Origin of the sequence: Arthrobacter woluwensis (genome assembly GCF_900105345.1) — a bacterium.
Taxonomy (GTDB): Bacteria; Actinomycetota; Actinomycetes; order Actinomycetales; family Micrococcaceae; genus Arthrobacter_E; species Arthrobacter_E woluwensis.
This window is the reverse complement of the sequence record NZ_FNSN01000003.1, coordinates 2,103,646-2,159,883: the sequence shown is the minus strand read 5'-3', so window position 1 is coordinate 2,159,883 and position 56,238 is coordinate 2,103,646. Positions and strand designations below refer to the sequence as shown.

53 protein-coding genes and 2 tRNA genes (2 of these 55 cut by a window edge) are annotated in these 56,238 nt (G+C 68.3%); 21 read left to right on the top strand and 34 right to left on the bottom strand.

Annotation, left to right across the window (positions count from 1 at the left end; genetic code table 11):
* The 12 genes from BLV63_RS10550 to BLV63_RS10495 all read right to left on the bottom strand — a co-directional run.
* On the bottom strand, positions 1–291 hold the start of the coding sequence (locus BLV63_RS10550; protein WP_139244674.1) for a helix-turn-helix transcriptional regulator. Its footprint begins 1,713 nt before the window's first position; only the first 291 of its 2,004 coding nucleotides appear in the window; the start codon lies at positions 289–291; the stop codon falls past the left edge of the window.
* Between the two features lie 91 nt (positions 292–382).
* Positions 383–778 carry an FKBP-type peptidyl-prolyl cis-trans isomerase gene (locus tag BLV63_RS10545; RefSeq protein ID WP_066212464.1) on the bottom strand — a complete coding sequence of 132 codons (396 nt, stop codon included), beginning with the start codon at positions 776–778 and terminating at the stop codon, positions 383–385.
* 54 nt (positions 779–832) lie between these two features.
* Positions 833–1,741: an FKBP-type peptidyl-prolyl cis-trans isomerase gene (locus BLV63_RS18930; protein WP_066212461.1), complete on the bottom strand. Its 909-nt coding sequence runs from the start codon at positions 1,739–1,741 to the stop codon at positions 833–835.
* 99 nt (positions 1,742–1,840) lie between these two features.
* On the bottom strand, positions 1,841–3,205 hold the full coding sequence (pafA, locus tag BLV63_RS10535) for a Pup--protein ligase (protein ID WP_066212458.1): 1,365 nt from the start codon (positions 3,203–3,205) through the stop codon (positions 1,841–1,843).
* A 95-nt stretch (positions 3,206–3,300) separates the two neighbouring features.
* Positions 3,301–4,083: a proteasome subunit alpha gene (prcA, locus tag BLV63_RS10530; RefSeq protein ID WP_066212456.1), complete on the bottom strand. Its 783-nt coding sequence runs from the start codon at positions 4,081–4,083 to the stop codon at positions 3,301–3,303.
* Between the two features lies 1 nt (position 4,084).
* The gene (gene prcB / locus BLV63_RS10525; RefSeq protein ID WP_066212454.1) at positions 4,085–4,894 is read right to left on the bottom strand and encodes a proteasome subunit beta; all 810 of its coding nucleotides are present in this window, start codon (positions 4,892–4,894) and stop codon (positions 4,085–4,087) included.
* 3 nt (positions 4,895–4,897) lie between these two features.
* Positions 4,898–5,101, bottom strand: coding sequence for a ubiquitin-like protein Pup (locus tag BLV63_RS10520; protein ID WP_066212453.1), 204 nt, complete (start codon positions 5,099–5,101; stop codon positions 4,898–4,900).
* A 67-nt stretch (positions 5,102–5,168) separates the two neighbouring features.
* Positions 5,169–6,842, bottom strand: coding sequence for a depupylase/deamidase Dop (gene dop, locus BLV63_RS10515; protein WP_066212452.1), 1,674 nt, complete (start codon positions 6,840–6,842; stop codon positions 5,169–5,171).
* Positions 6,839–8,596 (bottom strand): proteasome ATPase, encoded by a 1,758-nt coding sequence (gene arc, locus BLV63_RS10510; protein WP_066213052.1) that lies wholly within the window; start codon positions 8,594–8,596, stop codon positions 6,839–6,841. Before arc ends, dop begins: the two co-directional genes overlap by 4 nt.
* Before the next feature lie 116 nt (positions 8,597–8,712).
* Positions 8,713–9,756, bottom strand: coding sequence for a tRNA (adenine-N1)-methyltransferase (locus BLV63_RS10505; RefSeq protein ID WP_066212449.1), 1,044 nt, complete (start codon positions 9,754–9,756; stop codon positions 8,713–8,715).
* Positions 9,757–9,833: 77 nt separating this feature from the next.
* Complete coding sequence (locus BLV63_RS10500) at positions 9,834–10,979, bottom strand: site-2 protease family protein (RefSeq protein ID WP_066212448.1); 1,146 nt, start codon at positions 10,977–10,979, stop codon at positions 9,834–9,836.
* Complete coding sequence (locus BLV63_RS10495) at positions 10,976–11,740, bottom strand: HAD family hydrolase (RefSeq protein ID WP_074784239.1); 765 nt, start codon at positions 11,738–11,740, stop codon at positions 10,976–10,978. The genes BLV63_RS10500 and BLV63_RS10495 overlap by 4 nt, the downstream gene beginning before the upstream one ends.
* A 74-nt stretch (positions 11,741–11,814) precedes the next feature.
* Between BLV63_RS10495 and BLV63_RS10490 the strand changes: the two genes are divergently transcribed.
* A complete protein-coding gene (locus BLV63_RS10490; RefSeq protein ID WP_066212446.1) occupies positions 11,815–12,726 on the top strand; it encodes a PAC2 family protein in 912 nt (303 codons plus the stop codon).
* Between the two features lie 124 nt (positions 12,727–12,850).
* Here BLV63_RS10490 and mshC read toward each other — a convergent pair whose 3' ends face one another.
* Positions 12,851–14,128, bottom strand: coding sequence for a cysteine--1-D-myo-inosityl 2-amino-2-deoxy-alpha-D-glucopyranoside ligase (gene mshC, locus BLV63_RS10485; protein ID WP_066212444.1), 1,278 nt, complete (start codon positions 14,126–14,128; stop codon positions 12,851–12,853).
* A gap of 17 nt (positions 14,129–14,145) precedes the next feature.
* A complete protein-coding gene (locus BLV63_RS10480; RefSeq protein WP_066212442.1) occupies positions 14,146–14,979 on the bottom strand; it encodes an undecaprenyl-diphosphate phosphatase in 834 nt (277 codons plus the stop codon).
* A 111-nt stretch (positions 14,980–15,090) separates the two neighbouring features.
* Between BLV63_RS10480 and BLV63_RS10475 the strand changes: the two genes are divergently transcribed.
* The gene (locus BLV63_RS10475; RefSeq protein ID WP_066212440.1) at positions 15,091–15,324 is read left to right on the top strand and encodes a DUF5703 family protein; all 234 of its coding nucleotides are present in this window, start codon (positions 15,091–15,093) and stop codon (positions 15,322–15,324) included.
* A gap of 79 nt (positions 15,325–15,403) precedes the next feature.
* Here the strand turns inward: BLV63_RS10475 and BLV63_RS10470 are convergent, their stop codons facing one another.
* Positions 15,404–16,738, bottom strand: coding sequence for a M20/M25/M40 family metallo-hydrolase (locus BLV63_RS10470; protein WP_066212439.1), 1,335 nt, complete (start codon positions 16,736–16,738; stop codon positions 15,404–15,406).
* 214 nt (positions 16,739–16,952) lie between these two features.
* Between BLV63_RS10470 and BLV63_RS10465 the strand changes: the two genes are divergently transcribed.
* Both BLV63_RS10465 and BLV63_RS10460 read left to right on the top strand, forming a co-directional pair.
* A tRNA-Leu gene (locus tag BLV63_RS10465) sits at positions 16,953–17,036 on the top strand.
* 72 nt (positions 17,037–17,108) lie between these two features.
* Positions 17,109–17,609, top strand: a complete 501-nt coding sequence (locus tag BLV63_RS10460; protein ID WP_066212438.1) for an SRPBCC family protein — start codon at positions 17,109–17,111, stop codon at positions 17,607–17,609.
* A 13-nt stretch (positions 17,610–17,622) separates the two neighbouring features.
* Here the strand turns inward: BLV63_RS10460 and BLV63_RS10455 are convergent, their stop codons facing one another.
* Positions 17,623–19,416, bottom strand: coding sequence for a hypothetical protein (locus tag BLV63_RS10455; RefSeq protein WP_066212436.1), 1,794 nt, complete (start codon positions 19,414–19,416; stop codon positions 17,623–17,625).
* 194 nt (positions 19,417–19,610) lie between these two features.
* Between BLV63_RS10455 and helR the strand changes: the two genes are divergently transcribed.
* On the top strand, positions 19,611–21,782 hold the full coding sequence (gene helR / locus BLV63_RS10450; RefSeq protein ID WP_066212433.1) for an RNA polymerase recycling motor ATPase HelR: 2,172 nt from the start codon (positions 19,611–19,613) through the stop codon (positions 21,780–21,782).
* 83 nt (positions 21,783–21,865) lie between these two features.
* On the opposite strand, the gene BLV63_RS10445 is transcribed toward helR, so the two are convergent.
* From BLV63_RS10445 to BLV63_RS10395, 11 genes are all read right to left on the bottom strand, one after another.
* The gene (locus tag BLV63_RS10445) at positions 21,866–23,008 is read right to left on the bottom strand and encodes a PASTA domain-containing protein (RefSeq protein ID WP_066212431.1); all 1,143 of its coding nucleotides are present in this window, start codon (positions 23,006–23,008) and stop codon (positions 21,866–21,868) included.
* Positions 23,001–23,723: a class F sortase gene (locus BLV63_RS10440; protein WP_066212429.1), complete on the bottom strand. Its 723-nt coding sequence runs from the start codon at positions 23,721–23,723 to the stop codon at positions 23,001–23,003. The genes BLV63_RS10445 and BLV63_RS10440 overlap by 8 nt, the downstream gene beginning before the upstream one ends.
* A 32-nt stretch (positions 23,724–23,755) precedes the next feature.
* The gene (locus BLV63_RS10435) at positions 23,756–24,712 is read right to left on the bottom strand and encodes a lytic transglycosylase domain-containing protein (protein ID WP_066212427.1); all 957 of its coding nucleotides are present in this window, start codon (positions 24,710–24,712) and stop codon (positions 23,756–23,758) included.
* Positions 24,713–24,721: 9 nt separating this feature from the next.
* Positions 24,722–25,633, bottom strand: a complete 912-nt coding sequence (locus tag BLV63_RS10430; RefSeq protein ID WP_373277835.1) for a phosphate ABC transporter ATP-binding protein — start codon at positions 25,631–25,633, stop codon at positions 24,722–24,724.
* 19 nt (positions 25,634–25,652) lie between these two features.
* A complete protein-coding gene (locus BLV63_RS10425; RefSeq protein WP_066212425.1) occupies positions 25,653–26,597 on the bottom strand; it encodes a sortase in 945 nt (314 codons plus the stop codon).
* Positions 26,594–28,390 (bottom strand): phosphate ABC transporter substrate-binding protein PstS, encoded by a 1,797-nt coding sequence (pstS, locus tag BLV63_RS10420; protein WP_066212423.1) that lies wholly within the window; start codon positions 28,388–28,390, stop codon positions 26,594–26,596. The genes BLV63_RS10425 and pstS overlap by 4 nt, the downstream gene beginning before the upstream one ends.
* A complete protein-coding gene (locus BLV63_RS10415; RefSeq protein WP_066212422.1) occupies positions 28,387–29,640 on the bottom strand; it encodes a PstA family ABC transporter permease in 1,254 nt (417 codons plus the stop codon). Before BLV63_RS10415 ends, pstS begins: the two co-directional genes overlap by 4 nt.
* Before the next feature lies 1 nt (position 29,641).
* The gene (gene pstC, locus BLV63_RS10410; protein ID WP_066212421.1) at positions 29,642–30,667 is read right to left on the bottom strand and encodes a phosphate ABC transporter permease subunit PstC; all 1,026 of its coding nucleotides are present in this window, start codon (positions 30,665–30,667) and stop codon (positions 29,642–29,644) included.
* Positions 30,664–33,447 carry a hypothetical protein gene (locus BLV63_RS10405; RefSeq protein ID WP_066212419.1) on the bottom strand — a complete coding sequence of 928 codons (2,784 nt, stop codon included), beginning with the start codon at positions 33,445–33,447 and terminating at the stop codon, positions 30,664–30,666. Before BLV63_RS10405 ends, pstC begins: the two co-directional genes overlap by 4 nt.
* A 64-nt stretch (positions 33,448–33,511) precedes the next feature.
* Positions 33,512–34,783 carry an Ig-like domain repeat protein gene (locus BLV63_RS10400; RefSeq protein WP_169795508.1) on the bottom strand — a complete coding sequence of 424 codons (1,272 nt, stop codon included), beginning with the start codon at positions 34,781–34,783 and terminating at the stop codon, positions 33,512–33,514.
* 95 nt (positions 34,784–34,878) lie between these two features.
* Complete coding sequence (locus BLV63_RS10395) at positions 34,879–35,943, bottom strand: substrate-binding domain-containing protein (protein WP_066212416.1); 1,065 nt, start codon at positions 35,941–35,943, stop codon at positions 34,879–34,881.
* A gap of 730 nt (positions 35,944–36,673) precedes the next feature.
* Between BLV63_RS10395 and BLV63_RS10390 the strand changes: the two genes are divergently transcribed.
* From BLV63_RS10390 to BLV63_RS10375, 4 genes are read left to right on the top strand one after another with little or no spacing between them, the layout of a single operon-like run.
* Positions 36,674–37,012, top strand: a complete 339-nt coding sequence (locus tag BLV63_RS10390) for a PadR family transcriptional regulator (RefSeq protein WP_066212415.1) — start codon at positions 36,674–36,676, stop codon at positions 37,010–37,012.
* 2 nt (positions 37,013–37,014) lie between these two features.
* Positions 37,015–37,386 (top strand): DUF1048 domain-containing protein, encoded by a 372-nt coding sequence (locus BLV63_RS10385; RefSeq protein ID WP_066212413.1) that lies wholly within the window; start codon positions 37,015–37,017, stop codon positions 37,384–37,386.
* Entirely contained in the window at positions 37,383–38,159 is a 777-nt protein-coding gene (locus BLV63_RS10380) for an ABC transporter ATP-binding protein (RefSeq protein ID WP_066212412.1), read from the top strand. Before BLV63_RS10385 ends, BLV63_RS10380 begins: the two co-directional genes overlap by 4 nt.
* Positions 38,156–38,923 carry an ABC transporter permease gene (locus tag BLV63_RS10375; RefSeq protein ID WP_066212411.1) on the top strand — a complete coding sequence of 256 codons (768 nt, stop codon included), beginning with the start codon at positions 38,156–38,158 and terminating at the stop codon, positions 38,921–38,923. Before BLV63_RS10380 ends, BLV63_RS10375 begins: the two co-directional genes overlap by 4 nt.
* 82 nt (positions 38,924–39,005) lie before the next feature.
* On the opposite strand, the gene idi is transcribed toward BLV63_RS10375, so the two are convergent.
* Genes idi through BLV63_RS10360 form a run of 3 tightly spaced genes read right to left on the bottom strand, consistent with a single transcriptional unit; the run spans position 39,006 to position 40,733 of the window.
* Positions 39,006–39,563 carry an isopentenyl-diphosphate Delta-isomerase gene (gene idi / locus BLV63_RS10370; RefSeq protein ID WP_066212408.1) on the bottom strand — a complete coding sequence of 186 codons (558 nt, stop codon included), beginning with the start codon at positions 39,561–39,563 and terminating at the stop codon, positions 39,006–39,008.
* Complete coding sequence (locus BLV63_RS18350) at positions 39,560–39,937, bottom strand: hypothetical protein (protein ID WP_139244673.1); 378 nt, start codon at positions 39,935–39,937, stop codon at positions 39,560–39,562. The genes idi and BLV63_RS18350 overlap by 4 nt, the downstream gene beginning before the upstream one ends.
* Before the next feature lie 7 nt (positions 39,938–39,944).
* The gene (locus BLV63_RS10360) at positions 39,945–40,733 is read right to left on the bottom strand and encodes a TspO-related membrane protein (protein WP_066212404.1); all 789 of its coding nucleotides are present in this window, start codon (positions 40,731–40,733) and stop codon (positions 39,945–39,947) included.
* Between the two features lie 121 nt (positions 40,734–40,854).
* On the opposite strand from BLV63_RS10360, the gene BLV63_RS10355 reads away from it, so the two are divergent.
* From BLV63_RS10355 to BLV63_RS10315, 9 genes are all read left to right on the top strand, one after another.
* Positions 40,855–41,982, top strand: coding sequence for a polyprenyl synthetase family protein (locus tag BLV63_RS10355; protein ID WP_066212402.1), 1,128 nt, complete (start codon positions 40,855–40,857; stop codon positions 41,980–41,982).
* Positions 41,982–42,938, top strand: a complete 957-nt coding sequence (locus tag BLV63_RS10350) for a phytoene/squalene synthase family protein (RefSeq protein ID WP_066212400.1) — start codon at positions 41,982–41,984, stop codon at positions 42,936–42,938. The genes BLV63_RS10355 and BLV63_RS10350 overlap by 1 nt, the downstream gene beginning before the upstream one ends.
* Positions 42,935–44,566 (top strand): phytoene desaturase family protein, encoded by a 1,632-nt coding sequence (gene crtI / locus BLV63_RS10345; RefSeq protein WP_066212399.1) that lies wholly within the window; start codon positions 42,935–42,937, stop codon positions 44,564–44,566. The genes BLV63_RS10350 and crtI overlap by 4 nt, the downstream gene beginning before the upstream one ends.
* On the top strand, positions 44,563–44,901 hold the full coding sequence (locus tag BLV63_RS10340) for a lycopene cyclase domain-containing protein (protein WP_255218033.1): 339 nt from the start codon (positions 44,563–44,565) through the stop codon (positions 44,899–44,901). Before crtI ends, BLV63_RS10340 begins: the two co-directional genes overlap by 4 nt.
* Positions 44,898–45,248 (top strand): lycopene cyclase domain-containing protein, encoded by a 351-nt coding sequence (locus BLV63_RS10335; RefSeq protein WP_066212398.1) that lies wholly within the window; start codon positions 44,898–44,900, stop codon positions 45,246–45,248. Before BLV63_RS10340 ends, BLV63_RS10335 begins: the two co-directional genes overlap by 4 nt.
* Positions 45,232–46,137, top strand: a complete 906-nt coding sequence (locus BLV63_RS10330) for a prenyltransferase (protein ID WP_066213042.1) — start codon at positions 45,232–45,234, stop codon at positions 46,135–46,137. Before BLV63_RS10335 ends, BLV63_RS10330 begins: the two co-directional genes overlap by 17 nt.
* A gap of 139 nt (positions 46,138–46,276) precedes the next feature.
* The gene (locus BLV63_RS10325) at positions 46,277–47,704 is read left to right on the top strand and encodes a ferredoxin reductase family protein (protein WP_066212396.1); all 1,428 of its coding nucleotides are present in this window, start codon (positions 46,277–46,279) and stop codon (positions 47,702–47,704) included.
* Entirely contained in the window at positions 47,701–48,222 is a 522-nt protein-coding gene (locus BLV63_RS10320; RefSeq protein WP_066212395.1) for an FMN-binding protein, read from the top strand. The genes BLV63_RS10325 and BLV63_RS10320 overlap by 4 nt, the downstream gene beginning before the upstream one ends.
* 22 nt (positions 48,223–48,244) lie before the next feature.
* On the top strand, positions 48,245–49,033 hold the full coding sequence (locus BLV63_RS10315) for an FAD:protein FMN transferase (protein WP_139244672.1): 789 nt from the start codon (positions 48,245–48,247) through the stop codon (positions 49,031–49,033).
* Positions 49,034–49,057: 24 nt separating this feature from the next.
* On the opposite strand, the gene BLV63_RS10310 is transcribed toward BLV63_RS10315, so the two are convergent.
* A complete protein-coding gene (locus BLV63_RS10310) occupies positions 49,058–50,302 on the bottom strand; it encodes a lipase family protein (protein WP_074784236.1) in 1,245 nt (414 codons plus the stop codon).
* A gap of 454 nt (positions 50,303–50,756) precedes the next feature.
* Here BLV63_RS10310 and BLV63_RS10305 point away from each other — a divergent pair, with 454 nt between their 5' ends.
* A complete protein-coding gene (locus BLV63_RS10305) occupies positions 50,757–51,482 on the top strand; it encodes a hypothetical protein (RefSeq protein ID WP_066212389.1) in 726 nt (241 codons plus the stop codon).
* An 86-nt stretch (positions 51,483–51,568) separates the two neighbouring features.
* Positions 51,569–51,994 (top strand): SH3 domain-containing protein, encoded by a 426-nt coding sequence (locus BLV63_RS10300; RefSeq protein WP_066212388.1) that lies wholly within the window; start codon positions 51,569–51,571, stop codon positions 51,992–51,994.
* A 187-nt stretch (positions 51,995–52,181) separates the two neighbouring features.
* Here BLV63_RS10300 and BLV63_RS10295 read toward each other — a convergent pair.
* A tRNA-Leu gene (locus BLV63_RS10295) sits at positions 52,182–52,263 on the bottom strand.
* Between the two features lie 157 nt (positions 52,264–52,420).
* On the opposite strand from BLV63_RS10295, the gene BLV63_RS10290 reads away from it, so the two are divergent.
* On the top strand, positions 52,421–53,035 hold the full coding sequence (locus BLV63_RS10290) for an ANTAR domain-containing response regulator (protein WP_066212387.1): 615 nt from the start codon (positions 52,421–52,423) through the stop codon (positions 53,033–53,035).
* Between the two features lie 267 nt (positions 53,036–53,302).
* On the opposite strand, the gene pyk is transcribed toward BLV63_RS10290, so the two are convergent.
* Together pyk and BLV63_RS10280 are read right to left on the bottom strand one after the other, a co-directional pair.
* Positions 53,303–54,796, bottom strand: coding sequence for a pyruvate kinase (gene pyk, locus BLV63_RS10285; protein ID WP_066212385.1), 1,494 nt, complete (start codon positions 54,794–54,796; stop codon positions 53,303–53,305).
* A gap of 71 nt (positions 54,797–54,867) precedes the next feature.
* A protein-coding gene (locus BLV63_RS10280) for a glutamate synthase subunit beta (RefSeq protein ID WP_066212382.1) crosses the window boundary here: on the bottom strand, positions 54,868–56,238 show its 3' portion. 87 nt of this gene lie beyond the right edge of the window; 1,371 of the gene's 1,458 nt are visible here — the last part of the coding sequence; its start codon lies off the right edge, out of view; it ends in the stop codon at positions 54,868–54,870.

Sequence of the window (56,238 nt, the reverse complement as noted above, 5' to 3'; positions counted from 1 at the left end):
GGTGAGCTGCAGGACGGGCAGCAGGTAGTCGTCCGGGTTGACGCGGTACCGGGAGCCGGAGGAATCGTCGATGTCGAAGGTCTCGTCATCGAAGACCTCCAGAGGGACGCCCATGTCCCGCAGCTCGGCCTTGTCGCGTTCGAACATGCGTTCGATCGCAGCGTCATTCATGCCCTCCGCGCGGCAATAGGCGTAGACGGTAGATTCCAGGTAGGCCCTGGTGTGGCCGCGGGGGCTGGACAGCAACGCGATCAGCAGGTTGAGGATTCGTTCGGTCTTTCGTGCGGACACCAGCCCAGCGTACTAAAGACCGGCCCTGACATGCGCCAAGGGCCGCCTCCCGGGGGGAAGCGGCCCTTGCGATGCCCTGACGGACGGAGACTCAGCGGACTCCGACGAGGTCCACCACGAAGATGAGGGACTCGTTCGGAGCGATCGCCCCGCCGGCGCCACGGGAGCCGTAGGCCAGCTCGGACGGGATCTCCAGACGACGGCGGCCGCCCACCTTCATGCCCAGGAGGCCCTGGTCCCAGCCCTGGATGACCTGGCCGACGCCGACGCGGAAGTCGAGCGGTGCGCCACGGCCCCAGGAGGAGTCGAACTCTTCACCGGTCGACCAGGCGACGCCGACGTAATGGGTCGACACGGTGGAGCCGGGAGTGGCTTCAGCGCCGTCGCCCTCGATGAGGTCGACGATGCGCAGCTCGGTGGGGACGTCCCCTTCCGGGAACTCGATTTCCGGCTTGGTGCGGTCGTAATCACGCTGACCGAATGACATGGGTGCTCCTCTTCACGTTTCGGTTGGTGCCAGGTTTCAGGCGCTGTGTGGAGTTTACTGGACGCCGAGGATGTCCACGACGAAGACCAGATCACCCGCGGGACGGCCCTGGTCCGGCTTGGCGCCGTAGGCGTCCGCCGCCGGGATGACCAGCAGCACACGGGAGCCGACCGTCTTGCCGGTCAGGCCCTTGGTCCAGCCCGGGATGACGCCGGTCAGAGGGAACGTGGCCGGCTTGCCGGTCTTGAAGCTCGAGTCGAAGACCTTGCCGTCGGCGAGGCGGACTCCGGTGTAGTTGGCCACGATGGTGTCGGTGCTCTTGACCTCGGCGCCCTTGCCCTTGATGAGGTCCTGAGCGATGAGCTGCTTGGGTGCGGCGACGCCCTTGACGTCGATCGTCGCCTCCTGCTTGTCGTTCACCGTGACCTTCGGCAGACCGGCCGGCGGAGTGACGGCGTCGCCTTCCGGCTTGGAGAGGACCGGCGCGATGTCCGTAGCGCTGAACACGTGGAGCACGAGCAGCTGCGTGGGACCGGTCCCGCCCTGGCCGGGCATGGCGATCGCCAGATCGGAGCCCTGCTTCACGCCCAGGATCGCCTTGTAAAGGGGCTCGTTGCCCTTCTTCAGCGCATCGTTGACCGGGAGGGACTCGTGCTTGGAAAGATACGTGTCCGCCAGCTGGGAGCCGTCCTGGCCGTTGTAGGCGAGGTAGCCGACTTCGGCCTTCTGGTTCTCCTTGATCCGCTCACCGTTGCCCTCACGCAGGACCTTGATGGTGGTCTCCGAGACGGACAGGGGCTTGGCGAACTCGACGCGGGGCGCCTTACCCGCTCCCTGGTCGTTGATCTTCACCGTGCTGAGCTTGGAGGTGTCGCCGGCCGGCTGGCTGCTGGGCTCCGAGGGGTTGCCACAGGCCGTCAGCAGGAGAACGGCGGGGACGAATGCCGCGAGAATACGTCGCAATGGTCGTCTTTCCACTAGAAATCAGGGGGTCCGGGCCCATCTGGGGACAGGCACGCCCACCATCGTAACGGAGCAGGCTGTGAAGTCGCCCGACGCCGCTCAGCCCATGCCGGCGATCAGCGCGTCCACCCGCTCGTCGTGCGCGGCGAACGGGTCCTTGCAGATGACGGTCTGGTGCGCCCGGTCGTTGAGCTTGAGATGAACCCAGTCGACCGTGTAGTCGCGGCCGAGCTCCTGGGCCTTCCGGACGAACTCACCGCGGAGCCGTGCGCGGGTGGTCTGGGGCGCCGTCGTGCCCGCCTCCCGGGTCGCCTCCTCCGTGACGACACGACGCGCGAGTCCGCGCTGCTCGGTCAGGTAGAAGAGACCCCGCTTCCGGGAGATGTCGTGGTAGGTGAGGTCGATCTGCGCGAGCCGCGGCGAATCCAGCCCGAGTCCGTGCCGCAGCGCATAGCGGTCCATGAGCTTCTTCTTGATGGCCCAGTCGATCTCGGTGTCGATGCCGCTGTGATCACCGGCACGGATCGCCTGCAGCGTGCGGCCCCACAGATCGAGGATCTGCCCGACGTGCTCGTGGTGCGCCCCTTCGCGTTCCACGAAGTCGGTGACCCACTGCAGGTACTCCTCCTGGATCTGGAGTGCGGTGAGCTGACGGCCCGTGGCGAGCTTGACGAGCACCTGTCCGCTGAGGTCGCGGGAGATCTCCCGGATGCTCCTGATGGGGTTCTCCATCCGCATGTCCCGCATCATCGCGCTGGCTTCGAGCGCACGGAGCACCAGATCCACCGAACCGGTTTTCAGCAGCGCCGTGGTCTCGGACATGGTGGAGTCGCCCACGATCACGTGGAGCCGCCGGAAGTACTCGGCATCGGCGTGCGGTTCGTCGCGGGTGTTGATGATCGGCCGGGAGCGCGTGGTGGCCGAGGAGACACCTTCCCAGATGTGGTCGGCCCGCTGCGAGAACGCGTACAGCGCACCCTGCGGCGTGTTGATGATCTTCCCCGCGCCCACGAGCAGCTGCCGGGTGACCAGGAACGGGATGAGCACGTCCGCCAGGCGGTTGAACTCCCCCTTCCGCGGGATCAGGTAATTCTCGTGGCTCCCGTAGGAGTTTCCCGCGGAGTCGGTGTTGTTCTTGAACAGGAAGATCCTGCCTTCGAAGCCGTCGGCCGACAGACGCTCCTCGGCCTCATGGCAGAGCTCCTCCAGAATCAGCTCGCCGGCCTTGTCATGGGCGATGAGCTGGGGCAGCGAATCGCACTCGGCGGTCGCGTACTCCGGGTGGGAGCCGACGTCGAGATAGAGGCGGGAGCCGTTGGCCAGGAACACGTTCGAGGAGCGCCCCCAGCTCACGACCTTGCGGAACAGGTAACGCGCCGCTTCCTCGGGGGCCAGGCGTCGGGTGTTGCTTCCCACGTAGGAGATGCCGAATTCCGTCTCAATGCCAAAAATCCGCCGGTCCATGCCGCCCTTTCCCTTCAGTGCGCGGCCACTCGTCCGCGCACGCACTCACTCACCTGATCGACCGGGTCCGGGCACTCCGCCGTTCCGGGCCGAGGTCACTCCTCCAGCAGGCGCTGGAGCGCATCCTGCCCGATCCGTCGGAACGCCCTGCGGCGGGACCGCCAGCTGGCCGGTTCGCGGTCCAGGACGGCGACCTCGAGGCCCACCGCGGCGACGGGGGCCGGCGCTTCCGGATGTTCGGGCGCCCGCGCCACCCCGCCGTCGGGCTCCACCGTGCCGCCGCCGCTCGCCACGGCGTCCTGGGCCACCGTGGCGGCGGCCAGCGCCCGCGTGGCCAGCCGCAGCGCCTCGCCCAGCGCCAGATCGGCGCGCCACCCCGACCGGAGCACTTCGGTCACCCGGTCGCTGCGGCCCCCCATGGCCACGAAGCTGCGTTCATCCGTGATGGAGCCGTCGAAGGTCAGCCGGAAGATGTGGTCTCCCGCCTGGGTGGCGCCCACTTCGGCCACGGCCAGCTCCACCTCGAACGGCTTCTGCTCCGCCGTGAACACCGTGCCCAGGCTCTGCGCATACACGCTGGCCAGGCCCCGGGCCGTCACGTCGCTCCGGTCATAGGAGTAGCCGCGGACATCGGCGTACCGCACGCCCGCCTGCCGCAGGCTCTCGAACTCGTTGTACTTGCCCACGGCTGCGAAGGCGATGCGGTCGTAGATCTCCCCGATCTTGTGCAGGGAGTTGGAGGTGTTCTCGGCGACCAGCGCGATGCCCGCCGCACAGGAGACGACCACCACGGACCGGCCGCGGGCGATGCCCTTCCGGGCGAAGTCCGCCCGATCCTTCATGATCTGTTCCGGCGAGACGTAGAACTGCTGTGACATCTCAGGCCTCCCGTCCCTGTGCGGTGCGTCCCGACAGCACCTGAGCGGCGATGCCCTTCACCACGTCGTCCGGCACCCGCCGGCTTCCTTCGGCGTCCGCCACATAGACCACCGGCCAGAGCTGACGCACGAGGTCCGGTCCACCGGTCGCGGAATCATCGTCCGCAGCGTCATACAGGGCCTCGACCGCGACCCGCACGGCCTCGGCCTCCTCGAGCCCGGGCTTCCAGAGCTTCTTGAGAGCGCCCCGGGCGAAGGTGGAGCCGGACCCCACGCTGTGGTGCTCGTGCTCCTCGTAACGGCCGCCCGTCACGTCGTAGGAATAGATCCGCCCGGAGGCCAGGGCGGGTTCGAAGCCGGCATAGAGCGGCACGACGGCCAGACCCTGCTGGGCCATGCCGAGATTGCCCCGGACCATGGCCGCGAGCCGGTTGGCCCGGCCCTCGAGGCTGAGAGGGGTGCCCTCGATCTTCTCGTAGTGCTCCAGCTCCACCTGGAAGAGCTTGACGATGTCCACGGCCAGCCCCGCGGTCCCGGCGATGCCCAGCAGGGAACTCTCGTCCGCGGCGAAGACCTTCTCCATGGTCCGTGAGGCGATCAGATTCCCCATGGTCGCGCGCCGGTCCCCCGCCATGAGGACTCCGCCGGCGGTCTGCAGCGCCACGATCGTGGTGGCGTGGGGCGCCTGAAGGCTCGCGGTGCCCTGCGCCGCCGCCTGACCGAACGGCAGCAGCTCCGGCCTGGTGGCCGTCAGGTGCTCCAGGAAGGAGGCGCTGGCCTCAGCGGGCAGGCGGGCGGCGTCGCTGGACACGGCCTACTGGCCGCCCTTCTGGACGAAGCCGCGGACGAACTCCTCGGCGTTCTGTTCCAGCACGCCGTCGATCTCGTCGAGCAGGTCGTCCACGCCCTGCGTCGCCTCACTGGCCTGAGCCGTGGGAGCGGCGGGCGCCGGGGCGTCCGTCTCCTCGATCTGCTCCTCGCCGCGCGTGCTCGGGTTGATCTGTTCCTGGCCTGCCATGGTTCCTCCTCGGATTGTCCTCTCCTGCCATCCTGCCACTTCAAGGCCCTGTTCGCAGCAGCTCAGCTCACGGTGAGCTCAGGAGCGCGCGCAGGAAATCCCCCGCGTCCTCATGTTCCTCGAAGAGCGCGCCGGTGAGTTCCCGGGTGCCGCGCAGCGGTTCGCGCGTGGGGATCCTCGTGGCCCGGCTCTGCCCGGGCAGGCGGAAGATCACGGAGTCCCAGCTGGCGCCCGTGACGGCACGGGGGAAGCGGCTCAGACACATGCCGCGGAAATAGGCGCGCGTGTCGGCCGGCGGCGTGGTCGCGGCGGCCGCGATCTCGGCGTCGTCCACCAGTTTGGCCATCCGGCCGTGCTGCACGAGCCGGTGGTACAGGCCCTTCTCCGGGCGGATGTCCGACCACTGCAGGTCGATCAGTCCGAGGCGAGCGTCATCCCAGGCCAACCCGCCGCGGTCACGGTAGCCCTCGAGGAGCCGGAGTTTGGCGAGCCATTCGACGCGCTGGGCGGCGCGCTCGTCGCCCTGCTCGAGCCAGCCGAGGGTCTCCTCCCACGCCGTCAGCACGGCGTGGGTCTGGCCGTCACCCTGGGTGGGGTGGCCGGCGCCGCTCTCCTCGGCGAACTCACGGGCCGCCTCGAAGTAGAGCCACTGGAGCTCGACGCCGGTCATCCGCCGGCCATCGATCAGCCGCACCTGATGGGCGAGCGTGGTGTCGTGGCTGACCTCCTGGAGCGCGGCCACCGGTTCGAACACCTGGAGCCGCGGGACGCGACCCGCCTCGATGAGGCCCAGCACGAGCGCCGTGGTGCCGAACTTGAGGTAGTTCGCATACTCCGAGAGGTTGGCGTCCCCGATGATGACGTGCAGCCTGCGGTACTTGTCCGCAGTGGCGTGCGGTTCGTCACGGGTGTTGACGATGGGGCGCCGGATGGTCGTCTCCAGGCCGACCTCGGCTTCGAAGAAGTCGGCCCGCTGACTGATCTGGAACCCGCTGCCGCGCCCGTCCTGGCCCATCCCCAGCCGGCCCGCGCCGCACAGCACCTGACGGCTCAGGAAGAACGGGATCAGGCCTTCCGCGATGGAGGAGAACGGCACGGCCCGTGGCATGAGGTAGTTCTCGTGGCTCCCGTAGGAGACGGTCTTGTTGTCCGTGTTGTTCTTGTAGAGATTGACCGGGCCGGAGCCGTCGTCGGCGTCGAGGGCGCGGATCGCGTCGAGGGCGACCAGGTCGCCGGCGGCGTCCCAGATCACGGCGTCCCGCGGGTTGGTGACCTCGGGGCTCGAATACTCCGGGTGGGCGTGATCCACATAGAAGCGTGCGCCGTTGCCCAGCACCATGTTCATGAGGGGCTGCTCCCCCGATTCGACGTCGGAGTAGTCCAGCTCGGCTCGGCCGTGCGCGAGGGCCACGGCGGTCGCATCCAGCACGGGCGCGACGTCGGTCAGCTGGCTCGGGTGTGCCTGGGTGCGGGGAAGCGACCAGCCGCGCGCGTCGTGCAGCGGCTCCTCATCGCTGTAGTCCCAGCCCGCAGCCGTCCGGCGGCTCCCGGAGCCGGGCCCGGTCTCGCCGGAAGCCTGACGGGCGGAGGTGAGGCGGGCGTACGCGTCGATGACCCGCGCCGAGAGGACGGTCGCATTGGCGGTCGGGGCCTGCGGGGCGTGGATTCCGTACTCGGTCTCCGATCCCATGACACGGATGACCCCGCCGTCGCCGGCTCCGGGCAGTCCGGATGCGCTCACAGATACTGTCCCGTGTTGGTGGCGGTCTCCAGGCTCTTGCCGGGCTCCTGCCCGCCCTTGCCCTGGACGATCGTCCGGATGTAGGTGATCCGCTCACCCTTCTTGCCGGAGATCCGGGCCCAGTCGTCCGGGTTGGTGGTGTTCGGCATGTCCTCGTGCTCCCGGAACTCGTCGGTGACGGCCCGCAGCAGGTGGTCGATGCGCAGGCCCTTCTCGCCGCTCGTGAGGAGGTCCTTGATGGCGTACTTCTTCGCGCGGTCCACCACGTTCTGGATGACGGCGCCGGAGTTGAAGTCCTTGAAGTAGAGGATCTCGCTGTCACCGTTGGCGTAGGTGACCTCGAGGTACTCATTGGACTTGTCCGTCGAGTACATGGACTCCACGGTGCGCTGGATCATGCCGCGGACCGTGGCGGCCTGGTCCCCGCCGTGTTCCGCCACGTCCTGCGGGTGCAGGGGCAGCTCGGTGGTGATGTACTTCGCAAAGATGTCCGCGGCCGCTTCGGCGTCCGGGCGCTGGATCTTGACCTTCACATCGAGGCGTCCGGGGCGGAGGATGGCGGGATCGATCATGTCCTCGCGGTTGGACGCGCCGATCACGATCACATTGTCCAGACGCTCGACGCCGTCGATCTCGCTGAGGAGCTGAGGCACGATCGTCGTCTCGACATCGGAGGAGACACCCGTGCCGCGGGTGCGGAACAGCGAGTCCATCTCGTCGAAGAAGACCACCACGGGGCTGCCGTCGCTGGCCTTCTCCCGGGCGCGGGCGAAGATCAGGCGGATGTGCCGTTCGGTCTCACCCACGTACTTGTCCAGCAGCTCCGGACCCTTGATGTTCAGGAAGTAGCTCTTCAGCTCGGCCGCGCCGGAACGCTCCGCGGCGCGGGCTGCCAGGGAATTGGCGACGGCCTTGGCGATCAAGGTCTTGCCACAGCCCGGAGGGCCGTACAGGAGGATGCCCTTGGGCGCCTTGAGCCCGTGCTCGCGGTAGAGGCCCGGGTGCAGGAACGGGAGCTCCACGGCGTCCCTGATCTGTTCGATCTGAGGGCCCAGGCCGCCGATGTCCTCGTAGCTGATGTCCGGCACGTCTTCCAGGACCAGGGTCTCGACCTCGCTGCGGTCGACCTTCTCCAGAGCGAAACCGGTGCGCCCGTCCACGGACACCGCGTCACCGACCCGCACGCCCCGGTGGCGCAGCGGACCCGAGAGGCGGATGACCCGCTCGTCATCGGTGCGGCCGACGACCAGCACGCGGTCGTGACCGATCAGTTCCTTGACGGTGACCACTTCGCCGGCCTGCTCGAAACCCAGTCCTGCGATCACCACGAGGGCCTCGTTCAGCAGCACTTCCTGGCCGACGGCGAGCTGGTGGATGTTGACCAGGGGGCTGATCCCCACACGCATCTTCCGCCCGCCGTTGAAGACGTCCACGGACTCCTCCACGGCGGCGTTGGCACTGGCGCCCGGGACGGGTTCCTTGCGGTGGTTCAGCTGTGCGATCGTGGCGAAGCTGTAGGGCGGCTGCCCTTCCTGCTCCAGCGCGGCCTTGAGCCGCTGGATCTCGGTCTTGGCGGTCTCGAGCATGCCGACCAGCCGCGAGTTGTTCTGGGTCGCGGAGGAGAGCTGGCGGTCCACATTGCGGAGTTTGTCCCGCAGCACGTTGATCTGCCGTTCGGCAATGCTCTGGTGGGCAGCGTTGTTCCGCGCCTCGTTCGCGGCGTCACCGTTGGTGCCCAGTGTGTCCTCGCTCATGGTGGCCAGCCCTCTCGTGGAAAGTCCGTGTGCCGTCACCTTCGACACTAGCGCGTTCCGACGGGGATCGCGGACCGGTGCCCACGATGTGACTGCCGATGGCCTCCGACCTGGGATTACTCCCCTGCGGTCGGCTCTTCGGGATCCTCCACCTGGGTGCCTGCCATGGCGTCACGGGCGGCACGGCGGAGCTTGCGGTCCGAGTACGGACGCTCCCCCACGCTGGCCGGGGTCCAGGCGTTCATGTCCTCTTCGGTGAATTCCGTCTTGGCGCGCTTCTTCAGCGCCAGGCCGTCGACGCCGTCCGCCAGACGGCGCGTGACCAGCAGGAAGCCGGTGTGCCCCACCATGCGGTGATTCGGGCGGACGGCCAGGCCTTCGAGGTGCCAGCCGCGGACCATGGACTCCCACGCATCGGGCTCCGTGAAGCGGCCGTCGGCGCGGATGGCCTCGGCCGTGCGGGACAGCTGGGTCGCGGTGGCGACGTAGTTGATCCAGACACCGCCAGGAGCCAGCACCGTGGCCACGGCGTCGAGGCACTCCCACGGGGCGAGCATGTCCAGAACCACGCGGTCGACGCTGCCGGGCGCCTCCGCCTTGACGACCTCGTCCTGGAAGTCGCCCAGACTGATCTGCCAGGCCGGGTGTGGGCCGCCGAAGATGGTCTCGACGTTGCCACGGGCGATGTCGGCGAACTCCTCGCGCCGCTCGAACGAGTGGAGGTAGCCCATGTCGCCGACGGCGCGGAGCAGGGAGATGGACAGCGCGCCGGAGCCGACTCCCGCTTCGACGACGCGGGCGCCCGGGAAGATGTCCGCCATGGTCACGATCTGGCCGGCGTCCTTCGGGTAGACCACCGCCGCGCCACGCGGCATCGAGAGGACGAAGTCGCTCAGCAGCGGACGGAGCGCCTGGTACTGCTGGCCGATGTTGTTCACGGCGACACTGCCGTCGGGCTGCCCGATCAGATCGTCGTGGTTGAGGAAGCCGCGGTGGGTGTGGAACGCCCCGCCCCGTTCGAGGGTGATGGTGTTCATCCGCCCCTTCTCATCGGTGAGCTGAACCCGCTCGCCCACCCGGAACGGCCCGCGGCGTCGAGCGGCGCCGACCGCCTGGCGGCCTTCCGCGGGGGTGGCCTGGGGGGTTTCCTGGTTGCTCATGGCGTGTTCCTTCTCCTGTGCGCCGCATCGGGCGCGCATGGGGTGTGGGCGAAATGTCCGGGAATCAACTTTACCCGTCAGTGGGTCCCGGCTCGGCCGGGGCCTTCCGGTCGTCCTGTCAGGGCTGCCACGACCGTCGCCTGGCGCAGAAGGCCGGTCACGCGGCCCTGGGAGTCGACGACGGCGTACTGGTTGCCGTCCAGGGCCGACAGGTAGTCGATCAGCTCCTTGCCTGCGGCGTGGTCCGGCACGTAGGCGCCGGGGGCCAAGGGCACGCTGACCGCGGAGACCGGCGTCGTCGGAAGGAGGCCGGCGGGCACCGCGGCGACGGCGGAGGGGTCGACGACGGCCTGCGGGCTGCCGTCCGGCGCGATGACCACGAAGGCGGTGCCCGGCCGTGCCACGGAGAAGAGCTGTGCCACCGGGAGGTCCTGCGGGACACCGTAGGCCGGTTCGGCCAGTTGCGCAGCATGGATGGCGGGGAGCCTGCCGCGCATGCGGGCGACGCGGATCGCCTCGCTCGCCCCCATCCAGAGGAATCCGGCGACGAGCAGCGTGATGATGGCGAACTTGAAGTCGAGGCCCTCCCCCAGCAGGAACGGGCGGACGATGAAGTAGAGCACGATCAGGACGACGATGATCCGTCCGGCCCAGCCCGCGGCGATGGTGCCCTTCTCGCGGTTCCCGGTGCTGGTCCAGACGATCGTCTCCACGAGACGGCCGCCGTCGAGCGGCAGGCCGGGCAGGACGTTGAAGATCGCGATGACGAAGTTCGCCCAGGTGAAGATCCAGAGGAGGATCCCCGCCACCCCGTCGGGCTGCGTCAGCGTGGCGGCGAGCCAGCCGAGGCCCGCCAGGACGAAGTTGGCCACCGGCCCGGCGAACGCGACCAGGACGGAACGCCACGGCGTCGCCTTGAACTCGGTGAACTGGGTGTGCCCGCCCCAGAGGTTGAGCACGATCTTCTCCGACGCCCAGCCGAAGATCATGGCGGTCAGCGCATGGGCGAGTTCGTGCGCCAGGACGGAGAGCAGCAACAGGACCGCGTACATGAAGGCGACGACATAGGCGCCGAATCCCAGGGCCGGCTGCGAACCAGCGAGCATCGGGCCGAACGTCACCACGGTGAAGGCCGCGATGATGAACCACGAGTACGCCAGGTAGATGGGGATGCCCCAGAGTCGGCCGAGCCGCAGCCCATCCCGGCTGGTCACAGAGCTCACGCGCTGACCTTCCCGTCTTCGGGATCGAGTCCTGACGGAGTGCCGGCCCAGTGCCCGTCGAGAATGCGCTGTATCGCGTGGTAATCCTTCTGCGCCAGCGTGTCCCAGCGGGTGAAACGGCCGGGGAACTCCGGAAGGGGCACGGTGTGCGGGATGCCGATGGTCACGGCGCCGGACGCCAGCGCCGCGCCCACGCCCGGGACGGAGTCCTCCAGGGCCACGAAGTTCTCCACCCGCAAGGCGGATTCGGTGGACTGCATGGTCGCCATGGCCTGGAGGTACGCCTCGGGATCGGGCTTGCCGTTCGTCACGTCGTCACCGGTGACCAGGAATTCGAAGTACTTCTGCGGCAGTTTCTCCACCACGAGGCTGGCCAGGGGGCGTTCACTCATCGTGACGAGAGCGCAGCGCACCCCGTTCGCCGTCAGCGACTCGAGCATCTCCTGGGCCCCGGGCCGCCACGGGACCGCTTCTTCGATGCGTTCCATGACGCGGGTCGAGAGCGTGGAGATGATCTGGCGTTCGGGCATCCGGACACCGGCGGCCTGCAGGATGCGGGCGCTGCGGTCCAGGGCCTGGCCCACCAACTGGATCGCCTGAGCATGGCTCCACGTGCCTCCGAAGCTCTCCACGAGTTCATGTTCGGCCGCGATCCAGTACGGCTCCGTGTCCACCAGAGTCCCGTCCATGTCCCACAGCACGGCCCGCAAAGGGGCATCAGGACGGCGATCACCGGACGAGAGAGGCGCTGGAGACAACATGGCCCAAGTCTACGGGGCGGTGATGTGCGAAGACGTCTCTTGAGCTGGGCCGGGTCCGTCGTAGGGTAGAGCCCATGGAGAACTTCGACGACCCCGAGACTCTGCAGGACGAGGCGTTCCTTCCCCTGCACCAGGGCGGGAAGCGCAGCACGGTTCTCATTGCGGCCTTCGAGGGGTGGAATGACGCCGGTGAAGCTGCGAGCGACACCATCAAATTCCTGAGCAAGGCGTGGCATGCCCGGAAGGTGTCCGTCCTGGAGCCCGACGACTATTACGACTTCCAGTTCACCCGGCCCACAGTGCGCACCACAGGCTCCGGGGAGCGGCGGCTGCGCTGGCCGGGCACTCGGATCCATCAGGCGAGCATCCCCGGCGTGCCGGTGGACGTCGTCCTGGTCAGCGGTGTGGAACCGTCCTACCGCTGGCGCGCGTTCACCGCGGAGATCCTGGCCCAGGCCGAGGAACTCGGGGTGGACCGCGTGGTCCTGCTGGGTGCGCTCCTGGCGGACGTCCCCCACACACGGCCCCTCCCCGTCACCGTGACGACCGATGACCGGGCCCTCCAGGAACGTCTGAACCTCGAACCGTCCACCTACCAGGGCCCCACCGGTATCGTGGGAGTCTTCGGCGAACTCGCGCGGCTCGCGGGGCTTCCGGCCATCTCCCTGTGGGCGACCGTTCCTCACTACGTGGCCCAGTCCCCCTCGCCGAAGGCACAGCTCGCGCTGCTGCACCGGATCGAGGAGCTGCTCCAGATCCCCCTTGATCCGGGCGATCTGGTCGAGGACGCCGAGGCCTGGGAACGCGGCGTGGACGAGCTGTCCGCCGAGGACCCCGACATCGCGGGCTACGTCCGCCAGCTGGAGGAGGCCACCGACACGGCCGAGCTTCCGGAGGCTTCCGGCGAGTCGATCGCCCGGGAGTTCGAGCGGTACCTGCGGCGTCGCGGCAAAGGCAACGGCCACCCGCACGCCGATCCTTCCTGACCCGCTACTTCCTAAGCCGATCCTTCCTGGGCGCATGACACCTTAAGAGCAGACGGCGACGGCGGTTCCCCGCCGTCGTCGTCCGTGTCAGGAGCGCGCGCCGCGCCTCAGCGCGAGTCCGTCCTCAGAGCTCCACGCCGAGGAGGGCGTTGACGGAGTCGGAGACGAGGCTGGCGTCCGGCACGCTGGCGGTCCCACCCGTGGCGAGTGCGGCGTCCGCCCACGTGTCCAGGGCCCGCAGCGCGCCCGGTGCATCCAGATCGTCGGCGAGCCGCTCCCGCAGCGCCGCCAGGAGCGGACCGGCGGAACCCTCCGGAGCATGCTCCAGGGCTTCCCGCCAGCGGGCCACGCGACGCTCCGCCTCCTGGAGGAGCTCGTCGGTCCAGAACCAGTCGGTGCGGTAGTGGTTCGCCAGAACGGCGCTGCGGATGACCGCGGGCTCGACGCCCTGACGGCGCAGCGCCGAGACCAGGACCAGGTTGCCGCGTGACTTGCTCATCTTCTCGCCGTCCAGGCCCACCATGCCCGTGTGGGCGTAGTGCTTCGCCATGGGCTCGCCCGTGAGGGAGTACCAGTGTCCGGCGCCCATCTCGTGGTGCGGGAAGATCAGGTCCGAACCGCCGGCCTGGACCGTGAACGGCGACGGCAGGAAGCGCTGGGCGATCACGGTGCATTCGATGTGCCAGCCGGGACGGCCCCGGCCCAGCGAGCCGCCGTCCCAGCAGGGCTCACCGTCGCGGGCGACGCGCCAGAGGAGCGGGTCAAGCCGGTTGCGCTTGCCGGGGCGGTCGGGATCTCCGCCGCGCTCGGCGAAGAGGGGAAGCATCTCCTCCTCGCTCAGCCCGGAGACGGCGCCCAGTTCCCAGGCTTCGACGTTCTGGCCCTCGGCGTCGGCCGCGGCGACGTCGTAGTACACATCGCCGTCGGGCTCGCCGTTCGTCCCTGGCACACGGTACGCCAGGCCCGAGGCCACGAGGCGCTCGATCTCGGGGACGATCCACGGGATCGCCTCGACGGCGCCGACGTAGTGCGCAGGCGCCACGACATTGAGCGCTTCCATGTCCTCATGGAAGAGGCTCGTCTGATCGACCGCCAGCTCGCGCCAGTCCTGGCCGGTCGCGGTCGCGCGCTCCAGGAGCGGGTCGTCCACGTCCGTCACGTTCTGCACGTAGTCGACCCGGCTGCCGGCGTCGCGCCAGGCGCGATTGAGCAGATCGAAGGCCAGATATGTCGCCGCATGACCCATATGGGTCGCGTCATAAGGGGTGATCCCGCAGACGTACATGGACTGTTCGGCCTGCGGCTGGATGGTGGCGAAGTCACCGCGCGAGGTGTCGTAAATCCTGAGCGGCGGCATGGTTCCGGGCAGTTCAGGGACAGGGCGCGTCTTCCACGATTTCACGCCTGTCAGCCTATCGCTCAGGCGGGGATGACCCCGAATCCGAGCAGCAGGTACAGCGCGGCGCCGAGTCCGATCCGGTACCAGACGAACGCCTGGTACCCGCGGCTGGAGATGAACTTGAGGAACCAACCGATGATCACGTAGCCGACCGCGAAGGCGATCAGGGTCGCCAGGGCGGTCTCCCCCAGCCCGTACGGGCCGGCGGCCTCGGAGCCTTTGAGGACCTTGAAGAGCTGGTAGAACCCGGAGCCGAAGACGGCGGGGATGGCCAGGAGGAAGGAGTACCGGGCCGCAGCCTCACGGGTGTAGCCCATGAAGAGACCGGCCGTGATGGTGCCGCCCGAGCGGGACACGCCCGGGATGAGGGCGAGGGCCTGGGCGAAGCCGTACAGGATGCCGTGCTTGACGGTCAGGTCCTTGAGCTGGCGTTCCTGCTTGCCGAAGACGTCGGCCACGGCCAGGATCATGCCGAAGACGATCAGCGTGGTGGCGACGATCCAGAGGGAACGGAACGTGTGCTCGATGTAGTCCTGCAGCAGGATGCCGAGCACGACGATCGGGATGCTGCCCAGGATCACGAGCCAGCCCATGCGGGCGTCCGGATCATCGCGGGACACGCTGCCGCGCAGCGATCCGAACCACGCTTTGACGATCCTGACGATGTCCTTCCAGAAGAAGAGCAGGACGGCGGTCTCGGTGCCGAGCTGGGTGATGGCGGTGAAGGCCGCCCCGGGATCGGAGGCATTCGGCAGGAACTCCCCCAGGATGCGCAGATGAGCGCTGGATGAAATGGGGAGGAACTCGGTCAGGCCCTGTACCAGGCCGAGAAGTATGGCTTCGATCCAATTCATGTAGACGACCTTACGTCATGGCCTGTGACCAGCCGGGAAGCCCCCGCGGCGCCTCCGGCGAAATGTGTCGGAGGGCAGGAAATTCGCCCGCAGGAGTGGTAGACATCTCACATGAAGGAACAGATTCTGCCGCGGTCCGTGGAACAACGTCTGTACCAGGGCCAGAATTACGAGTACATGGTCATCAGCGTCGAGCGCGACGAATCGCTGCCCGAAGCGCGACGGCGCGTGCTGGAGCACAGCGAATACGGCAAATGGGAACTTCACCGCTCCGTCCTCTACCTGGGCGGTCATCGGCGCTACTGGATGCGGCGCAAGGTCATGAACGTCGCGCGGACGATCTGAGCGCGGCTCCCGACGGATCGGGGCAGGCCCGCCGGCCGAAGTACCGACGGGCCCGTCCTGATCAGTAGTCCCGTCCCGATCAGTAGTTCTGGAGCAGATCGGACAGGACGCGTGTGCCGAAGCGCAGGGAGTCCAGCGGGACCCGCTCGTCGACACCGTGGAACATGCCGGTGAAGTCGAGCTCATCCGGCAGCTGCAGGGGCGCGAAGCCGTAGCCGGTGATCCCGAGCTGGCTCAGCGACTTGTTGTCCGTGCCGCCCGAGAGCGTGTACGGGAGGACCGTCGCCTCGGGGTCGTGGCGCTTGAGGGAATCGACCATGGCGTCCACGAGATTGCCCGCGAACGGCACCTCCAGGGACACGTCCTTGTTCACGTAGCTGAGTTCGATGCCCTCGCCGGCGAGCTGGCGGATGGTCTCGAAGACCTGCTCCTGCTGGCCCGGCAGCGTGCGGCAGTCCACGAGCGCCTCGGCCGTCTCCGGGATGACGTTGTGCTTGTACCCGCCGCTGAGCAGCGTGGGGTTGGACGTGTTCTGCAGCGTGGCGCCGACGAAGCGCGCCACGGTGCCGAGTTCCTTGAGGATGATCTCCGGGTTGTCCGGATCGAATTCCACGCCGGTCAGCTCGGTGACGCCGTCCAGGAACTGCCGGGTGGTGGGCGTGAGTTCGATGGGCCACTCATGCTGGCCGATGCGCGCGACGGCGGCCGCGAGCCGCGTCACGGCGTTGTCCGTGTTGATCTGCGAGCCGTGGCCCGCGCGGCCGTGCGCGACCAGGCGCAGCCAGGACAGGCCCTTCTCCGCCGTCTGCAGGAGGTACGCGCGCTTGCCACCGATCGTGGACGAGAAGCCGCCGACTTCGGAGATGGCCTCGGTGGCGCCGTCGAACAATTCGGGACGCTTGTCCACGGCATAGCGGGCGCCGTAGTCCCCGCCGGCCTCCTCGTCGGCGAAGAACGCGAACACGAGGTCACGCTTCGGCTTGATCCCCCGCCGTGCGAAGTCACGGAGAGTCGCCAGGATCATGGCGTCCATATCCTTCATGTCCACGGCGCCTCGGCCCCAGATCATGCCGTCCTTCACTTCGGCGGCGAAGGGATCGACACTCCACTGCTCCCGCAGGGCCGGCACGACGTCGAGGTGGCCATGCACCACCAGCGCACTCGCGCTGGGATCCTGGCCCTCCATCCGGGTCACGACGCTGGCGCGGCCGGGCGCGGACTCGAAGATCTCCGGCTCCAGACCCACCTCGGCCATGAGGCCCGCCACGTACTCGGCGGCCTTCCGTTCTCCGGGTCCTTGGTTGTCACCGAAGTTGGTGGTGTCGAAGCGGATGAGTTCGCGGCAGATGTCCACCACTTCCGCTTCGGCCGGAGATGTCCCCTGGGAGGGGGTGACGGATTCCTGAGTGCTCATCGTTTCGCCTTTCCGCGCCGCTGCCGAACTGATCACTCCTCAGCCTAGTGGGGACGTTCGGGCACGGGGCGCTCTCCCGGTCATGCCCCGAAACCTTGCGAAGCCCCAGCTCAGCCAGGATTTCGCGTTTCCGTGAAATGCGTGTAGAGTATTTCTCGTTGCCCCGGCGGCCTGAACAGCGGAAACGCGGTCCAGACAGCCGGTTCACCCAGATGCGCGGGTGGCGGAATGGCAGACGCGCTAGCTTGAGGTGCTAGTGCCCGAATAGGGCGTGGGGGTTCAAGTCCCCCTCCGCGCACAGAGCGAAGGCTCCTGGTCTGAGACCGGGGGCCTTCCGTGTTTTCCGGGTGTCTCCTGCCAGAATGACTTCATGACGCCACGGCTCTTCGACCTCCGGTCCACCTGGCATCTGCCCGCCCCGGTCGATGAGGTGTGGGACGTTCTCACCGCGCTGGACCTCCGCCCGGGCGAACCCGTGTGGTGGCCCGGGTGCACCGTGGCCGCTCCCCTGACCACGACGAGCCCCTCAGACGATCCGGCGACGGCGGACCTGACGGACATCATCGCTCATCTGCGTTTCCGGACGCTGCTCGGCTATTCGCTCACCGTCAGCATCCATCCGACGCTCGCGGTCACGCATCGGAAGCTCGTGTTCGAAGCACAGGGGGACCTCGAGGGGGACGGCGACATCGTGCTCACGGCGGAGTCGGCCGGCTCCGGGACCAGGATGGACATCCGATGGACCGTGCGCCCGACGCTGCGTTGGATGAACGTGCTGTCCCCCGTGGCCGCCCGGGTGTTCATGGCCGCGCACGCCCACACGATGCGGAAGGGTGAGCAGGGGCTCGCAGCGGCGCTGGCCCCCGGCTGAACCGGCACCGCCGTCAGACGCGCGCGGCCAGACCCCTGATGCCGGTCCTCAGGAACGCGAAGGGGTACAGCAGCAGCGGCACGACGAGGAGGACGTCCCCACCCGTGAGGTCTCCGCCGAGCACGAGCCACGGGAGGACGAAGGTGAGGACCAGCGCGGCGGCGAGATAGAGCCAGAGCTGCCACCACGGATTCGGTGGCAGCTTCTTCTTCGGATCACTGGACCGGGTCCGGGACTTCTTCCGGCGACGTTCCAGCAGCCCGTGGAGACCGCTCCAGAGCATGCCGTTCAGCACCCAGATCTGCACAGCCGTCAGGACGAGTGTGGCCACCGCCAGAAGGGACCAATCGGCGGGGTTCGCCCAGCGGTAAGGACCGTCAGGGCACAGCCACGCGAGCCAGGACACCGGATCCGCAGCGCAGCGGGCCGAACCTCGCACCACCGATCGTCCGGCGAACCAGGTCATGAGGGCGGGGGCGGTGAGCATGGCCGCCACGAGAGCGGCCAGCCGGGTCACGCCGAGACTCTTGACCATGACGCGATGCGGCCGGAGGCGTTCGTCCCCCGGGACGCCCGTGAAGAGCAGCGGCACCGGCGCCTGCGCCGTCGACCGCGAGGCTTCATGGCGCGGCGTCGACAGGATGAGCCTGGCCAGCGGGTCGATGACTTCGATCCGGTTGCGCGAATAGACCACGTGGTCGTAGACCAGGGCCGAACGGTTGTAGACCGGGTGCTCGTCCGGGCCGGGGCCGCCGGTGCCCGGCCCCTCGCGATCGAAGATCTTCCGGAAGATCGCGGCCCGGCCGTCCACGGCGCGCGAGATCGGCCCGGCCGGGACGAAGTCGAATTTGCCCCAGACGTCGACCCACCGCGGGCGGTCCGGCACGTCGAGCCAGTCCTGGACCGGATCACTGCCGTCGGTGCCACCCCATTCCGCGTATCCGAGAAGATCGATCCCGCTGCCGACGCTCACGAAGTTCGTGGCGCGCACGGGATCCTCGCTCCGCTGGAACAGCACCTGCCCCACGATCGCGGCTCCCTGACTGTGCGCCACCACGGTGACCGGCACCCCGTCGTCGCCGTTCCAGGGCGCCAGTGTCTCGCGGATTCTCTGCCGCATGGCAGCGGCCTGCATCTGCTTGCGTTTCCAGACCTGCGGGTCACCGAGAAAGTCCGCGAACAGGGACAGCAGCCGACTGACGAACCGACCGAGGGCCGGGATCTTCGCCAGGACCATGAGGACCATTCCCAGCAGGAGGATCCCGAGGATCAGCAGGAAACCCAGGGCCGCCACCGCGCTGATGAACGGGATGAGGAGCAGCCAGGTGAGCAGGCGCGCCGGGAGGATCCGTTCGTGGTCCGCGGGCCGGAAAGTCCACCACAGGAGCCGCAGGCACCGCTTGTACACCGTCTTCGCCTGGCTCATGGCCCACCAGAAGGTGGCGCCGACGGTCGCCGGTTCGAAGTCCTTCGCCCACGAGGCCTCGGTCATCAGCACATCGAGGTATTCGGGACCGCCCGACGGGGAGCAGCCGGTGAGCACTTTCACGCGGGCCTGCGGGGCGTCCCCCACGGCCGTCGCCTCGGTGATGATGAGCGGCGGGTGGTCGCCGGCGTCGTCGCACGCAAGGGCCTCATCGTGGAGGCTGAGCATGAGCGGCTGCGCCCATTCCTGCAGCGTCCCGCCCTTGAGGGCCCGTCCCATGCCGTGGACGAAGAGCACCACATGGTCCGGCTTCGCCGCTTCAGGCGCGGCGTCGGCCCGCTGACCGGGAGGACGGCAGAGATGCTTCCGACGAGTCCACATGACTCATCTTCCGCCCGGGAGACGGAGAAGGAAAGGGTGTCGGCGGAACGCGCGATGCCATCGTGGACCGCCCAGGATCGAGGATGAACACTCCTCCTCATTTTCAATCTATAGCGCACCCGGGGGCTTGCGGCAAGGCCCCCCGGATGCCGCACAGTAGAGGGTCCAACGACACGATCCGAGGAGACCCCACCGTGGCAGCCACCACCCCGTCCAGCGTTTTCCAGCTCCCCGAACGCCTCGCAGCGAAGGCTGATCCCGCCCTGATCGCGGACGACGAACGCCACTTCACCGCCATCGCCGCAAGCCTTGAGCGGACCCGCGCCGAACTCGCCGAGCGTCTCGACGCCGCCCGGCGCGCCCCCGGCCGTTCGGGACAGCAGGCTGTGGACCGGGACGCCGAGATCCGGCGCCTCAGCGGCCGCCTGCGGGCCCTCGAGAGATACGGACTCGACCTCTGTCTGGGGCGCTTCGTGACATCGGACGGCGCGGCCCCCGTGTACATCGGACGGCTGGGCCTGACGGACGCCGACGGCGAGCGCCTCCTGGTCGACTGGCGGGCCCCCGCCGCGGAGCCGTTCTCCAGCGCGACCCACGCACATCCGCAGGGGGTGGTGAGCCGGCGTCGGTACCGCTGGAGCGGCGGTCGTGTCACCGACTACTGGGATGAGGCCTTCTCCCCCGACGGTGTCGACGATGCCGCCTCGCTCGGTGACCTGTCCGCCTTCATCGCCAGCCTCGGGCACAGCAGGACGGCGCGCATGCGGGACGTCCTGGGCACGATTCAGGCGGACCAGGACGCGATCATCCGCGCGTCGTCGCGGGGCGCCCTGGTGGTCGACGGCGGTCCGGGCACCGGGAAGACGGTCGTGGCGCTGCACCGTGCCGCGTATCTCCTGTACGCCGATCCCCGTCTCAGCCGCGGTCGGGGCGGCGTCCTGCTCGTCGGACCGCACCGGCACTACCTGTCCTACGTGGCGGATGTCCTGCCCGGCCTCGGCGAGGAAGGCGTGCAGGCCTGCACCGTCCGCGAACTGGTGCCCGAAGGCGCCGCTGCCCGAGCAGAGAGCGATCCGGAGGTGACGCGGCTCAAATCGTCCGCGGACATGGTGCGCGCGATCGAACGGGGCGTCCGGTTCTACGAGGAGCCTCCCACCCGGGGCCTCCTCGTGGAGACCCCCTACCGGGACGTCTGGGTGGGTCCCGAGGACTGGGCCGAAGCTTTCGCGGCCCCTGCGCCCGGGACACCCCATAACGAGGCACGCGCCGAAGTCTGGGACGAATTGCTCACGCTGCTGGTCGAAGGAGCCGACGACGGCGAGGCGCCCGAAGGCGCGCTCCGTTCGGCACTCGCACGGAACGCTGAGCTCGCGGCGGTGTTCAACCGTGCGTGGCCCCTCCTGGACCACACCGTGGTGGTGAGTGATCTGTGGCGGGTACCGGCCTATCTGTCCCTCTGCGCGCCGTGGCTCACCGCCGAGGAGGTCGGTGTGCTGCAGCGGGAGGAGCCGCGGGCCTGGACCACGGATGACCTTCCCCTGCTGGACGCGGCCCGGCTCCGCCTTGGTGATCCTGACGCGGCGAGGCGTGCGCGGCGCCGCAGGGCGGAGCAGGCGGCCGAGCGGGACCTGATGGGCCGTGTGGTGGAGGACCTGATCGCCGCGGACGACTCCGAGATGCTCGTGATGTCCATGCTGAAGGGCGAGGACCTGCAGGAGAGCCTGGGCGATGAAGGCCTCGTGGCCACGACTTCCCCCGATCTGCTCGCGGGGCCTTTCGGGCACGTGATCGTGGATGAGGCCCAGGAGCTCAGTGACGCCGAGTGGCAGATGCTGCTGGCGCGGTGTCCGTCAGGGAGCCTGACGATCGTGGGCGACCGAGCCCAGGCCCGGCGGGGCTTCCCGGAAAGCTGGATCGAACGGCTCGAGCGGGTGGGCGTTCCCGAGGCGCGCCTGGCCTCTCTGACGATCAACTACCGCACTCCGGAGGAGGTGATGGCGGAGGCCGAGCCGACGATCCGCGCGGCGTTGCCCGATGCCAATGTGCCGGCCTCGGTCCGGAGCAGTGGCATCCCGGTCAGGCGGGGCGATCTCAGCGAACTGGACACGGTGCTGAGGGAATGGCTGGAGCTGAACACGGAGGGCGTCGCGTGTGTCATCGCCCCTGTTCCGGACGCGGTGGCCTCCCGCCTGCCTGCGGCTGAGGCGCGGGTGGGTGTCCTGACGGCCGAGGAGGCGAAGGGCCTGGAGTTCGATCTCGTGGTGCTCGTGGACCCGGAGGGTTTCGGGGCGGGCATCGAGGGAGCCGTGGACCGATACGTCGCCATGACCCGGGCGACCCGGGAGCTGGTGCTCCTGTCGTCGTGACAAGCCTGCGCGAGCAGGCGGGACGGGCCGCCGTCGTTGGTGATCACCGCCTGTCTCCTGGCAGGTCACGGCCCTGCTGTGCGTCAGCCGGCGGGAGAGGTGGAGGGTGCGACGGGCCTGCCGGGTGAGGGCGTGCCGGTGGCCTGTGTGCCGGTGGGTTGCGCTCCGGGCGTCGGCGACGCCGGTTCGCTCGCGGCCGGCGCGAACCGCACCGTGATGACACTGCCCACGGGAGCTCTCGACCCTTCCGGCGCCGAGAGCCCCTCCACCGGCTCGACGCCCTGCCGGCTGCGGCCGCCGTCCACCAAGACGACGGCGAATCCCGCGGTGCGGAGTGCCTGCACGACGGTCGCGACGCTCCGTCCGAGCAGACCTCGCGGCACCTGCTGGAGACCGCTGGCCACGGTCAGGTTCACGAGGGCGCCGGGACGGAGCACCTCCCCCACCCCGGGCGAGGAGGACAGGACCGTCCCGGCCGGATAGGCGGAATCGGTTTCCGTGATCGTCCCGACGGCGAGACCGAGTGACGACAGCTCCCTGGTCGACTCGTCGAGGCGCCGACCGCTCAGGGTGGGCACCGGTATCCCCGCCACCGTGGTCGACGGCGGGGCTGTCGCCTTCGCGGTCGGCGCCGGGCCGTCCGAGATGCGCAGGACGACCGCACTCCCCCGCTTCACCTGGGCGCCCGCTCCCGGATCGGTCCCGGCGACCTTTCCACGGGGCACCGTGGGGTGGAACCCGTGGGTCTCGCCGCCGGGCAGGAGGCCAGCACCGCGCAGTGCGGCACCGGCCTGCGTGGTGGACAGGCCGAGCACCGTCGGGACCGCCACCGGGCCGGCGCCGGTCGGCACGGCCCAGGGTCTGAGCAGCATCAGCACCCCGCCCGCGGCCAGCAGCACCACCAGGAGAACCAGCACGATGCCCGCGGACTTCGCCGGCCGGCCGTGCGGTCGGCCGGATGCGGAGACGCGGTCGGCGGGTCCGGGACCGGCGGGTCTGCCGTCGACTGCGCTGCCGCCCTGGCGGTCCCGGGCGGTGGATTCCCTGCTCCAGGAACCGGCTCGTGCCGCGGCGACGGTCATCGCCCGCTCGTGCCGCTGCGCCCGCTCCTCCTGGAGGGTCAGGGGTGCGGTGGCCTCCCGTGCCGCCTCGATCACCGAGGCCGTGCGATGCGGAGCCGGCACCGGGACGAGCGGGAGGGGTTCGGTCACCGCGTCCTCAGCCACGGGTCACGCCTCCGTCCAGCTGGGCGTAGACCACGAAGTTCTGGTCCGACTCCGCCCGGTGGTTGTACTGGAAGCACGTCACCAGGACCAGGCGGCCCGGCACCGCTTCCCAGAGCTTTCGGGCGCCGAGGATGTCGGTTTTCACGTAGCGGGCCGAACCGGTGACCGTGTAGCTGTAACCGCCTTCCGGGGTGGTGACGAGGATCTTCTGGCCCGCGTGCACCGCTCCTCCCAGGGCGCCCCGGTCCAGGAGCGGGTTGAACGCAGCGGGCCCCACGGACGAGGAATGCGCGGCGATGTAGACGGTGTTGCGGGATGCCGGTCCCGCGATGCCGAAGTCCATCACCCAGAAGGCGTCCGGGACCGTCGGCGGGTCGAACGTCCGGTCGCCGGGAAGCCGGCTGGCGTACACCCTGACATCCAGCCCGACCCCGGGCAGCTGGACTCTCAAGGGCTGGCCGGGCACGGACGGCGTCACCCGGCTCGTGCCGCCGCCTCCGGACGACGCGACGGGTGCGTCGTCGAGCACCGGCGCACCGGGAGGCGGGCCGCCCGGCAACGAGGCCGGCACGGGCTTCGCCGAGGGGGTCCCGGGGTCCGCGCTGCCGCCTGTTCCGCCCGGCCCCGGGCGATTGCTTCCGAGCAGCGCTCCGGCCGTGACCAGCACGACGACGGCCAGGAGTCCGGCGCACAGCGTGCGCCAGATCTTCCTCATGGTTTCCTTCCTCCTCATGGCTCCTCGCTTCCTCAGGGCTCTCCGGCCCGCTTCGCGTAGGCGTTCGCCGCGGCCAGGACCTCGTCCACATAGGCCTGCGAGTGGTTGTAGGCGAACACGGCGCGGGTCCATCCCGCGGCGGTTCCGAGGTCGCCGCCTGCCGCACACAGATAGCGGGCGGCGGTCAGGGCGGCGTCGTCCAAGTCGTGCGGGCTGGCCTCGGCGCCGTCACCTGCCGCACGGCTCGCGTACCGGGCCCACGTCGAGGGGATGAACTGGAAAGGGCCCACCGCGCGGTCCCAGCGGGTGTCGCCGTCGAGCGCCCCGCCGTCGGTGTCGCGGATCATGGCGAAGCCGTTCCCGTCCAGGGCCGGTCCGAGGATGGGCCCGGAGACTTGGCCGTCGGGCTGGACCCGGTGGCCCCCGTGGGTTCCGTGGCGCGATTCGATGTACCCGATGCCCGCCAGCGTGTTCCACCCGATGCCGCAGCCGGGAACGCTTCGCTCCGACCGGACGGCGGCGCCCGCGTAGGACTGCAGCGCCCGTGCGGGGATGCCCGTCCTCTGGGCGGTCCTGAGCAGCCAGCGGCGGTCGATGCCGGCGGTGTCCTCGCCGAGGCCTCCGCTGTCGGGACCGGTGGCCGCCTGCGGGTCGGCCCCGGTTCCGGCGTCGGTGGCCGCTGCCGGCCGGGGCGTGGACTCCCCCGACATCGCGGTGATCTTGCCCGAGGCGGGGGCGGGGACCGCGGACCAGCCCGCGGCGTGGTCGATCTCCGACTGCCAGAGCGGCCTGTTTGTCTCCGCAGTCACCGGTTGCCGACCGCCGCCGCGCAGGGCCGCGAGCGCGGTGTCCGCGGCGTCGACCGTCTGCGGTGGTTCCGACCCTGACGCGCGGGAACCGCTCATGGTGTGGACGCCCCAGCCGGTCCCGGCCAGCAGCACGAGGACAGCCAGTCCGGTGGCGAGGTGCGAACGCCGTGGAGTGGTCATCGGTGGGTCTCAGCCGAACCGGCCGTTGACGTAGTCACCGGTGCGCTCGTCCTGCGGTTCCTGGAACATGAGCCGGGTGGGGCCGTGCTCGACGATGACACCTGGCGTGTTCTGCGCCGCGAGGAAGAACGCGCACTGATCCGAGACGCGCGCCGCCTGCTGCATGTTGTGGGTGACGATCACGATGGTCACCTGATCCCGCAAGGACTCGATGGTCTCCTCGACCCGGCGGGTGGAGGTCGGGTCCAGGGCGGAGCAGGGTTCGTCCATGAGGAGGACTCGCGGTGCGACGGCGAGTGACCGGGCGATGCACAACCGCTGCTGCTGTCCGCCGGAGAGACCGCCGCCGGGCTGCAGGAGGCGGTCCTTCACCTCGTCCCAGAGGGAGGCCTTCCGCAGGGAATCCTCCACCAGGAAGTCCTTCTCCTCGCGGGAGGCCTTGATGCCGGTGAGTTTCAGGCCGGCCACCGTGTTGTCGTAGATGGACATGGCCGGGAACGGGTTGGCTTTCTGGAACACCATTCCGATGTCGCGCCTGGCCTGCGTGATGCGGCGGTTCGGATCGTAGACGTCCTCGCCGTCCAGGAGCACCCGGCCGGCCAGGGACGCGGAGGGGATCATCTCGTGCATCCGGTTCAGGATGCGCAGGAACGTCGACTTCCCGCAGCCGGAGGGGCCGATCAGGGAGGTGACCTTTCCCGCCTGCATGGACAGGGAGACTCGGTCGAGGACCTTGTGGTCGCCGAACCAGGCGGAGATGTCCTGGGCATGGAGCTCGGCCGGTTCGGAGAGCCGGATGGCTTGCGGGGGCGTCGCCGGCAGCGGGTCTTCGATGTCGTGCAGCATGAGGTCGTCCAGCGGCGCCTGGGCCTCGAGGCTGGATTCACGGCGGCCGCGGCGGGCCCGGAGGAGATGGGTCATGGTGGTTTCCTTCGACCTTTCAGAGGAGGTTGGGCAGCAACAGGCCCAAAGGGGTGGCGATGAGCACGCCGAGGGTGAGGAAGGCCGGGACGAAGATCAGCCAGCTCTGCCAGCGGCCCCATTTCTTCCAGCTCCAGACGCAGGCGACACCGGCCGCGACGGCGAGCTGCAGGAGGAACACCAGCCCGACCAGGCCGGAGGTGTCGGATCCGAGGGGCTTCTCCGCCTCGGTGATGGACCCGACGCGGATCGCATCGAGTGATTTCGGGGCGGCCGCCGAGACGAGCGTGGCGTCCACGCGGAGGACGTCGTCGGGCAGGAACGGCAGTCCACCGGCGGTGGCCAGCGTCATGCGGCCTTCGGTGGGCTTCATGGCCCCGGGCTCCGGGTCTCCGGGATTCCGGATCCCCGAGACCTCATAGGTGAAGCGGCCCTGGCCGGTGGAGACGACGAACCGATCGCCGAGCTGCAGCTGATTCAGTCCGCCGAAAACCCCGCCGTAGGCGCCGCTGCGGCCCATGACGACGGCGTTGCCCGCCTGCCCGGGGAAGGCCGTGTCACGCTGGTGCCCCACGCCCTGGGCCGTCTGAGACGAGCTGGTGCCCTCCACCATCACCTCCTTGAGGTCCAGCCGTGGGATCTCCAGGTACGCGATGGGCGTCCCCAAAGGAACGAGCACGCCGTCGGCGTCGCTCGGCCCGACCGGAATCGACCCTTCGGCCAGGGTGAGACGCAACTGGGTGGTCAGCTGCTGCTGAGCCGTCGCGTGCTGGACCCGGGAGACGAACACCAGCTGGAGCAGAAACCCGAGAATGATGATCGCCACGAGCTGCAGCATCGAGGAGAAATCGAGTTCCCAGCGTCGTGGCGCCGGCGCGGCGGGAGGGCGGGGAGTTTCGAAGGACGACGACGGCGGGGGCGGCGGAGCGCTTCCCGGCACGGCCGCCTCGAGGGTCGCTGTCATGAGTCGGTCCCCTTCCCGCGTCGCCCGCTCCTGATGTACCGCGCCGCGAGGGGTGGCGTCAGCACGAGCAGCAGGAGGAACAGCGCGGCCACCACGAGGAGGTTCTGCGACGTGCCCCAGCCGGTGTTGCCCGCAAGAACCAGGGGCACCGCCTTCGCCCCGGGACCGGAGGCCTCAGGCGCGTCATTCAGGTACTGCTGGGCCTGTTCCGCGGCCAGCACGTTCCCCTTGGCATCGGTGCACTGCCCGGTGGCACGGTTGCAGGACACGCTGGGCTTGTTCGCTGCGGTGGGCCGCTTTGTGGTCGCGGCCGGGCTGTTGCCCTGCGGTACTGCTCCACTGGCGCCCGGACCCTGTGCCGCTGCGGGACCCTGCGCCGCCGCCGGCCCCTCGGAACCGCCCGCCACTTGGCCGGGTTTGGCGCCCGGGCCTGCGTTGTAGCCGACGTTCTTACCCCTCCAGGGAGCCTGGCACGCTGCGTCGCAACCGCTCGGGAACGGGGCCGTGTAGACGAGCTGGTTGTTGTTCACGTCCTGACCCGGTTTGAAGGTCGGGTTGTTACAGGGGTTCCCGGAACTGCTCTGGGCGGCGTTGATCGTGGAGTCCAGACGCTTGCCGGTGTCCGAGTCCAGCCCGGGGATCTTCTTGACCTGCTGCATGGCGGACATCACCAGGTTCATCGGCAGGGGCGAGTAGCCCAGCGCTCCCATGGTCTGCTGCCCCTCGCAGAGGGAGTAGCTCGCGAAGTTTCCGAGCGCGGCGCCCTTGCTGTTGTCGAAGCTGCCCCGGGTCTGGGCCGGCACCAGCATGTACGTGTAGGCGGAGAGGGCGTAGACGCGGGGGTCGTTGTGCGTGTAGACGGCGGAGAGGTCCTGGCTGAGGTAGTTGGGCGAACTCGCGTCCATGTTGATCTTCGCCTTGGTCAGTGCCACGGCCACCGCGGTGTCGGTGGGGATGGTGAAGAACCCTGCCGCGTTGCCGACCTGCGCCACCGGGAAGTTCGCCCCGAGCGCGTAGGAGTACTCGTCGTAGTTGATCGTGTACGGGGTGTTCGCCGTGTAGGTCGTCACGCCGCTGGATCCGTTCTGGGCGGAGAAGTTGGCGATGCCCTGCCCCGGGAAGTAGGAGGTTGCGCCGCCGTTCGGGCAGCCGCCCGTCTTGCCGCAGAGCTCCGCATAGTATGACGGGAACTGACGTTTCATCCACAGAGTGAACTGAGCGGTGGCGCCGGAGCCTTCGGAGCGCACGACGACGCGGATCTGCTGGTTGGGCAGGTTCACACCGGGGTTCGTTTTGGCGATCGCCGGGTCGTTCCAGCGGGTCACCTTTCCGGTGAAGATCCTGGCCAGGGCATCCTGGGTGAGTTTGAGTTCGGAGAAGCGCTTTCCGTTGACCGGGAGGTTGTACATGAAGCTGGTGCCTCCGGCGGCGATGGGCAGCATCGAGTATTTGAAACCGGGGAACACCGTATCCTGGGGATCGGCGGTGTCGCCCTTGTACGGGATCTCGGAGACCGCGAAGTCGACCAGGCCGTTGGCGAATTCCTTGCGGCCGGTGGAGGAACCGCTGGGGTTGTAATCCACGGTGCTCCCCTGGGACCGGATGTCCGTGACCCATTGGTTGACCGCGTTCCCGGCCCAGGATGACCCGGATCCACCGATCCGGGTGTAACTGGCGGCGAGGGCGGCGGGGATGAAGGTCCCGGAGGCGAGGGCCAGGACCGTCAGGAGGGCGAGGATCCGGCGTGTCACCCGCCCTCGGGTCCGTCGGTTCTTCTGGGGATCGTGCGTCATGGTCGTTCGTCCTCCGGGGTGGATGTCGGGTGGCTGACCAGCCACCCACTGCGGTTTTCCTCGATACGTCTGAGCCAGGCGCGCGACCTCGCCGCGCGCCGTCGTTGCTGTCCTGCCGTGAGCTTGCCGGCCTGCTGTCCGCCGAGGACGCGGGCCAGGATGAACAGCACGAGCACCACGAACAGGAGGAACGTGGCCGTGGCGAAGCCGCGGGCCACCATGTTGGGCTGGCCCGATTTCACGAATTCCAGCGCGGCCAGCGGGAGCGAGACCTGGGGTCCTTCGAAGGGGTTGAAGTTGAGGTTGTTCGTGACCCCTGCGGTGAGCAGGACCGGCGCGGTCTCCCCGATGCCGTGCGCCGTGCCGAGGATGATCGCGGTCACGAGGCCCGATCGCACGGTCGGGAGGACCACGTGCAGCACCACGCTCCATTGCCCTGCGCCGAGGGCCAGGCCCGCCTCCCGCAGATTGCCGGGCACCAGCCGCAGCACGACGTCGGCGGACCGGATCATGATGGGGATCATCAGGACGGTGATCGCGAGGGACGCCGCGAAACCGTTGAACTGCCGGGTGATGCCGATGATGACCGCCGCATAGATGAACAGCCCCGCGACCACGGACGGAAGAGCGGTCATCGCCTCCACCACGGTCCGGACGAGCCGTGCGAAGCGTCCCCCGACCTCGTTGAGGAAGACCGCGGTGGTCACGCTGAACGGGACCGAGATGGCCAGGGCGATCCCGATCTGCTCCAGCGTCCCGACCAGTGCGTGGATGATGCCGCCCTTCTCGAGCGGTGCCAGCGGGCCTGCGACCCCCATGTCCTGGGTGAAGAAGTTGCCCTTGCCGAACACGTCCCATCCCCGAGTGCTGGTGAAGCCGATGACCAGCGCCAGCGAAGCGACCACGACGATCGCGGCGGACCAGAGCATGACGCTCCAGAACCTGTCCCGCACCGCGGGGCCACGGTTCGTGATGAAGACCAGGGCGGCGTAGGTGCCCAGGAACCAGAGATAGCTCAGGAGCGGCATCCACCCGACCGGCACGATGCCGAGTCCGAGGCAGAGCAGGGCGCCCACCGAGAGCCCTGCCACCCCGGCGCCGGCGATGGAGAGGACTTCCTCCTTCGACACGCCGATCCGGATCCGCTCCTGAGGCGGCGCCGCTTCCGGCAGGTCGAGCCGCGGCAGGGTCGTCTTCTGCGCGTCCAGCTGCTGTTCCAGTTCCTGGGCGCCGATCATGTCCGTCGTCATCTCAGGCCTCGCTTTCCGCGCCCGACCGCGACCGCGCGATGATGGCGGACGCGGTGAAGTTGACCAGCATGGTCAGCACGAACAGGGCGAGTCCAGCGGCCATCAGGGCGGACATGGTGAACTCGTTGGCCTCCCCGTATTTCAGGGCGATGAGGGCCGCCACCGAGTTGGCTCCGGTCTGGAGGATGTGGAAGTTGATGGCGTACGACGCCGTGTTGATGATCAGGTAGATCGCGATCGTCTCACCGAGCGCCCGGCCCAGCCCGAGCATGGTCCCGCCGATGATCCCGCCCTTGCCGAACGGGATCACGACCGAACGGATCATGCCCCAGCGGGTCGCGCCCAGCGCATAAGCGCCTTCCCGCTCCCCGATCGGCGCCCGCGAGAAGGACTCCATCATGACCGACGTCTGAATGGGCAGGATCATGAGCGCGACGACGAGTCCCGCGATGAACGTGGACGAGGTGTAGAGCGAATCATTGGGCAGTGGATTGTCCGGCTCGACGCCATCGACGGCGAACAGGGGGATCCAGCCGAACCAGGTGGACAGCCAGCGGGCGAAGGGGACGATCTGGACCTGCAGGTAGCTCAGGCCCCAGAGACCGAAGACCACTGAGGGCACGGCCGCCATCAAGTCGATCACCGAGGTGAGGATGCTCCTCACCCGCCCGCCGGCCACCTCGGTGATGAACAGCGCCGTGCCGAGAGCCAGTGGCAGGGAGACGGTCAGCGCGACGGCGGCGATCAGCACGGAACCGGTGATCACCGCCGCGATGCCGAAGTTGTTGTTCTCCGGAGCCCATTCTTGGGTCACGAGGAAGTTCCCCAGACCCACCGAGTTGATCGCCGAGATGCCGTTCCCGGCGAGGAACAGCCCCACCAGGGCCATGACCGCCAGGACGACCACACCGCCGCTGCGGGTGAGAGCCCTGAACCACAGGTCCTTCCGTTCGAGCACCTGGCGGATCTTGCGCGGACCGGAGGGAGGCGCTTCGAGAGCCGCCTCGTTGCGGATCGACGTGCTCATGCCGCTCCCCCGCCCCGGAGCCGCTTCAGCACGGGCGACACGATGGCCGCCACGAGCGCGAGCCCCAGCAGGACGAACAAGCCGTAACTGGCCCACGCGGCCGGGGTCACCGCGGTGACCCCGTTGCTGACGGGGCTCGCGGCGTCGGCCTGCGGGGTGGCCTTGCCCCCGTTCGGTGCGGCTGGACCGGCGGCGGCTGCCGCGTCGGCCGGTTCCGCTGCGGGCTTCGCCCCGCCGTCGTCGCCCTTGGCATCCGGCACGAGAGGCGCCAGCAGGCTCTGCGCCCCGCTGACCGTCCGGCCCTTGTCGGGGAGAAGCGGGCTGGTCCCGGTCGGCTTGCTCTCGGACGGAGCCGCGGTGGCACACCCGGGCTTCTTCCCGCCCGTGAAGGTGACGAGCGCACACGAGGCGTGAGCCTTCATGGCGGCCGTGACGGGCGCATAACCCGGAGGCAGCTGCCCGACGCCGAATCCCGGCTTCTGCCCCGGGCCCGTCATGTAGGTGATGACCTTGTCGATCTGCCGCACGACGTCGGGGGTGGCCTTCGGTCCTGGTTTGAGGGCCGCATACACCGGCATCGCCAGCGGGTACGCGCCCGAGGCCAAGGCCTTCGCGGGGTCCGGCTGGGGTGCCGCTTCGGACGTGAACGTCGTCGACGCCGCCGTCAGGGAGGACTCGTCGGCGCCCACGCACTTCTTTCCGTCGTCGTCGCAGAGTAGCGCGGTCTGCAGCTGGTAGTTGGCTGCTGTCGCGGTGTCGGTGACGCCGAAGACCGAGGAGGTGCCTTCCTTGGGGTTCTTGCTGCCGTCCGCCGTCCACTTACCGGGAGGCGGGACCTGGCACCCTTCCGCGGTGCTGCACCACTTGTCAGTGTTCTGGATGAAGAGCATCCGGGACGTGCGCACGCCCGCCGTCTCCATGGTGTCCACGCGCGGATAGGAGTCGGGCAGGGTGCGCGGAAACGACAGGCCGTCGACGACCTTGACCGGGTCACCCTGCGTCCAGAGGACCTGAGGATAGGCGCCGGAATAGGGCGGGTAGATCTGCGGCGCATCCACGAACTCGGGGACCTTGGACGCTGCCGCACGCTGAGCCGAGGCGCTCGCCTCCAGCGTCTTCGCCTGGGACTCGCAGCCGGTGTAGGTCCTGCTCGAGTAGAAGGGCTGCACCGTCATGCCGTCCGGATCGGGGCATCCGCTGAGGAAGGACGATGCCGCCTTGTCCCGGCCCAGCCAGGTCCACAAGATCTGAGCCGCATCAGAGTTGAGCGATTCGAGGTTGAAATTCTGGTTCTGCAGTTCAGCGAGGTACGGGGGCTTGGCCGGATCGAAGGTGTAGTCCGGATTCAGCCGCCGGAACTCCGGATCGTCCGAGAGAAAGTTGGGCGAGACGTAGCCGGGCGGCTGCGGGATGTTCTTGATGGCCTGTGCGTAACTGCTCGTGAGCATCTTGGCGATGAGCCGGGCGTTGAGTTTGAGTCCGGTCACCGCGCCGTCGAACCGGGGCTGTCCGGGCGCCGGCTCATTCGTGTAGCCGGCGCGGTAGGCGATGACGACTCCGGAGAGCGCCACCGGCACGTGCTGTGCCCCGTCGGACGGCCGCGTCGTGAACGCCAGCGGGTTGCCGCCGGCCTGCTGATTCCTCGCCGTGGCGTCCGACACCTTGGCGAGTGCGAGTCCCTGGCCTTGGCCGCACAGAGCGGGGATCCAGGAGGACCCCGACCTGGAGATCAGTTCCGAACCGGAGGAGATCAGGCGTTGCTGCGTGCTCGAGCAGGGCTTGGGGATGTCCCGGAAGCCGAGTTTGACCTGCAGACGCTGAGCCCACGCTGCCGGGCTGGCGACCTTGCTGAGTTGAAGCTGCCCGACCCGGGGCACCGCCACGAGCCAGCAGCTGCTGGTCGACGGGGCGTCATCACGCTTGCCGCAGCCCATGAACTTCGCCTCGGCGCCGGTGTGGACTTCGAAGGGCGCGCTGACGCTCCCTGTCTTGTTCACGGTCAGACGGGACACCTCGTTGGTGGAACTCTGGTTGATGACCGGGCTCGTGAGCGGGTACCCGGACACCACTGATCCGTCGATTCCGGTGACCTTCAGATAGCCGTCCTGGTCGATCAGACCGCGGCGCTCCCAATCGCCTCCTGCAAGCAGTGGATCCCCTCCGACCTGCTGGGCGAACGACGTCGGGCCGTCGGTCGCCCACCGTCCCCATCCGGCAGCCCCGAGCTCGCAGGTGGAGGGATCCGGAGCTTGTGCCTTCGGGTCTGGTTTGCCGTCGGGACCGGGCGCTCCCCAGCACTGGAAGACCTGGAACTGGTCGTTGTCGGGAGCCGTTCCGCCGGGGTTGATGTCCGGGGACGGATCCGCGAGCCCCTCCAGCCGGACGGAAATGGTCTGGTTCGTCAGTCCCCTGCTCTGGGAGACCGTCATGCGCATCCCGCCGCGGCCGTTGTCCGGCCCGAGGAGGGACTGCACCGAGTTCCTGATCCGGGCCGGGATGTCCGCGTACGTCTTACCCGCGGTGTGGGGCAACGGGGTGTCCCGCTCCCGGGGCACCGTGTTCTCCGGGGCGTTGCCCGTGTTGTCCCAGCGGACGGTGACGACGGAATCCGAGTCGAAAGTGCCGTCCGGTCCCCAGGCGTTGCCGTTCGACGGCGGGGGTGCTGCTTGAGCGTCGGCCGGTATGGTCAGCGGCAGCGACACGGCGGCGAGCGAGGCCATGGTCACCGCTGCGATGAACGCACGACGTCGGAGGACGGACGGAAGAGTACGCAAGAGCATGAGGTGAGATCTTTCGTGGAACACGAGCTATAAGAAGGCAGGAGCGAGGCCAGTGTGCTGAGTCTCAGTGGCCGCGCTTCCTCGCCCGCCGGGTCAGGACGTTGAAGCCGAAGGCGAAACCGGTGACCAGGACCAGGGCGGCCGCGAACAGGCCGGTGATCTCTTCGGGTGAGGAGGCCGTCTGACCGATCCAGCCGGTCAGCGGGGCGAAGCCGCTGTTGATCCCGGGAGTGTGTGCGTCACTTCCCGTAAGAGGAGCTGCGCTGCCGGCGGAGGCTCCAGGACCTGGATCGGAACTGTCCTCACTCGGAGAGGACGACGGCGTTTCCGAGGTCTCGCTGGCCGTGGGCGTGGCGGATGGGGTGCCGGTGGGAGTCGGCGTCGTAGGAGTCGTCGCAAGGACCGTCACGGACACCGCCGTCGACTCGGAACCGCCATAGGAGGGTCCGGAACCGCTCGGTTCGGCGGGGACGAACTTCGCGGTGTAGCTGTGGACCGAGCCCGGGGCCAGGTTCTTCACCGCGAGGGCGGCTTTGCCGGCCGACACCGTCTGCTGACCGACCTTGGTGGCACCCTCGTAAAATTCGATGACGCCCTGAGCGTCGTCGGCGAGCCCGCCCGCGATTTCCGCATTGACCTCTGCCGTGAGCTCCACGGAGCTTGCCTTACCTGCACCGCTCAGCTTGGTGGTCGTGGGGTTGAGCTTGGCAGGAGTGCTCCAGTTCTTCACATCGGCGCCGGTCGAGAGGGTGGTCCACGCCGTCACAGCTTTACCGTCGATCCCCTGAACCGTGGTCTTGCCGATCCACGTGTCCATGTCGAGTACGCTCTCCACGCAAAGGACCCCGATGCTGTAGCTGTGGTTCGGCTTCAGGACAGAGGGCAGGGCGGACTTGGCGACCCAATTGTTTCCGGTATTGAAGATCTCCCCGGTGTAGGACGAGAGCTTCGTGCTCCCGTCGCGCAGGAGGCCGGTGTCGGAGAACGCCACGAGGACGCCGGCGTCGATCAATGACTGTGGTGTGGTGTTCGCATCCACCACGGGCAGTTCGCTGCCCTGTTCGGCGATGAACGGTATCGCGCTGACCGTTCCCTCGCTGCTCGTAGGACATTCGAGTGACCCGGTGACGGTCACGGGATATCCGCCGGGAGGGACGCCGGAGTCCCCCGAGGCGTACCAGGATCCGGAATTCGGTTCGAGGGCGATGGCACCTGCTCCGGAACCGTCGCCGGGTGCCGCTGCGACGGGAGGGACGGCCAGCGAACCGGCGAGGACGAAAGAACCCAGGAATGCCAAGCCGAGCGCGCGGCCGATGCGGGGCAGAGAGTAATTCACGATGCTGCTTTCGGAAATGGGATGCGAGTGAGGTTGGCCTGGGCCGTGGGCCGGGATCATGAATCCCGGCCCACAGCCGCAGGGTGAATCGATCGTCAGTGCTTGTACGCCGACTGGTGCGCGGCCAGACCCGCTCCGATCGTGGGGTTGCCGACGTAGGAGAGGTTCTGGAAGCCGTACGACTTGATCGCGTTCTGAGCGTTGGTGGTCGCCAGGTTCGTCTTCAGCGTGGTGGTCGCCAGAGTGGTGCTGTTGGTGTATTCGCTGGTCTTGACGACGTTGTACGTGTCACGGGCGAAGGTGCCGACACCGGAAGTGGGCTCGGTGGTGGTGGAGCCGTACAGCGCTCCAGGTGCCAGGCTCGGGGCGGTGCCGGTGGTCGGGGCCTGGCCGTTGAGGGTGGCCAGTTCCAGACCCGCGGTGGTGTTGGTGATGCGGTTGTTGCGCTGCGCGATCCACTGCGCGGCGGAGAACGGGATGACGTCTCCGGCGGTGGTGAGCTGGGCGCCGTCGTTCTCCGCGCCGACGGTGGTGACGCAGGTGCCCGGGGTGGTGATGCCCAGGGCTGCGAGGAAGAACGCCCGGGTGCCGGAGTTGGCCTGGGGCAGCTTCGGGTGGACGGTGACGGTGCTGGTGCCGGCGGTGATGGTGTTGACCGTGCAGTTGTAGATGCCCTGCAGCTGGGCGGTGGTCAGGGACACGGGACCGGCCGTGGTCTTGACCGCCAGGCTGACGGCGTCACGGGCGAACGGCAAGTAGGTCAGATCGGTGCCGTTCTTCGCCGCAGCAGAAGACGAACGCGCGAAGCTGATCTTGCCCTGGACGTTGACGTTGCCGGACGGGCCGGGGTAGCCACCGGTCCAGGCGGGGTCGACGGCGGCGCTCAGGGCCTGCACGCCGGCGCCGGATCCGGCCGGACGGTTGATGGTGGTGGAGGCGTCGAGATTGATGGTCGTGCTGGTGCCGAGGAACGCATTCCAGGAGGCGACATTCGTGTCCAGATTGGACAGGCCGTTCCACACATCCTGCGTGGTGTCGGAGCCGACGGCGTTGATCGGACGGGGGGACGAGGTCGGGTCGGCCTGGGCGGCGCCCGTACCGATCAGGGTGGCCGTCACAGCGGCGACGGCGAGGGTTGAAAACTTGAGAGCCTTCTTCATGGCTGCTCGTCTCCTTGATAAAGTGGGTTCGAGTGCTGAAACTGAGCTCCGGACATGCGAATGCCCGGGCGCTTTGTGACTTCATTGCTCCAGGAACGGTTTTCCGTTCCTGCGGGAACTCCGGCTTGGTCGTCCAAAACTCTTGCCGGAGTTCCCACTTTCAATCCTTGGGCCGCCCGATTCGGGACACCAGCAACAGCAGGTGAACCAGACGCGAAGTTCTGGTGAATCGCTTGCGGGACCAGAGGCGCGGCTGCTAAACAAAACTTGTCCCGTGTTTTGTCACTTCGTCAGTGTTACGGGCATCACCAGGGCGGCAGACCCGCTCACAACCTTCAGATATCCCGCGCAGGGGCCCGATTTCCGCGGATCTGACAGGCCAGTCTCATTTCACGGAAGCCGCGACGCCACCCGATGCCCTCGAAGTCCGGGCTCCGATTGTGACGAAAAGGGTTCACACGAGTCGGCCTCGCCGGCCTGTTTGCTGTGAAGAAACCATGAATCCCGGCGGCCCCACCTCCGGCAAATCAACCTTCGGCGGTTACCCAAACGCTTGAAGGTTAACGGAAGGTGCCACTCCCCCGTCGCCTCCAGAGCGCTCGAAGCCCCCGCACCGCCCTCCACAGAAGATCCTTCGTCACTTTTTCACTATTCAGTCTTGCTAGGTACCGGTACTCAGTGATACTTTCTAGCAGTACCAAGTGTTACTGAGTAGTGAAGGGAGGAACCGATGGGCAAGCAGATGACCGAGATGCTCAAAGGCACTCTGGAGGGCATCGTCCTCGCCCTCCTGGCCGAGCAGCCGGCCTATGGATATGAGATCACCGCACGCCTGCGGGACCGGGGTTTCGCCGACATCGCCGAGGGCACCATCTACGCCCTCCTGGTGCGGCTCGAGCAGAAGAAGCTCGTGGACGTCCAGAAAGTGCCGAGCGAGAAAGGGCCGCCCCGGAAGGTGTTCACCCTCAACGCGCAGGGAGCCCAGGAGCTCGACGAGTTCTGGAAGACCTGGACATTCCTCGCACAGCACATCGAACAGCTGAACAAGACCGGAAACAAGGAGAACTGATCATGGCCGCGAAATGGATCGAAGCGCTCACCGGATCGCTCGAACAGAAGAAGCAGTACCGCCAGGCGAAGGCCCGGCTCGACGCCCTCCCCTCGCCGTACCGGGAGGTCGCCAACGCCCAGCACCGGTACTCGATGTACTACGGCGGGATCACCGACGGCGACACCCTCGTCCAGATGTTCCTGGACCTGGCCGACCTCTGGGAGCGTGCGGCGCTGGACGGCACCCCCATCAGCGCCATCGTCGGCGAGGATCCCGTGGAATTCGCTGAGAACTACGCCCAGTCCTACGGTGGCGCCCAGTGGATCGACAAGGAGCGCGCCCGCCTCATCAAGGCGGTCGACGACGCGAAGACACAGGAGGACAGGCCATGAGCGCGCCGGCAATCTCCGTCCGTGGCATCGAGAAATCGTACAAGGACCTCCCGGTCCTCCGCGGCGTCGATTTCGAGGTCGAAAGGGGCGGGATCTTCGCCCTTCTCGGCTCCAACGGCGCCGGAAAGACCACCATGGTGCGGATCCTCTCAACCCTCCTTCAGGCCGACGCCGGCACCGCCACGGTGCTGGGCCACGACGTCGCGCGTGAAGGCCTGAGCGTCCGCGAAGTCATCAGCCTCACCGGCCAGTTCGCGGCCGTGGACGAGATCCTCACCGGCCGCGAGAACCTGGTGCTGGTCGCGAAACTCCGCCATGTGCCCGATCCGGGAGGCGTCGCCGACGAACTCCTGGCGGCGTTCCGTCTCACGGAGGCCGGCGGCCGGAAGGCCGGCAGCTATTCCGGAGGCATGCGGCGCCGTCTCGACATCGCGATGAGCCTGGTGGGGCATCCCGAGGTGATCTATCTGGACGAGCCGACCACCGGACTCGACCCCGAAGCCCGCCTCGAAGTCTGGGAGCTCGTCAAGGGTCTCGCCGCCGGCGGCACCACGGTCCTGCTGACCACGCAGTACCTCGACGAGGCGGAGCATCTGGCCGACCGCATCGCCATCCTGCATGAAGGCCGGATCATCGCCAACGGCACCCTGACGGAGCTCAAGCGGCTCCTTCCGGCGGCCACGGTGGAGTACGTCGAGAAACAGCCGACGCTCGAGGAGATCTTCCTCCAGCTCATCGGTCCACGTCAGACCCAGAAGGAGGACGCGTCATGAGCACTCACGCGCTCGCGGACACCGCGACACTCACCGGCCGCTCCCTGCGGCACATCTTCCGCAGCGCGGACACGATCATCACCACGGCGGTCACCCCGATCGCCCTGATGCTGCTCTTCGTCTACGTGTTCGGAGGAGCACTCCGGCAGAGCACCGGCACCGAGAACTACGTCAACTACCTGCTGCCGGGTATCCTGCTCATCGCCATCGCCTCCGGCATCGCGTACACGGCGTTCCGGCTGTTCACCGATCTGCAGAGCGGGATCTTCGAACGGTTCCACTCCATGCCGATCGCACGGTCCAGCGTGCTGTGGGCCCATGTGCTGACCTCGATGGTGGCCAACGGGATCACGCTGGTGATCATCTTCGGCGTCGGGTTCCTCATGGGCTTCCGCACCGGAGCGAGCGTGCTCGCCTGGCTCGGCGTCATCGGGATCCTGCTCCTCTTCACCCTGGCGCTCACCTGGCTCGCCATCATCGCGGGCCTGAGCGCCAAGACGACCGACGGCGCCAGCGCCTTCTCCTACCCGCTCATCTTCCTGCCGTTCATCAGCTCGGCCTTCGTGCCGACCGCCACCATGCCCGGTCCGGTCCGGTGGTTCGCCGAGAACCAGCCCGTGACCTCGATCGTGAACACGATCCAGGCGCTGTTCGCCGGGCAGCCGGTGGGAAGCGACATCTGGGTGGCGCTGGCCTGGTGCGTCGGCATCCTCGTGGTCGCCTACGTGCTGGCGATCGCCGCCTACCGGAAGAAGATCAGTTGAGCGCAGCGAGCGATACGGAACGCTCCGCCCGGGTCCTTGCCCGGACGGGGCGTTTCGCCGCGCTCGCAACCGGTCCGGGAGGCTACTCGTGCTCCGGGGCCTGCCATAGTCCGCGGCCGAGTTCCGCGTGCTGCAGCACGAGCCACGGGCTGAAGACGAACGGCGTCGCGGTGACCGCCTGGTCCACGCGGTTCGAGGTCGCCCAGGCCCACGAATCGACCTCCTCCGGGGCGGGTTCAGGGTCGCGCGTGGCCCTGGCGACGAACACCGGGCAGATCTCGTGCTCCACCACGCCACTGGAGTCCACGGCCCGGTACCGGAAATCCGGCAGGACGGTGCGCACGTCGTCGATCTCGAGTCCCAGTTCCTCCCGCGCGCGACGCCGGACGGCCTCCTCCAGCGGCTCCCCCGGCGCCGGATGGCCACAGAAGGAATTGGTCCAGACTCCCGGCCATGCCGCCTTGGAGAGGCTCCGCCTGGTCAGCAGCACCCTGCCCTCCCCGTCGATGAGGTGACAGGAGAAGGCGAGGTGGAGCGGCGTCGTCGCGGTGTGGACCGTGGCGCGTGGCGCCGTGCCCAGAGGATCGCCCTGTTCGGAGACCAACTGGACGAGTGACGTGTCGTACTGTGGAACGCTCATGGGCGCCTTTCCGTAGGGGTGTGGACGGACCGGTTCAGGCGCTCTCCGACACCGCGGAGCACACTCCGCCGGAACGGGAGCAGCCTGGCCCAGTGGAACCGGGCGGACCGGTCGTGATGCGGGAGGAAGATCACCCGCTGCCGGCAGACGCACTCGCCTCCGAGGTCCGCGAGCGACAGCTCCAGCCAGAGACGGCCCTGCCGGAGGTGGCCCGCTCGCAGGAGCAGGGACTTCCCCGGCTCCACTGATTCGATGCACCAATAGCTCTTGCCCCGGCCGCCCGGTGTGGCGATGCCGGACGATCCATAAGCATCGATCACCCGCCAGACGTCCCGGGCACTGGAGGTGCAGCGCCATTCCCTGGTCTCCGTCAACACGGGACTAAGCCCTGACCGTCCGGCGGCGCGCCAGGAGCAGCGCCGCCCCCAGCGTCAGGATGACGACGGCGAGCAGCGCCTCGAGTGCGACACCGGCGGAGTAGCGGGGACCCTGCCAGCGCGCGACGGCGATCCAGGCGACGCCCCAGAGCATCGACACGAGCGGCGTCCACGCCCCGCGGTGCGCCAGCGCCAGCCCGAGAAGCACCACGACGGCGAGCACCACGGCCGCGGCGGGAACCTCGGGCCACGCGACTCCGGCCCAGGCGAGCACCGCCGCGACGTTCGCCACGGTCGCGACGCAGATCCAGCCGAGGTAGAGGCCGAAGGCCGCGACGCTCAGCACCCACTCCACACCGGCCCCGGGCGTGATCCCCTCGGTCAGCACGAGAATCCGGCACAGGACCGCCAGCAGCAGCACCATGACCACCAGCGTGGCCGGAAGACTGCCGAGCTGCGCCGCCCACAACCACGCGGCATTGAGGAGCATCGACGCGGCGGCCCACGGCCGGAGCCGCCGCTGCAGGGCATCCTTCCGGGCCCGGCGCCCGAGCTGCCAGACCGCATAGGCCAGGAGCCCCAGGTAGATCACACTCCAGATGCCGAACGCGGCGTTGGCCGGGGCCAGTGGAGTGGCGGTGCTGGAAAGATATCCTCCCGCCGCGGATGCGACCGGGGTCAGACCGAACGCCCCGGACCCTCCTGCCGCGAGCAGCAGCGCCAGAAGGGCCGCCGCAAGGGTGGCCACGGCGGCGACGAGGTGTGACTTCGGGGACTGCAGTGCCATCGACATGATGTCCTCCTCTGGACAATCGAGCGTTCCTAGACAACCATATTTGTAGATAGTCGAGATATACAACAAGCTAGATGTTCTAGGAGCTAGGCAGTTCTGCCGGCCGAGTCAAGGAGTGGACATGAGCAGTGTGACCCAGACGGCGTGGACGGCGCCGGAGCATCACCTTCCCGAGACCCAGACCTCCCACCATCCGGCCACGTCCGCACCTGCGGTCGCGACCTGGCCCCGCACTTCCCGCCTGGTGGATGAGCAGATCGTGGACATCATCACCTCGGCGATCGACGGCACCAACTCCGTGCACGCCCGCGGTCTATGGCGCCACCTCGCCGATTCCTTCGAAGGCGGCAAGCGGCTCCGTCCCCAGCTCGTCTGGACGAGCTACGCGGCGTTCGGCGGGACGGACGAGGTCCGCTGCTCGGCTCTCGGCGCCGCCTTCGAACTCCTCCATGCGGCGCTCGTGATCCACGACGACGTGATCGACCAGGACCTCACCCGGCGGGGCCGCAGCAACATCGCCGGCATCTACGGCCGAGGAGCCCTCGAGCGCGGATTGCCGGAGGAGGAGGCTCGCCACGTGGGCCGCTCGGTCGCCATCGTCGCCGGGGACATGCTGCTGGCCGCCGCCTTCCGCGCGGTGCGGGAACTCAACTGCCCGGAGCCGGCACGCCGGGCGATCGCAGACCTCATGGACCGTGCCGTGGCCGACGCGGCCGGCGGCGAACTCGAGGACATCCTCATCGCCCAGGACACGTCGATCTCGCTCGGGGACGTGCTCGAAATGGAGCGCCAGAAGACCGCCGTGTACTCCTTCGCGGCGCCCCTCGCCGCCGGAGCCCTGCTGGCGGGGGCGCCTGCCGCATCCGCCGCGGCCCTCGAGCTGCTGGGCGAGAAGGTCGGCATCGCCTACCAGGTCATTGACGACGTCCTCGGCACCTTCGGGGACCCGGGCCAGACCGGGAAATCCGTCACCTCCGACCTGCGCGGCGGCAAGATGACGGCCCTGACGGCGCTCGGCAAGCGCGACCCGCAGGTCTCCTCCCGCCTGCACGCGGCCGCCGACTCCGACGACGCCGTCGAGGCCCTGAAAGCGGCGCTGCACCACGCGGGGGCGGACGACTCAGCCCTGGCGCTGGCCCATGAGCTCGTCAGCGAAGCTCTCCAGGACGCGGCGGACGCCGGCCTGCCGGCTCCCCTGCGCACCGATCTGACCCGTATCTGCAACCACGTCCTGCACCGGGAGAACTGATGTCCCTCTCGCTGAAATCCCGCATCGGTCCACGGGCCGGACGGCACGATGCACCCGATCCTCTCGCCCGCTACTCCTCGGCCGCGAGCGCGGGGTCGGTCGTGATCATCCGCCGCTACTCGACCTCCTTCTCCCTCGCGTGCCGGCTGCTCCCCCGATCCGCCCGGCAGGACATCGCCAACGTCTACGCTCTCGTCCGCCTGGCCGATGAGGTGGTGGATGGCGCGGCCGCTCATGCCGGGTTCTCCGTCGAGGAAGTCCTGGCCTGCCTCGACGGTCTGGAGCAGGAGACACTGCTGGCCCTCGACCGCGGGTACAGCGCCAACCCGGTCGTGCACGCCTTCGCGGAGACAGCCCGGAGGACGGGGATCGACCCGGCCCTCGTGACGCCCTTCTTCGCGTCCATGCGTCGGGACTGCGTCGCGGTGCCGCACACGGCGGATTCCGTGGAGACGTACATCTACGGCTCCGCCGAAGTGGTCGGTCTGATGTGCCTGCGGGTGTTCCTCAGCGCGGACGAGGACGCTCGGGAATCCCCGGCGGGACGGTGGGAGGAGCTGGCGGAACCGGCGCGGCGCCTGGGCGCGGCGTTCCAGAAGGTCAACTTCCTGCGGGACCTGTGCGAAGACACCGTGGAACTCGGCCGCGGATACTTCCCCGGCATCGAGGACGGCACCCTGACCGAGACACAGAAGAACGTTCTCGTCGACGGCATCCGGGATGATCTGCGGGCCGCGCTTCCGGGCGTGCGGCGGCTGCCGGCGTCGTGCCGTAAAGCCGTGGAGCTCGCCTATGCCTTGTTCGCGGCGCTCACCGACCGGCTCGCGGCCACCCCCGCAGCCGTGGTGGCGCACGAGCGCGTCCGCGTGCCCGGCCGGGAGAAGGCCTGCCTGGCAGGCGCGGTCCTCCTCGGGCTGGGTCCGGCGCGCGGTGCGGGACGGCAGGTGTCCGCATGAGCGCCCGGACGCAGGACCGCTTGCGGGTCGCGATCATCGGCGCGGGCGCCTCGGGGCTGGCGACGGCGGGCTTGCTGGCCCGTGACGGCCACGACGTCACCGTGTTCGATCAGTGCGAGCAGGTCGGCGGACGGGCCGGACGCTGGGAGAAGGACGGGTTCCGGTTCGACACCGGCCCGTCCTGGTATCTCATGCCGGAGGTCATCGACCACTGGTTCCGGCTCATGGGGACCTCAGCCGAGGCCGAGCTGACCCTGACGCGGCTGGACCCGGGTTACCGGACGTTCTTCGAAGGCGAGCCGGCGCCCCGGGACGTCCCGGTCGGCGCCGACCGGGCGGCAGCGCTGTTCGACACGCTCGACCCTGGGAGCGGTGCGGAACTCACCCGCTACCTCCGGGAGGCCGGGGACCTGTACGACACGGCGCTGCGGCACTTCCTGTACGACGATTTCTCTTCGGCCCGGTTTCTGACCCATCCGGAGGTGCTGCGCAGGGTCCCGCGGCTGCTGTCGGCGCTCGGCCGGAGCCTGGCCGGCGTGACCCGGCACCGGTTCCGGGACCACCGGCAGCAGCAGATCCTGGGATACCCCGCGGTGTTCCTGGGGACCACGCCCTACAAGGCCCCAGCGCTGTATCAGCTCATGAGCCACCTCGATCTGGAGCAAGGCGTGCTCTACCCGCAGGGCGGCTTCGCGGCGTTCATCGACGCGATGGCCCGGCTCAGCGTCGCGGCGGGCGCCGCGATCGTCACGTCGGCGCGTGTGGAGCGCATCCTGACCTCCCCGGGCCCTGGCGGCACCACCGCCACGGGCATCGAATGGACGGACGACGCCGGCACGACGCATCGCCACGACGCGGACCTGGTGGTGGGCGCGGCGGATCTCCATCATCTGGAGAACGCCCTCCTGCCCGAGGCACTCCGCACCCACCCGGAGAAGGCCTGGCGTCGCCGAGACCCCGGCCCGGGGGCGTTCCTCGCCTGCCTCGGCGTCCGCGGGGCCCTGCCGGAGCTCAGTCATCACAACCTCTTCTTCAGCCGGGACTGGCGCAAGGACTTCGACTGGATCAGCGACTCCCGGTCGCCCCACACCGTCCCGGATCCCGACGCGCTGCCGAAGACCACCTCGGTCTATGTCAGCAAGACGAGCGCGAGTGATCCGGGCGTCGCCCCGGACGGGGGCGAGAGCCTCTTCGTGCTCGTCCCCTCCCCCGCCCGCCCCGAGTGGGGGCGAGGCGGCGTGGACGGCAACGGCGCCGCCATGGTCGAAGCGGCCGTGGATCACGTCGTGGACCAGATCGCGGCGTGGGCGGGGATCCCGGACCTGGCCTCCCGCATCGTGGTGCGGAGGACCCTGGGACCGGCCGACTTTGAGGCGGACTTCAATGCGTGGCGCGGCGGAGCCCTGGGACTGGCCCACACGCTGCGCCAGAGCGCGTTCTTCCGACCCGGCACCGTGAGCCGCAAGGTTCAGGGGCTGCACTACGCCGGGGCTTCGGTCCGCCCCGGGATCGGCCTGCCGATGTGCCTGATCAGCGCGGAGCTGGTGCTCAAACGGGTGCGTGGTGAACGGCGTGCGGGCCCGGCCGTCCCCGCACCGCACCAGGCGTCCGCTCTGGAGGCCCGGTGACGTATCTGCTCGCTCTCCTCGTAAGCGCTGCCGGAATGGCCGTGCTCGACCGGCGCTGGCGCCTCGTCATGTGGCGCGCCCCACGCTCGGGCGCCGTGGTGGTGCTGCTCGGCACGGCGTTCTTCCTGGTGTGGGATCTGGTCGCGATCGGGCTGGGCATCTTCCGGCACGGCGACTCGGCGCACATGACCGGAGTCCTCCTCGCCCCGGAGCTTCCCCTCGAAGAACCGGTGTTCCTGGCGTTCCTCTGCTACACGGCGCTCGTGCTGTTCGCGGGTGCTGAACGGGTCTTCGAACACGTCCAGGAGCGACGGCGGAAGCGGGTGGGCTCGTGAGTTATCTCGCGCTGGATGCCGTGTTCCTCGTCGTCTGCGGCGCCGTGACCGCGGGAGTGGCGAGGGCCGCCCGGCGACGCGGCACACGGCGAGGCGACGCCCGGGTGAGCTGGCCCGCGGTGGCGATCGCCGGCGTCGTGCTGCTGGCGCTCACGGCGGTGTTCGACAACGTGATGATCGCCGTCGGACTGTTCTCCTACGACCCCGAGAGCCTCAGCGGCGTGCACCTCGGCAAGGTCCCGCTGGAGGACTTCGCCTATCCCGTGGCGGCGGCCCTGATGCTCCCAGTGCTCTGGGTGCTCCTCCGTGGACGCGAGAGGCGGCGTGGCCATGACGCGGACCGCTGATCTGCTGCGCAAGGTCTTCGTGGCCTCGCGCCCCATCTCGTGGCCCAACACCGCCTTTCCCTTCGCCGCCGCGTACTTTCTGACGGCCGGGGTGGTCGACTGGAAACTCGTAGTGGGGACGCTCTTCTTCCTCATCCCCTACAACGCGGCGATGTACGGCACGAACGATGTCTTCGACTACGAGTCCGACCTGCGCAATCCCCGCAAGGGCGGCGTCGAGGGCGCGGTGCTCGACCCGTCGCTGCACCGCCCCGTCCTGTACCTGGTGTGGGGCTCGTGCGTGCCGTTCGTCATCGCCCTGGTGCTCGGCGGCGGGCCGTGGAGCTGGGTCGTGCTGGCCGTTTCGCTGTTCGCCGTCGCGGCCTACAGCGTCGCCGGGCTGCGCTTCAAAGAGAAGCCGGTCCTGGACTCGATCACGTCGAGCACGCACTTCGTCTCCCCCGCGCTGTACGGTCTGGTGCTCGCGGGCTGGGCGCCGGGCGGCTCGGCGGTCGTGACGCCCGACGACGCCGCGGTCGGCGTGAGCGTGCTCTGCGCCTTCTTCCTCTGGGGCATGGCGAGCCACGCCTTCGGGGCGATCCAGGACATCCTCCCGGACCGCGCCGCCGGCATCGACTCGATCGGCACGCTGCTCGGCAGTCGCGTGACCCTCGGCCTGGTGCTGGTCTGCTACACCGCCGCCGGAGCGGTCCTCCTGGTGACGGGAGGGCCGGTCCGTTGGACGGGGCTTCTCGCGATCCCGTACCTCCTCAATGTGGCCCCGTATCTCGGCGTGCGGGATGAGACGTCGGAACGGACCCGTCCCGGCTGGCGGAGGTTCTTGTGGCTGAATTACCTGACGGGCTTCGCGGTCACGCTGACCATGATCGGGCTCAGCCTGGGGATCTGAGGGCGGCGCAGCCTCCCAAGTATCGGCCTTCTACGCTGCGCCAGGGGCATCACACAGCGCGGGCACAGCACCCGAGGCGAAAGTGGTAGCCAGAAGGCTTGTCGGATCCCCCGCAGGCCACTGGCCCAGGAGCAAGACTATGGATACGATCGCCGGCACGAGGTGGACACCCGCGGAGGAGACTCCCCGCCCGGCCGACCTCGGGCGGACCTGGCGCCGGGCATTGCGTCGCCGATTGCTGGTCGCCGACATCGCTGTCGCCCTGTGCTGGGCTTCGACAGCGCTCGCCGTCGGTTTGTATCTCGTCCACGGCGCGCTCGCGGCGATGGCCTCACCGGCAGATGCCGTCAATGGGCTGGGAATCGTCACCGGCCTTGCGGGCACTAATCTCATCCTGATCATGGTGGTGCTCGCCGCACGGATCCCCTGGCTGGACCGGGCCGTGGGTCAGGACGTGGTGATGGGCTGGCACCGGGCCCTGGGGAAACCGGTGCTGTACCTCCTGACGGCACATGCCGTCCTGCTGACCGTCGGATACGCCCTGCAGGATGGGACCTCGGTCATCGCAGAGACGTCGTCCTTCCTCGGCGTCGGGGATCTGGTCTACGCCTACGTTGCTTTCGCCCTGCTGCTCGCCGTCGTGGTCACGTCGCTCATCGCCGTGCGCCGTCGCTTCGCCTACGAGCTCTGGCATGTGGTCCATCTGCTCAGTTACGCGGCAGTCCTGTTCGCGCTGCCGCACCAGCTCAGTGTGGGTGGTGTGCTCGCCGACGGAACGATCCAGCGAATCTACTGGATTCTGCTGTACGTCGCGGCCTACGCCGCGATTCTGTGGTTCCGGATCGTGAAGCCCCTGGTGGGATCCCTGCGGCACCGTTTCCGGGTCACCGCGGTCGAGCGGGTCGCGGCCGACGTCGTGTCGATCCATCTCCACGGACGGAACCAAGAGCGGCTGAGAGTTAGCGGCGGACAGTATGCGAACTGGCGCTTCCTCACGGCACGCGACTGGTGGCACGCTCATCCGCTGTCGTATTCGGCCCTGTCCGACGACGGCGGTGTGCGGCTCACGGTACGGCTCACCGGTTCGGGCACCCGCTCGCTCAGTGCGCTGCGTCCCGGTACCCCCGTGATGGTCGAGGGTCCCTACGGGCTGTTCACGAAGGCCGCCCGCACTCAGCCGTCGGTCGCGCTCATGGCGGCAGGGATCGGCGTCACTCCGATCCGTTCGATGCTGGAGGAACTCGCCCCGGCACCCGGCGAAGCGACCATCCTCCTCCGGGCCAGTGACGAATCCCAGCTGTACCTCTGGAACGAGATGCTCTCGCTGAGCCGTCGTTACGGAGCCGACTGTTATGCGGATCTCGGATCGAGGTCAACGGTCCGGGCACCTTGGCTTTCCGCGGCCGCAGTGCAACGGGGTGTCACCCTCGAATCGGTGTTTCCAAGGATCACCGACTCCGACCTGTATGTCTGCGGCCCCTCGGCCTGGACTGATGCCGTGGTCCGCGACGCCAAGCGGGCCGGTCTGAAGGATCACCAGATCCACGTGGAAAGGTTCGACTGGTGAGGGCCCGCGCTGCCTGGGGCGGAGCGCTCTCCGCCGCGGCCATCCTGATCGGCTCGTGGAGCGTGAGCAAGTCTCCTGCTTCTCATGCCATCGTTTCGGTCGCCGGATCCGTCACGCCGTCCACCGGGGCGCGATCGACTGCCGTTCCCCAGCCCTCTACCGGCACAGGTGGTGTTTCAGACACAGGAAACGCCGGCAGTGGGTCAGCGCCGACGTCGGCGGCCACGTCGGCGGCCAAGAAGGCGAGCGGCACTTACACGGGAAGCGTCATCGGCACACGGTACGGCAATGTCCAGGTGCAAGTGGTCCTCGCCCAGGGAAAGATCACGGACGTCATCGCCTTGCAACTCACGGACCAGGACGGACGCTCGCAACAGATCAGCAGCATGGCCGCACCCATCCTCCGGCAGGAGGTCCTGGCGGCACAGTCGGCGTCGGTCGACTCGGTCTCAGGTGCGACCTATACGTCCGAGGGCTACCTCCAGTCCCTCCAGGCTGCGCTGGATCAGGCGCAGTGACGTGGGATCGGAGGACCGGGCCATGAGCCGATCCGTGTTCACCTCCATGGGCACCGTGATCAGCCTGCTGACGCCCGGACCGCAGCCGGCCGCCCACGTCATGGCCGACGTCGAACGCGAGTTCTACGACCGCGACCAGCGATTCAGCCTCTACCGTGCCGACTCCGAGATCAGCGTGATCGCACGCGGAGACTTGCCAGTCGTCAACGCCAGCGGGGCGTTCAGGTCGACCCTGAACCGCGCCGCAGGCTGGGAGGACGCCACTCACGGCGCTTTCCGCACGAGGGCTCCCGACGGCGTCCTGGACCTCTCGGGGCTGGTCAAGGCTGAGGCTCTGGAGGCCGCAGGAAACCGGCTCCTCGCGGCGGGCGACGCAAACTGGCTGCTCAACGCCGGCGGTGATGTTCTGGTGGCCGGCCGGAACGGCCCCATACCGTGGGCGGTCGGTATCGTTGATCCCCTGGACAAGGCGGCCCTCATCACGTCGGTTCAGTTGGAAGGGCAGTGGCGCGCCCTGGCCACGTCTGGCATCGCCGAGCGTGGTGAACATATTTGGGGACCTCCCGGTCACGCCGACTTCCTCCAGGTGTCGGTCCTTGCACCGGACATCGTCACCGCCGATGTCCTCGCGACGTCGATCATGGCGGGCGGGCGGCAGACCCTTGAGGCGTGCGCTTCCCGGTGGGACATCGATGCTCTCTGCGTCACCCGGGACGACCAGTTGTTCATCACCCCGCGACTGCGGGCTCACGTGACGGCGGCCTTCAGGAGTGGCGCCGCTGACCGGCGGTCCGTCCCGGATGCTTCCTGAGCCGGGAGGGACCGCTCAGGACGGTCAGAGCGTCCAGCAGTTGTTCGTCGCGGGCAGGCCCCGGAATCGCGCCTCGAAGAACGCCAGCGTTGCCGCGAAGTGCGGTGCTGCTCCGCCCACGTGGGTCGGCACGGGGGTCGGAACGAAGTTCACGGTCGTCCCGGCCGTGCACCAGCGCTGCGCCAGACCCTTGCCCACACGGTACGGGATGACGTCATCCGCCACCGAGTGCGTGATGAGGACGGGAGCCCCGGGACGCGCGCGGCCGATCAGCTGGTCCGCCAGCATCGTGGAGATGGGGGCCTGCTGAGCGAGCTGCGTGAACGACTGTCCCGAAGACGACAGGTTCGCCATCTTCACGTAACTGTTCTGCGGCAGGTTCCAGACGCAATGGCCGGACACTTCGGCGGCCTTCGCCTGCCCGGCCGCGTTGAGGAACGACGCCGGGTCGACACCGTAGGAGCTGAACAGCCCGTCCAGCGCGAAGAGCATGAACTCGGCGTACAAACCGCCATCCAGCGAGGTTCCGACCGCGGTGAGGTCCGCGGGGACGGCCCCGGCGGACACCCCCTTGATCTGAAGCTCCGGAGCATAGCTCGGTGCGAGTTCGGCCGCGGCGGCCGCGGCCCCGCCGCCCTGCGAATACCCGTCGACGCCGATCGGTGACTGCGCGCTCAGTCCGGTGCCGGGAAGCGAGATGGCCGCCCGCGCCATGTCCAGCACGGCACGGCCCTGAGACACCCGGTCCATGTAGGTGTGGATCCCTGCGGTTCCGAGGCCTTCGTAATCGGTGATCGCCACGGCGTAGCCCCGGCTCAGCAGTGTGCCGACGAACACTTCTTCGTACTCCGCGGCGAAAGCCAGCAGACGGGAGGGCGCACACTGGTCGGCAAGACCCTGCGTGCCGACCGCGAACGAGATCAGCGGTCGCTTTCCGGGACCGGACCACGCGGTCTTGGGGGTGATCACCGTGCCGGTGACACCCACCGGGGTCCCGGTCCGGTTCGTCGTCTTGTACATGATCCGCTGGGACGTGATGAGCGTGCCACGCAGATTGAGAGGATCCAGGTGGAAGGGCGCCGGTTCGGCCTTGATGACGGCGCCGTTCTGGGCCGGGAGCTGTGCCGGCGCCTGATAGAACGCCGGCCGGGTCGCGTCACCCGGATCGGTGAGAGGAGCCGCCTGGGCCGGGGCCCCGGGCAACAGCGAGAGGACAGTGAGCAGTGAAACCATGGCCGCAGTGGCGACGCGGCGAGTCAACGATGTCATGGTGGCCTTTCGGGACGTCTTTGTTCCGTGAATGGCAGGCCCACGAAGCCGTGAACCTGGAGGTAAGGCGCGCTGATAGCTTGAAACCTACTTGCCAGTAACTTGCTGGTCAAGAGTGAGACTGAAATTTCATTTTCTCTTGACGGCGGCGTTGATCCGCCGAGCGCAGCGCTATCGGACGGTGCTAGACGGCGCGACAGGTCGTCGAGCACCGTCCGGCTTCACGGCCACCGTCCTGGCGCCGAGACGGGCCTCACACTCGAGCGTGCACTTCCGTTTCGCTCGGCCGAGTTAAAACAAAATCTGGATTAACCCTATCGGCGAGCGGCTCGCCCAGATAGTCTGGTCGCGTCGTCTACAGCGGTTTGACCGCCCATGACCAGCCCAAACAGCGCTGCACTTGGTGACACCGATTCGACTGCGACCAGTCGCAGCATGACATCCAGGGGGAAGAATGCTCAAGAAGAAATCTCTCGTGGCCATTGCGGTCTCCATAGGTCTGCTGGCGCTCGGACCGATCTCGTCGGCTCACGCCGGGACCACACCGGACGCCGACAAGTACGAGGGAACGACCCTGTGCGGCGCCTACCAGAACGGTGGCACAGGTTATGGGTACAACATGGAGAAGAACATTCCGATCTCCAGTGCCGGATGGAGCCGTCTTCTTCAGAATGACCCCTACGGGCTGAAGGTCGGAGACAGCATCTGGGCCAGGACGAAAACCCAGCTCGGGGCGGTCTTTCCCCTGCACAACTATACCCACGTCACGTACCAGACTGTGACGAACACCAATGGGACGACGTATCAGCTGCGCGTGAACAACAACCTCAATAAGGCCATGAACAATCTGACGTGCGGATCGACCTTTCACCTCGGTTCGCCCAAATCGATGATGTCCGATCCCGTGGCCTTGCATTCGGATGCGCCCGCCCCCGGACACTTCAAAGTCATCCAGGTCCGCACGAACGGTGTCTCCTTCATCGGCACCGAAGGAGTCATGAAGGGCGCCGTGATGAACTTCCGCATCCGGTCCGGCGCCTCCCGGACGTTCCTCAACGTGCATGCCACCGGTCCGGCGCTCAACTGGGCATCCGTCGAGAACTGGATGCGGGAGTTCATGGAGAGCCAGGCCGACGCGACCTGGGCCGACTTCGCCACCCGGATCGGCAAGGTCCAATAGACCGGACCACGCCCAGGCTGCTCGGCACCACCCTGCACCACCTTCTCATCATTCGCACAACCCTCACCGATCAAGGAGATTCCCTGATGAAAGCCCTTTGGAAGAAGTCGGCCGCAGCGATCACGCTGGGCGCAGCGCTCTCAGCCGCCGCGGCGGCGGCACCTGCTCAGGCGGCGGTCCCCAAGCTCTCCAGCACGATCAAGCTGTGCTCCTCGTTCCCCCACAACGGCTATGGCGGAGCAGTCTCCTACAGCGATCGCGCGTCGAAGTGCGCGCAGGTCTACACCGACACCACCTTGAACGTCAGGACGGGCCCGGGCAGCGGATACTCCTATGCCGGCTACACCCTCCGCGCAGGTCAGGTCTACGAGTTCGATTGCTGGACCTACGGGGAATCCGTCGACGGCGACAACATCTGGCTGAAGGTCTACACGGCCGGAGGCTCCCGTTGGGTCACCGATCGCTACGTCTACACGGGCCCGAACGTCACCTCGATCATCGGGCGGTGCTGACCCCGGGTGGCTGTCGCCGGACTCCGACCCCCGAGGTTCGCGCGACCGAGGCTCGCATGGGTGAGGCCCCCATGGGCGAGCGCCCGGTGAACGGAAAGGGCCCCGTCCAGCTGGACGGGGCCCTTTCCGTGTCGTCGACGCCGTCGGCTCGTGGGGATGCTCCACGATTGCCGAGTTGGTCTGTCGGTGCCCGAGGTGGGACTCGAACCCACACACCTTTCGATACCGCATTTTGAGTGCGGCGCGTCTGCCAATTCCGCCACTCGGGCAGGCACCGAAACGGTCCGCGACATCACGCGGGCCGCATACGCGTGATAACTCTACATGGCGATAGGCTAAGAGCGTCAAATTGCCCATCAGGGCCACTGGCAACGGCGCCATAGACCTGACACTGTTGTCCCCGTTCCCCTCGTTAAAGGAGACCCTGTGAGCGAATCCCCTGCCCAGGACACCACTGAAACCACCACCGGCCCCGCCAAGCGCATCGTGGTCGCCGAGGATGAGACCCTCATCCGCCTCGACATCATCGAGATCCTCCGCGGTGAAGGCTACGACGTCGTCGCCGAAGCCGACAACGGCCAGCGCGCCGTCGAGCTCGCCGAAGAGCACAAGCCGGATCTGGTGATCATGGACGTCAAGATGCCTGTCATGGACGGCATCAGCGCCGCCGAGCAGATCGCGAAGGCCCGGATCGCCCCCGTGGTGCTCCTGACCGCTTTCAGCCAGAAGGAACTCGTCGAGCGTGCCCGCGAGGCCGGCGCCATGGCCTACGTGGTCAAGCCCTTCACCCCGGCTGACCTCATCCCGGCCATCGAGATCGCCCTCTCCCGCCACGAGGAGATCAAGGCCCTCGAAAAGGAGGTGGGAGACCTCAAGGAGCAGTTCGCCACGCGCAAGCTCGTGGAGCGCGCCAAGAGCCTCCTCACCACCAAGATGGGCCTCTCCGAGCCCGAGGCCTTCCGCTGGATTCAGAAGACCTCCATGGACCGCCGCCTCAGCATGCGCGAGGTCGCGGAGACCATCATCAACCAGGTGAACTGAGCTCCCGCTCAGCCGACCGACGACGACGGCGGCGCACCCACTCGGGGTGCGCCGCCGTCGTCGTTCTCTCACCACCGCCGTGGCACCATGGCCGCCGAGTCCGCTATCCGGGGCGTGAGTCCGCTGGATCATGTAGCTGACTCACGCCCCGGATAGCGGACTCAGCCGGAGGACGGCCGTGGCCAGTACGGCATCCGCGCGACTCCCCCGGGTACGCCCGAGGGGGCGGCCCCTCCGGACCGCCCCCTCGGGGAACGCAGCGAAAAGCTACTTCTTTTTCTTCTTCTTGGCGGGCCACGGGCCGATGGGCTCCCGGCGCTCCTCCTGGCCGGCACGGCCGGTGTCCGCCAGGTCGCCCACCTTGTGGACCTTGATGGAGTTGGTGGAGCCGGCCTGTCCGGGAGGCGAACCGGCGGCGATGACGACGAGGTCGTCTTCCTGGACCAGTTCCAGATCCGTCAGGAAGGTGTCCACCTGGGCGGTCATCGCGTCCGTGTGGTTCACCATGGGGACCTGGATCGGCTGGATGCCCCAGGTCAGTGCCAGGAAGTTGCGGACCTGGTCCACCGGGGTGAACGCGAAGATCGGCTTCTTCGGGCGCAGGCGGGACAGACGGCGGGCCGAGTCACCGGACTGCGTGAAGGTGCAGATGTACTTGGCGTCGAGCTGGTCGGCGATCTCCACGGCGGCCAGGGTGATGGCACCGCCACGGGTCTTCGGCTTGGAGCCGAGGGCCGGCACCAGGTCGAGCGCCTTCTCCTCGGTGTACTCGATGATGCGGGCCATGGTCTTGACCGTCTCGATCGCGTACTTGCCCACGCTGGTCTCACCGGAGAGCATGACGGCGTCGGCGCCATCGAGCACGGCGTTGGCACAGTCGGAGGCCTCGGCGCGGGTGGGGCGGGGGTTCTCGATCATGGACTCGAGCACCTGGGTGGCGACGATGACCGGCTTGGCCCAGCGACGGGCTTCGGCGATGGCCTTCTTCTGGACGACCGGCACCTCTTCGAGAGGCAGCTCGACGCCGAGGTCACCACGGGCGACCATGATCGCGTCGAACGCGTCCACGATCTCGTGCAGCTGCGCCACGGCCTGCGGCTTCTCGATCTTGGCGATGACCGGGATCTTCCGGCCTTCCTCCTCCATGATCTCGTGCACGCGGGTGATGTCCTTGGCGTCACGCACGAAGGACAGCGCGATCATGTCGACGCCGCGCTGCAGCGCCCAGCGGAGGTCGGTCTCGTCCTTCTCGCTCAGGGCGGGGACGTTCACGGCGACGCCGGGCAGGTTGATGCCCTTGTTGTTGGACACGTAGCCCGGAACGGTCACCTCGGCGACGACCTTGATCTCGTCGACGCTCACGGCGCGCAGGGCGACCTTGCCGTCGTCGATCAGGAGCGTGTCACCCGGACGGACGTCCTCGGTCAGGCTCTTGAGCGTGGTGGAGCAGATCTCCTTGGTGCCCGGCACGTTCTCGGTGGTGATGGTGAACTGGTCCCCCACCTCCAGGAAGTGCTTCTCATCGTTGACGAACTTGCCCAGGCGGATCTTGGGCCCCTGAAGGTCCGCCATGATGCCCACGGCGACACCGAGCATCGACGAAGCCTTGCGGATGTTCTCGTAGTTCACATCGTGCATGGAGTGATCGCCGTGGCTCATGTTCAGGCGGGCCACGTTCATGCCCGCCTGGATGACCTCGAGGGCCTTCTCATAAGTGCCCAGGGCGGGGCCGAAAGTGGCCACAATCTTTGCGCGTCTCATATACCTAACCTAGTTCATCGCTTTTTACGGAAGGTTGACTTCTGCTGAAAATCTCGTGCAGGCCTTTGGGCCTAAAGCAGCGAGATCGCTCGATCGGTGGGTGCCACGGGGGCCGGGAGGATGGTGCCCCCGGTCAGGAACCTGTCCACCGAAGCCGCGCAGGCACGGCCTTCGGCGATGGCCCACACGATCAGTGACTGCCCACGGCCGGCGTCGCCGGCAACGAAGACGCCTTCCGTGCTGGTCATGTACTCGGCGTCGCGGCTGACATTGCCGCGGCCGTCGAACTCCGCCTTGATCTGCTCGGTGATCCCGGCCGGCTCGGCGCCGGTGAATCCGAGAGCGAGGAAGACCAGGTCGGCCGGGATGATCCGTTCGGTGCCCGCCTTCGGCAGGCGCTTGCCGTCCACGAACTCGGTCTCCGCGACCTTGATCCCCGTGAGCTGACCGTTCTCGCCCACGAACTCGACGGTGGACGCCAGGTAGGTGCGCTCACCGCCTTCCTCATGGGCACTGGCCACCTCGAACAGGGTGGGGAACAGCGGCCACGGCTGGTGCGCGGGGCGCTCGGCGGGCGGCTGCTTGCCGATCGCGAGCGTCGTCACGGAGGCGGCCTGCTGTCGGTGGGCGGTGCCGATGCAGTCGGCGCCCGTGTCACCGCCACCGAGGATGACCACGTGCTTGCCGCGGGCGTCGATGTGGTTCTCGGGCTGCTCCCCCGCCACCACGCGGTTGGAGGGCACCAGGTAGTCCATGGCGTAGTGCACGCCGGACAGCTCACGGCCGGGGATCGGAAGGTCACGGGGCACCGTGGCACCGGTGGTGACCACGACGGCGTCGTAGCGGCGGCGCAGCTGCTCCCACGTGACGTCGACGCCCACGTTGACGCCCGGACGGAAGCGGGTGCCCTCGGCCTTCATCTGCTCCAGACGACGGTCCAGGTGGTCCTTCTCCATCTTGAAGTCCGGGATGCCGTACCGCAGCAGGCCGCCGATCTTGTCGTCCCGTTCGTACACGGCCACGGTGTGGCCCACGCGGGTGAGCTGCTGCGCGACGGCGAGGCCGGCCGGGCCGGACCCGACCACGGCCACCGTCTTGCCGGTCAGACGGGTGGGCGGCAGAGGCGTGACCCAGCCCTCCTCGAACGCCTGGTCGATGATGGAGACCTCCACCTGCTTGATCGTCACGGCGGGCTGGTTGATGCCCAGCACGCAGGACGACTCGCAGGGGGCGGGGCACAGACGACCCGTGAACTCCGGGAAGTTGTTGGTGGCGTGCAGGCGCTCGATGGCCTCCTGACCACGGTCCCGCCATACGAGGTCGTTCCACTCCGGGATGAGGTTGCCCAGAGGACAGCCCTGGTGACAGAACGGCACGCCGCAGTCCATGCACCGGCCGGCCTGGCTCTTCAAGACGCCCTTCTCCTGTGCCTCATACACTTC

What these genes read in the sequence shown, in the direction of transcription:
- BLV63_RS10545 (WP_066212464.1), bottom strand. Translation starts at nt 778, where the DNA reads ATGTCATTCGGTCAGCGTGATTACGACCGCACCAAGCCGGAAATCGAG.
- pafA (WP_066212458.1), bottom strand. Translation starts at nt 3,205, where the DNA reads ATGGACCGGCGGATTTTTGGCATTGAGACGGAATTCGGCATCTCCTAC.
- prcA (WP_066212456.1), bottom strand. Translation starts at nt 4,083, where the DNA reads ATGTCACAGCAGTTCTACGTCTCGCCGGAACAGATCATGAAGGATCGG.
- BLV63_RS10520 (WP_066212453.1), bottom strand. Translation starts at nt 5,101, where the DNA reads ATGGCAGGCCAGGAACAGATCAACCCGAGCACGCGCGGCGAGGAGCAG.
- arc (WP_066213052.1), bottom strand. Translation starts at nt 8,596, where the DNA reads ATGAGCGAGGACACACTGGGCACCAACGGTGACGCCGCGAACGAGGCG.
- BLV63_RS10505 (WP_066212449.1), bottom strand. Translation starts at nt 9,756, where the DNA reads ATGAGCAACCAGGAAACCCCCCAGGCCACCCCCGCGGAAGGCCGCCAG.
- BLV63_RS10495 (WP_074784239.1), bottom strand. Translation starts at nt 11,740, where the DNA reads ATGTTGTCTCCAGCGCCTCTCTCGTCCGGTGATCGCCGTCCTGATGCC.
- BLV63_RS10490 (WP_066212446.1), top strand. Translation starts at nt 11,815, where the DNA reads ATGGAGAACTTCGACGACCCCGAGACTCTGCAGGACGAGGCGTTCCTT.
- BLV63_RS10480 (WP_066212442.1), bottom strand. Translation starts at nt 14,979, where the DNA reads ATGAATTGGATCGAAGCCATACTTCTCGGCCTGGTACAGGGCCTGACC.
- BLV63_RS10475 (WP_066212440.1), top strand. Translation starts at nt 15,091, where the DNA reads ATGAAGGAACAGATTCTGCCGCGGTCCGTGGAACAACGTCTGTACCAG.
- BLV63_RS10470 (WP_066212439.1), bottom strand. Translation starts at nt 16,738, where the DNA reads ATGAGCACTCAGGAATCCGTCACCCCCTCCCAGGGGACATCTCCGGCC.
- BLV63_RS10460 (WP_066212438.1), top strand. Translation starts at nt 17,109, where the DNA reads ATGACGCCACGGCTCTTCGACCTCCGGTCCACCTGGCATCTGCCCGCC.
- BLV63_RS10455 (WP_066212436.1), bottom strand. Translation starts at nt 19,416, where the DNA reads ATGTGGACTCGTCGGAAGCATCTCTGCCGTCCTCCCGGTCAGCGGGCC.
- BLV63_RS10440 (WP_066212429.1), bottom strand. Translation starts at nt 23,723, where the DNA reads ATGAGGAAGATCTGGCGCACGCTGTGCGCCGGACTCCTGGCCGTCGTC.
- BLV63_RS10435 (WP_066212427.1), bottom strand. Translation starts at nt 24,712, where the DNA reads ATGACCACTCCACGGCGTTCGCACCTCGCCACCGGACTGGCTGTCCTC.
- BLV63_RS10430 (WP_373277835.1), bottom strand. Translation starts at nt 25,633, where the DNA reads ATGACCCATCTCCTCCGGGCCCGCCGCGGCCGCCGTGAATCCAGCCTC.
- BLV63_RS10425 (WP_066212425.1), bottom strand. Translation starts at nt 26,597, where the DNA reads ATGACAGCGACCCTCGAGGCGGCCGTGCCGGGAAGCGCTCCGCCGCCC.
- pstS (WP_066212423.1), bottom strand. Translation starts at nt 28,390, where the DNA reads ATGACGCACGATCCCCAGAAGAACCGACGGACCCGAGGGCGGGTGACA.
- BLV63_RS10415 (WP_066212422.1), bottom strand. Translation starts at nt 29,640, where the DNA reads ATGACGACGGACATGATCGGCGCCCAGGAACTGGAACAGCAGCTGGAC.
- pstC (WP_066212421.1), bottom strand. Translation starts at nt 30,667, where the DNA reads ATGAGCACGTCGATCCGCAACGAGGCGGCTCTCGAAGCGCCTCCCTCC.
- BLV63_RS10405 (WP_066212419.1), bottom strand. Translation starts at nt 33,447, where the DNA reads ATGCTCTTGCGTACTCTTCCGTCCGTCCTCCGACGTCGTGCGTTCATC.
- BLV63_RS10395 (WP_066212416.1), bottom strand. Translation starts at nt 35,943, where the DNA reads ATGAAGAAGGCTCTCAAGTTTTCAACCCTCGCCGTCGCCGCTGTGACG.
- BLV63_RS10390 (WP_066212415.1), top strand. Translation starts at nt 36,674, where the DNA reads ATGGGCAAGCAGATGACCGAGATGCTCAAAGGCACTCTGGAGGGCATC.
- BLV63_RS10385 (WP_066212413.1), top strand. Translation starts at nt 37,015, where the DNA reads ATGGCCGCGAAATGGATCGAAGCGCTCACCGGATCGCTCGAACAGAAG.
- BLV63_RS10380 (WP_066212412.1), top strand. Translation starts at nt 37,383, where the DNA reads ATGAGCGCGCCGGCAATCTCCGTCCGTGGCATCGAGAAATCGTACAAG.
- BLV63_RS10375 (WP_066212411.1), top strand. Translation starts at nt 38,156, where the DNA reads ATGAGCACTCACGCGCTCGCGGACACCGCGACACTCACCGGCCGCTCC.
- idi (WP_066212408.1), bottom strand. Translation starts at nt 39,563, where the DNA reads ATGAGCGTTCCACAGTACGACACGTCACTCGTCCAGTTGGTCTCCGAA.
- BLV63_RS10360 (WP_066212404.1), bottom strand. Translation starts at nt 40,733, where the DNA reads ATGTCGATGGCACTGCAGTCCCCGAAGTCACACCTCGTCGCCGCCGTG.
- BLV63_RS10355 (WP_066212402.1), top strand. Translation starts at nt 40,855, where the DNA reads ATGAGCAGTGTGACCCAGACGGCGTGGACGGCGCCGGAGCATCACCTT.
- BLV63_RS10350 (WP_066212400.1), top strand. Translation starts at nt 41,982, where the DNA reads ATGTCCCTCTCGCTGAAATCCCGCATCGGTCCACGGGCCGGACGGCAC.
- crtI (WP_066212399.1), top strand. Translation starts at nt 42,935, where the DNA reads ATGAGCGCCCGGACGCAGGACCGCTTGCGGGTCGCGATCATCGGCGCG.
- BLV63_RS10330 (WP_066213042.1), top strand. Translation starts at nt 45,232, where the DNA reads ATGACGCGGACCGCTGATCTGCTGCGCAAGGTCTTCGTGGCCTCGCGC.
- BLV63_RS10325 (WP_066212396.1), top strand. Translation starts at nt 46,277, where the DNA reads ATGGATACGATCGCCGGCACGAGGTGGACACCCGCGGAGGAGACTCCC.
- BLV63_RS10315 (WP_139244672.1), top strand. Translation starts at nt 48,245, where the DNA reads ATGAGCCGATCCGTGTTCACCTCCATGGGCACCGTGATCAGCCTGCTG.
- BLV63_RS10310 (WP_074784236.1), bottom strand. Translation starts at nt 50,302, where the DNA reads ATGACATCGTTGACTCGCCGCGTCGCCACTGCGGCCATGGTTTCACTG.
- BLV63_RS10305 (WP_066212389.1), top strand. Translation starts at nt 50,757, where the DNA reads ATGCTCAAGAAGAAATCTCTCGTGGCCATTGCGGTCTCCATAGGTCTG.
- BLV63_RS10300 (WP_066212388.1), top strand. Translation starts at nt 51,569, where the DNA reads ATGAAAGCCCTTTGGAAGAAGTCGGCCGCAGCGATCACGCTGGGCGCA.
- pyk (WP_066212385.1), bottom strand. Translation starts at nt 54,796, where the DNA reads ATGAGACGCGCAAAGATTGTGGCCACTTTCGGCCCCGCCCTGGGCACT.